54 protein-coding genes and 1 tRNA gene (1 of these 55 running past the window's edge) are annotated in these 57,671 nt (G+C 54.4%); 28 read left to right on the forward strand and 27 right to left on the reverse strand.

All coding sequences use genetic code 11. The annotated features are described in order from the left end of the window. The 4 genes from DD606_RS07615 to DD606_RS07630 all read right to left on the reverse strand — a co-directional run. Positions 1-805 (reverse strand): TolC family protein (locus DD606_RS07615; protein WP_139158312.1); only part of this gene is annotated, 805 nt, incomplete at its 3' end. Next, entirely contained in the window at positions 805-3,915 is a 3,111-nt protein-coding gene (locus DD606_RS07620) for an efflux RND transporter permease subunit (protein ID WP_129258483.1), read from the reverse strand. The genes DD606_RS07615 and DD606_RS07620, both read right to left, overlap by 1 nt. Beyond that, positions 3,915-5,036, reverse strand: a complete 1,122-nt coding sequence (locus DD606_RS07625; RefSeq protein ID WP_022650108.1) for an efflux RND transporter periplasmic adaptor subunit — start codon at positions 5,034-5,036, stop codon at positions 3,915-3,917. Before DD606_RS07625 ends, DD606_RS07620 begins: the two co-directional genes overlap by 1 nt. 147 nt (positions 5,037-5,183) lie before the next feature. After that, positions 5,184-5,753, reverse strand: a complete 570-nt coding sequence (locus tag DD606_RS07630; RefSeq protein ID WP_022646570.1) for a TetR/AcrR family transcriptional regulator — start codon at positions 5,751-5,753, stop codon at positions 5,184-5,186. Positions 5,754-5,938: 185 nt separating this feature from the next. On the opposite strand from DD606_RS07630, the gene DD606_RS07635 reads away from it, so the two are divergent. Continuing rightward, entirely contained in the window at positions 5,939-6,358 is a 420-nt protein-coding gene (locus DD606_RS07635; protein WP_063855635.1) for a GNAT family N-acetyltransferase, read from the forward strand. Here DD606_RS07635 and DD606_RS07640 read toward each other — a convergent pair. Next, positions 6,355-7,002, reverse strand: coding sequence for a TetR/AcrR family transcriptional regulator (locus tag DD606_RS07640; protein WP_003861018.1), 648 nt, complete (start codon positions 7,000-7,002; stop codon positions 6,355-6,357). The genes DD606_RS07635 and DD606_RS07640 overlap by 4 nt on opposite strands. A gap of 93 nt (positions 7,003-7,095) precedes the next feature. On the opposite strand from DD606_RS07640, the gene DD606_RS07645 reads away from it, so the two are divergent. After that, complete coding sequence (locus DD606_RS07645; protein WP_255573090.1) at positions 7,096-8,580, forward strand: MDR family MFS transporter; 1,485 nt, start codon at positions 7,096-7,098, stop codon at positions 8,578-8,580. Between the two features lie 229 nt (positions 8,581-8,809). Next, complete coding sequence (nlpA, locus tag DD606_RS07650) at positions 8,810-9,610, forward strand: lipoprotein NlpA (RefSeq protein WP_255573091.1); 801 nt, start codon at positions 8,810-8,812, stop codon at positions 9,608-9,610. Positions 9,611-9,643: 33 nt separating this feature from the next. Here nlpA and DD606_RS07655 read toward each other — a convergent pair whose 3' ends face one another. After that, on the reverse strand, positions 9,644-10,324 hold the full coding sequence (locus tag DD606_RS07655; RefSeq protein WP_023315105.1) for an EAL domain-containing protein: 681 nt from the start codon (positions 10,322-10,324) through the stop codon (positions 9,644-9,646). Positions 10,325-10,400: 76 nt separating this feature from the next. Further along, entirely contained in the window at positions 10,401-11,021 is a 621-nt protein-coding gene (locus tag DD606_RS07660; RefSeq protein ID WP_015570093.1) for a LuxR C-terminal-related transcriptional regulator, read from the reverse strand. 570 nt (positions 11,022-11,591) lie between these two features. Here DD606_RS07660 and DD606_RS07665 point away from each other — a divergent pair. Then, positions 11,592-12,227 carry a LuxR C-terminal-related transcriptional regulator gene (locus DD606_RS07665; RefSeq protein WP_129258495.1) on the forward strand — a complete coding sequence of 212 codons (636 nt, stop codon included), beginning with the start codon at positions 11,592-11,594 and terminating at the stop codon, positions 12,225-12,227. Positions 12,228-12,233: 6 nt separating this feature from the next. On the opposite strand, the gene DD606_RS07670 is transcribed toward DD606_RS07665, so the two are convergent. The 4 genes from DD606_RS07670 to DD606_RS07685 are packed head-to-tail and all read right to left on the reverse strand — an operon-like array spanning position 12,234 to position 17,151. Next, positions 12,234-13,298 carry a fimbrial protein gene (locus tag DD606_RS07670; protein WP_045336002.1) on the reverse strand — a complete coding sequence of 355 codons (1,065 nt, stop codon included), beginning with the start codon at positions 13,296-13,298 and terminating at the stop codon, positions 12,234-12,236. A 15-nt stretch (positions 13,299-13,313) separates the two neighbouring features. Further along, positions 13,314-15,806, reverse strand: a complete 2,493-nt coding sequence (locus DD606_RS07675; protein ID WP_039268671.1) for a fimbria/pilus outer membrane usher protein — start codon at positions 15,804-15,806, stop codon at positions 13,314-13,316. A gap of 15 nt (positions 15,807-15,821) precedes the next feature. Beyond that, a complete protein-coding gene (locus DD606_RS07680; RefSeq protein WP_001223973.1) occupies positions 15,822-16,514 on the reverse strand; it encodes a molecular chaperone in 693 nt (230 codons plus the stop codon). A gap of 52 nt (positions 16,515-16,566) precedes the next feature. After that, positions 16,567-17,151, reverse strand: coding sequence for a fimbrial protein (locus DD606_RS07685; protein ID WP_022646579.1), 585 nt, complete (start codon positions 17,149-17,151; stop codon positions 16,567-16,569). Positions 17,152-17,525: 374 nt separating this feature from the next. On the opposite strand from DD606_RS07685, the gene DD606_RS07690 reads away from it, so the two are divergent. The 15 genes from DD606_RS07690 (at position 17,526) to DD606_RS07760 (ending at position 32,216) form a co-directional block, all read left to right on the forward strand. Further along, positions 17,526-18,338 (forward strand): winged helix-turn-helix domain-containing protein, encoded by an 813-nt coding sequence (locus tag DD606_RS07690; protein WP_022650116.1) that lies wholly within the window; start codon positions 17,526-17,528, stop codon positions 18,336-18,338. 18 nt (positions 18,339-18,356) lie between these two features. Beyond that, a complete protein-coding gene (locus DD606_RS07695; RefSeq protein WP_003860998.1) occupies positions 18,357-18,827 on the forward strand; it encodes a hypothetical protein in 471 nt (156 codons plus the stop codon). A gap of 227 nt (positions 18,828-19,054) precedes the next feature. Next, positions 19,055-19,678 (forward strand): common pilus major fimbrillin subunit EcpA, encoded by a 624-nt coding sequence (locus DD606_RS07700; protein ID WP_003860995.1) that lies wholly within the window; start codon positions 19,055-19,057, stop codon positions 19,676-19,678. A gap of 45 nt (positions 19,679-19,723) precedes the next feature. Continuing rightward, entirely contained in the window at positions 19,724-20,401 is a 678-nt protein-coding gene (locus DD606_RS07705) for a pilus assembly protein (RefSeq protein ID WP_110108039.1), read from the forward strand. A 6-nt stretch (positions 20,402-20,407) separates the two neighbouring features. After that, on the forward strand, positions 20,408-23,002 hold the full coding sequence (locus tag DD606_RS07710) for a CS1-pili formation C-terminal domain-containing protein (RefSeq protein ID WP_032627988.1): 2,595 nt from the start codon (positions 20,408-20,410) through the stop codon (positions 23,000-23,002). Then, the gene (locus DD606_RS07715; protein ID WP_129258487.1) at positions 22,980-24,578 is read left to right on the forward strand and encodes a receptor; all 1,599 of its coding nucleotides are present in this window, start codon (positions 22,980-22,982) and stop codon (positions 24,576-24,578) included. The genes DD606_RS07710 and DD606_RS07715 overlap by 23 nt, the downstream gene beginning before the upstream one ends. A gap of 6 nt (positions 24,579-24,584) precedes the next feature. Further along, positions 24,585-25,238: a hypothetical protein gene (locus DD606_RS07720; RefSeq protein WP_006812468.1), complete on the forward strand. Its 654-nt coding sequence runs from the start codon at positions 24,585-24,587 to the stop codon at positions 25,236-25,238. A gap of 73 nt (positions 25,239-25,311) precedes the next feature. Continuing rightward, on the forward strand, positions 25,312-25,506 hold the full coding sequence (locus DD606_RS07725) for a hypothetical protein (RefSeq protein WP_022646586.1): 195 nt from the start codon (positions 25,312-25,314) through the stop codon (positions 25,504-25,506). A gap of 23 nt (positions 25,507-25,529) precedes the next feature. Then, positions 25,530-25,715, forward strand: a complete 186-nt coding sequence (locus DD606_RS07730; protein ID WP_001196016.1) for a hypothetical protein — start codon at positions 25,530-25,532, stop codon at positions 25,713-25,715. Between the two features lie 67 nt (positions 25,716-25,782). Then, positions 25,783-27,879 carry a peptidase domain-containing ABC transporter gene (locus DD606_RS07735; RefSeq protein ID WP_017383654.1) on the forward strand — a complete coding sequence of 699 codons (2,097 nt, stop codon included), beginning with the start codon at positions 25,783-25,785 and terminating at the stop codon, positions 27,877-27,879. Beyond that, positions 27,876-28,625: a hypothetical protein gene (locus tag DD606_RS07740; RefSeq protein WP_045332981.1), complete on the forward strand. Its 750-nt coding sequence runs from the start codon at positions 27,876-27,878 to the stop codon at positions 28,623-28,625. Before DD606_RS07735 ends, DD606_RS07740 begins: the two co-directional genes overlap by 4 nt. A gap of 6 nt (positions 28,626-28,631) precedes the next feature. Next, positions 28,632-29,882 (forward strand): HlyD family secretion protein, encoded by a 1,251-nt coding sequence (locus DD606_RS07745; RefSeq protein ID WP_022650120.1) that lies wholly within the window; start codon positions 28,632-28,634, stop codon positions 29,880-29,882. A gap of 89 nt (positions 29,883-29,971) precedes the next feature. Beyond that, complete coding sequence (locus DD606_RS07750) at positions 29,972-30,751, forward strand: MBL fold metallo-hydrolase (protein WP_022650121.1); 780 nt, start codon at positions 29,972-29,974, stop codon at positions 30,749-30,751. Between the two features lie 25 nt (positions 30,752-30,776). Then, positions 30,777-31,763: a GlxA family transcriptional regulator gene (locus tag DD606_RS07755; protein WP_059294070.1), complete on the forward strand. Its 987-nt coding sequence runs from the start codon at positions 30,777-30,779 to the stop codon at positions 31,761-31,763. A gap of 123 nt (positions 31,764-31,886) precedes the next feature. Beyond that, complete coding sequence (locus tag DD606_RS07760; RefSeq protein WP_023315117.1) at positions 31,887-32,216, forward strand: hypothetical protein; 330 nt, start codon at positions 31,887-31,889, stop codon at positions 32,214-32,216. Here the strand turns inward: DD606_RS07760 and DD606_RS07765 are convergent. From DD606_RS07765 to DD606_RS07785, 5 genes are all read right to left on the reverse strand, one after another. Continuing rightward, positions 32,194-32,997, reverse strand: a complete 804-nt coding sequence (locus DD606_RS07765) for a DUF4225 domain-containing protein (protein WP_045346044.1) — start codon at positions 32,995-32,997, stop codon at positions 32,194-32,196. The two genes, DD606_RS07760 and DD606_RS07765, sit on opposite strands and share 23 nt — an antisense overlap. 175 nt (positions 32,998-33,172) lie before the next feature. Beyond that, a complete protein-coding gene (locus DD606_RS07770) occupies positions 33,173-34,261 on the reverse strand; it encodes an AAA family ATPase (protein WP_006812462.1) in 1,089 nt (362 codons plus the stop codon). Positions 34,262-34,407: 146 nt separating this feature from the next. After that, entirely contained in the window at positions 34,408-35,367 is a 960-nt protein-coding gene (locus DD606_RS07775; RefSeq protein WP_129258489.1) for a DUF523 and DUF1722 domain-containing protein, read from the reverse strand. Positions 35,368-35,469: 102 nt separating this feature from the next. Beyond that, positions 35,470-35,880: a hydroxyisourate hydrolase gene (uraH, locus tag DD606_RS07780; RefSeq protein WP_022650126.1), complete on the reverse strand. Its 411-nt coding sequence runs from the start codon at positions 35,878-35,880 to the stop codon at positions 35,470-35,472. A 99-nt stretch (positions 35,881-35,979) separates the two neighbouring features. Continuing rightward, positions 35,980-36,705 (reverse strand): MerR family transcriptional regulator, encoded by a 726-nt coding sequence (locus tag DD606_RS07785; protein ID WP_022650127.1) that lies wholly within the window; start codon positions 36,703-36,705, stop codon positions 35,980-35,982. Between the two features lie 117 nt (positions 36,706-36,822). Between DD606_RS07785 and DD606_RS07790 the strand changes: the two genes are divergently transcribed. Continuing rightward, the gene (locus tag DD606_RS07790; protein WP_003860954.1) at positions 36,823-37,347 is read left to right on the forward strand and encodes a lipocalin family protein; all 525 of its coding nucleotides are present in this window, start codon (positions 36,823-36,825) and stop codon (positions 37,345-37,347) included. Position 37,348: 1 nt separating this feature from the next. Here DD606_RS07790 and DD606_RS07795 read toward each other — a convergent pair whose 3' ends face one another. The 6 genes from DD606_RS07795 to DD606_RS07820 are packed head-to-tail and all read right to left on the reverse strand — an operon-like array spanning position 37,349 to position 43,384. Further along, a complete protein-coding gene (locus DD606_RS07795) occupies positions 37,349-38,356 on the reverse strand; it encodes a fimbrial protein (protein ID WP_022650128.1) in 1,008 nt (335 codons plus the stop codon). Further along, positions 38,356-38,874, reverse strand: a complete 519-nt coding sequence (locus DD606_RS07800) for a fimbrial protein (protein ID WP_022650129.1) — start codon at positions 38,872-38,874, stop codon at positions 38,356-38,358. Before DD606_RS07800 ends, DD606_RS07795 begins: the two co-directional genes overlap by 1 nt. Beyond that, positions 38,865-41,390, reverse strand: a complete 2,526-nt coding sequence (locus DD606_RS07805) for a fimbria/pilus outer membrane usher protein (RefSeq protein WP_045332979.1) — start codon at positions 41,388-41,390, stop codon at positions 38,865-38,867. Before DD606_RS07805 ends, DD606_RS07800 begins: the two co-directional genes overlap by 10 nt. Positions 41,391-41,413: 23 nt before the next feature. Then, positions 41,414-42,091 carry a molecular chaperone gene (locus tag DD606_RS07810; protein ID WP_023323945.1) on the reverse strand — a complete coding sequence of 226 codons (678 nt, stop codon included), beginning with the start codon at positions 42,089-42,091 and terminating at the stop codon, positions 41,414-41,416. A 53-nt stretch (positions 42,092-42,144) separates the two neighbouring features. Next, complete coding sequence (locus DD606_RS07815; RefSeq protein ID WP_023315123.1) at positions 42,145-42,729, reverse strand: fimbrial protein; 585 nt, start codon at positions 42,727-42,729, stop codon at positions 42,145-42,147. A gap of 52 nt (positions 42,730-42,781) precedes the next feature. Then, positions 42,782-43,384: a helix-turn-helix transcriptional regulator gene (locus DD606_RS07820; RefSeq protein WP_032660953.1), complete on the reverse strand. Its 603-nt coding sequence runs from the start codon at positions 43,382-43,384 to the stop codon at positions 42,782-42,784. An 834-nt stretch (positions 43,385-44,218) separates the two neighbouring features. On the opposite strand from DD606_RS07820, the gene DD606_RS07825 reads away from it, so the two are divergent. From DD606_RS07825 to DD606_RS07840, 4 genes are all read left to right on the forward strand, one after another. Further along, positions 44,219-45,007: a winged helix-turn-helix domain-containing protein gene (locus DD606_RS07825; RefSeq protein ID WP_032608177.1), complete on the forward strand. Its 789-nt coding sequence runs from the start codon at positions 44,219-44,221 to the stop codon at positions 45,005-45,007. Position 45,008: 1 nt separating this feature from the next. After that, a complete protein-coding gene (locus DD606_RS07830) occupies positions 45,009-45,488 on the forward strand; it encodes a hypothetical protein (RefSeq protein ID WP_017693981.1) in 480 nt (159 codons plus the stop codon). 353 nt (positions 45,489-45,841) lie between these two features. Continuing rightward, positions 45,842-46,612, forward strand: coding sequence for a GlxA family transcriptional regulator (locus DD606_RS07835; protein ID WP_263740538.1), 771 nt, complete (start codon positions 45,842-45,844; stop codon positions 46,610-46,612). Positions 46,613-46,660: 48 nt separating this feature from the next. Then, complete coding sequence (locus tag DD606_RS07840; RefSeq protein ID WP_058652569.1) at positions 46,661-47,116, forward strand: GNAT family N-acetyltransferase; 456 nt, start codon at positions 46,661-46,663, stop codon at positions 47,114-47,116. Here DD606_RS07840 and DD606_RS07845 read toward each other — a convergent pair. Together DD606_RS07845 and DD606_RS07850 are read right to left on the reverse strand one after the other, a co-directional pair. Continuing rightward, positions 47,106-48,143, reverse strand: coding sequence for a virulence RhuM family protein (locus DD606_RS07845; RefSeq protein WP_045906947.1), 1,038 nt, complete (start codon positions 48,141-48,143; stop codon positions 47,106-47,108). The genes DD606_RS07840 and DD606_RS07845 overlap by 11 nt on opposite strands. A gap of 50 nt (positions 48,144-48,193) precedes the next feature. Continuing rightward, positions 48,194-48,535 carry a SymE family type I addiction module toxin gene (locus DD606_RS07850; RefSeq protein ID WP_006812446.1) on the reverse strand — a complete coding sequence of 114 codons (342 nt, stop codon included), beginning with the start codon at positions 48,533-48,535 and terminating at the stop codon, positions 48,194-48,196. Between the two features lie 136 nt (positions 48,536-48,671). On the opposite strand from DD606_RS07850, the gene DD606_RS07855 reads away from it, so the two are divergent. Further along, complete coding sequence (locus tag DD606_RS07855; protein ID WP_075550043.1) at positions 48,672-48,860, forward strand: toxin-antitoxin system HicB family antitoxin; 189 nt, start codon at positions 48,672-48,674, stop codon at positions 48,858-48,860. A gap of 14 nt (positions 48,861-48,874) precedes the next feature. Beyond that, positions 48,875-50,710, forward strand: coding sequence for a P-loop NTPase fold protein (locus tag DD606_RS07860; protein WP_129258491.1), 1,836 nt, complete (start codon positions 48,875-48,877; stop codon positions 50,708-50,710). Between the two features lie 4 nt (positions 50,711-50,714). Here DD606_RS07860 and DD606_RS07865 read toward each other — a convergent pair. Continuing rightward, positions 50,715-50,809: transfer RNA gene (locus DD606_RS07865), tRNA-Sec, on the reverse strand. 288 nt (positions 50,810-51,097) lie between these two features. On the opposite strand from DD606_RS07865, the gene DD606_RS07870 reads away from it, so the two are divergent. Continuing rightward, a complete protein-coding gene (locus tag DD606_RS07870; RefSeq protein ID WP_015570055.1) occupies positions 51,098-52,489 on the forward strand; it encodes a glycoside-pentoside-hexuronide family transporter in 1,392 nt (463 codons plus the stop codon). Between the two features lie 12 nt (positions 52,490-52,501). Next, positions 52,502-54,820: an alpha-xylosidase gene (gene yicI / locus DD606_RS07875; protein WP_129258493.1), complete on the forward strand. Its 2,319-nt coding sequence runs from the start codon at positions 52,502-52,504 to the stop codon at positions 54,818-54,820. Between the two features lie 84 nt (positions 54,821-54,904). Here the strand turns inward: yicI and DD606_RS07880 are convergent, their stop codons facing one another. Next, a complete protein-coding gene (locus DD606_RS07880; protein ID WP_032608188.1) occupies positions 54,905-56,599 on the reverse strand; it encodes an AsmA family protein in 1,695 nt (564 codons plus the stop codon). A gap of 118 nt (positions 56,600-56,717) precedes the next feature. After that, a protein-coding gene (xanP, locus tag DD606_RS07885; protein ID WP_109948577.1) for a xanthine/proton symporter XanP crosses the window boundary here: on the reverse strand, positions 56,718-57,671 show its 3' portion. It continues 438 nt past the right edge of the window; only the last 954 of its 1,392 coding nucleotides appear in the window; its start codon lies beyond the right edge, outside the window; its stop codon occupies positions 56,718-56,720.

The following is a 57,671-nucleotide window of genomic DNA, read 5'->3' on the forward strand; positions in this document are numbered from 1 at the left end:
AGCTGACGCCCGCCGGGATCAGCGTGATGGCGTTGTCGCTCAGGCTCTCCAGCGTGCCGGGTAGCAGGTTCTCGGGCACCGTATCGCCCGCCAGCAGGTTGAGAGCGTTTTTGTCCTGCATCACCAGCGTCTGGTAGCTCGCCACGCTGGCGCGCGCCTGCTGGTAAACCGCCATCGCTTCACTGACGTCCGTTGCCGCTGCCACGCCTACTTCCTGCTGGCGCTTCACAATCTTGAGTGAGTTTGCGGCGCTCTCCAGGGTGGACTTCGCCAGCGCCAGATTGCTGTTATCCGCCGCCAGCGTCACCCAGGCCGTGGTCAGCTCGCTGACCATCGTCAGGCGCGTGTTCTGCGCGGTGAATTCGCTGGCAAGCCAGGTTTCACGCGCGGCACGCGACAGGCTCTGGTTGCGGCCAAACAGATCCAGTTCGAAGCTGGAGACCGCGCCGTTGGCTTCGTCACTTGTCGCGACACCGCTCGCCAGCGTGCGGCTGCGGGTGTGGCTCAGTTCCGCGTCCACCGTCGGGAACAGGGACGAGCGCGTTTCGCCATACTGGGCACGGGCGGCGTCGATATCCGCAATCGCTTTTTGCACGTCGCGGTTGCTGTTGAGCGCCATCGTCACCACGCTTTTCAACCGCGCATCATTCATCACCTGCTGCCACTGGCTCACCACGGCGTTGGCTTCGCCATGGGCGCCCGGCAACGTCGTCGGGACGGGGGCGTCCGGGCGCTGATACGTGGGATCTAATGACACACAGCCCGCGCTCAGCAGCGCTAACGTTAATACGGTTACACGAAACATTATGACCTCCGGTTTGCGTGCTTACCGGAGAACAGACGTTTCACCAGTACAAAGAATAAAGGAACAAAGAAGATGGCCAGCAGCGTCGCGGCCAGCGTCCCGCCGATAATACCGGTACCGATCGCCACGCGGCTGTTGGCCCCGGCGCCGGTGGCAATCGCCAGCGGCGTCACGCCTGCGATAAACGCCAGCGAGGTCATGATGATCGGACGCAGACGCGTCTGGGCGGCCCGCAGGGCGGCGCGCGTCAGGGAGTAACCTTCTGCGACTTTGGCTTCGGCAAACTCGACAATCAGGATGGCGTTCTTCGACGACAGGCCGATGGTGGTGAGTAGCGCCACCTGGAAGTAGACGTCATTACTCAAGCCGCGCAGGGAGGCCGCAAGCGCCGCACCCAGCACCCCAAGCGGGATCACCAGGATGACCGAAATCGGCACCGACCAGCTCTCATACAGCGCCGCCAGGCACAGGAACACCACGAGAATGGAAAGGGCATAGAGGCTCATCGCCTGACCGCTTGCCAGTTTTTCCTGCAAAGACAAACCGCTCCACGCCCAGGTGCTGCCGGACGGCAGGCTGTTTGCCAGCTGCTCCATTTTGCTCATCGCCGTGCCGGAGCTCGCGCCGCTGGCGTTTTCGCCCTGTATCTCATACGCCGCCGAGCCGTTGTAGCGCACCAGGCTTTCCGGGCCATACTCCCAGCGGGTGGTGGCGAAGGCGGAGAACGGGGTCATGGTGCTGTCGCTGCCGCGCACATACCACTTGTTGAGATCCGACGGCACGGCGCGATAGTCGCTGTCGCCCTGGATGTAGACCTTTTTCACGCGGCCGCGATCGATAAAGTCGTTCACGTAGGTCCCGCCCCAGGCGCTGGAGAGGGTGTCGGTGACGTCGCTCAGGGACAGCCCCAGCGACACGGCTTTGTTGTTATCGATATCCACCTGAAGCTGCGGCATCTGCGGCAGATCGTTGGCGCGCACGGCGTGCAGCGAGTTGTCCTGGTTGGCTTCGCCAATCAGCTGGTTACGCAGTTTCAGCAGCGCGTCGCGGTCGGTGCCGCCGCTGGCCATCAGCTCAAAGGTAAAGCCGTTGCTCTGGCCTAAACCATCCACCGCCGGGGGCGTCATGGCGAAAATTGTGGCATCCCGAATGGTGCTCAGCTCCTGCGTGGCGCGCAGGGCAATGGCCTGGGCGGTATTCTCATCGCCTTTGCGCTCTGACCAGTTTTTCAGGGAGACGAACGCCATCCCGGCGTTCTGGCCGCTGCCGCTGAAGCTGAAGCCTTCAATGGTGAAGATCACGTCGGTATTGGCTTTCTCTTTGGTGAGGAACCACTCGCGTACCTGGCGGCTTACCTCGGCGGTACGCACCGCGGTTGCGCCGGCAGGCAGGGTGTACTGCACCATGATTTCACCCTGGTCTTCGGTTGGCAGGAAGCTGCCCGGCAGTTTTAGCATGGCGAACCCCATCGCGCCGCAGAGCAGGGCGTAGATCACCAGCATGCCACCGGAACGGCGCAGGGCGCGCAGCACCTTGTTCTGATAGCCGTGCTCGGTCTTACTGTAGAAGCGGTTAAACGCGCCGAAGAAGCCCTTTTTGTGCGGAGCGGTGTGATTCAGGATCGAGCCGCACAGCGCGGGCGTCAGGGTCAGCGCCACCACCACGGAGAGGAACATCGCCGAAATAATGGTGACCGAGAACTGGCGGTAAATGACCCCGGTAGAGCCGCCGAAGAAGGCCATCGGCAGGAATACCGCAGAGAGCACCAGCGCAATGGCGATCAGCGCGCCGGAAATTTCGCCCATCGATTTTTCGGTCGCTTCCCGGGCGGGCAGCCCTTCGTCGCGCATAATACGCTCGACGTTTTCCACCACCACGATGGCGTCATCCACCAAAAGCCCTATCGCCAGCACCATCGCAAATAGCGTCAGGGTGTTGATGGAGTAACCGAACAGCGCCAGCACGCCGAAGGTGCCCAGCAGCACCACCGGCACCGCCAGCGCCGGGATCAGCGTCGCACGGATGTTTTGCAGGAACAGGTACATCACCACCACCACGAGGATAATGGCTTCGAACAGGGTCTGGATCACGTCCTCAACGGAGATCTTGATGAACTCGGTGCTGTCTTTCGGGTAGGCCACGTCGTAGCCTTCCGGCATCGACTTTTTGAACTCGGCGATCTTATCTTTTACCGCCGTGGCGGTGTTAAGCGCGTTGGCGCCCGGTGAGAGCATCACCGCCATACCCGCCGCCGGGTGGCCGTTCAGCTTCGCGGTGGCGGTGTAATCTTCGCTGCCCATCTCCACGCGCGCGACGTCGCTGATGCGCACCACCGCACCGTTGGACTGGCTCTTGACGATGATCTTTTTGAACTCATCGACCGTTTGCAGACGCGACTGAGCGCGGACGGTGGCGGTCAGCTGTTGGGCGTTCGACGAGGGCAGCGCGCCGATTTTACCGGCGGAAACCTGCACGTTCTGCGCTTCAATCGCGCTCTGCACGTCGGAGGGCATCAGCGAGTACGACGCCAGCTTCGCCGGGTCGAGCCAGATGCGCATCGCGTATTCTGCACCGAACACCTGTAGGCTACCGACGCCATCCACGCGCGCCAGCGGATCCTGCATATTACTCACCAGCCAGTCGGCGATATCCGAGCTGCTGGCGGTGTCGGTTTTGTCATATACGCCCATGATCAGCAGGAAGTTGCTCTGGGATTTTTCGACGGTGATCCCGGACTGCTGCACCTCGGTCGGCAGGCGCGATTCCGCCTGCTGGACTTTGTTCTGCACCTGTACCTGAGCGGTGTCCGGATCGGTTCCCTGTTCAAACGTGACGTTAATACTCACCGACCCGTCCGAGCTGCTGGTGGAGGTGAAGTAGAGCAGGTTATCCAGCCCGGTGAGCTGCTGCTCGATCACCTGCGTCACGCTGTTTTCCAGCGTCTGTGCGGAGGCACCGGTATAGGTGGCGGAGATTTTGATCGACGGCGGAGCCACGTCCGGGTACTGCGCAACGGGCAGCGTGCGGATCGCCAGCATTCCGGCGAGCATGATGAGAATGGCGATAACCCAGGCAAAGACCGGGCGACGCACGAAGAAACGGGAAAACATCAGGCGTTTCCTCCGTTGGTTTTCATCTCTTCAGCTTTCACTTCCTGCCCGGCGGTGACTTTATCGGTGCCTTCCACAATCAGCTTATCGCCAGCCTTCAAACCGCTCAGCACCAGCCATTTGTCGCCGTAGGTGTCACCCGTCTCCAGCTGACGCTGTTCGACCTTGTTGCTGGCGTTCACCACCAGCGCGGTGGCGGTGCCTTTGGCGTCGCGAGTGATGCCCTGCTGCGGGGCGAGGATCGCGTCATTCATGATGCCTTCATCCACTCTGGCGCGGACGAACATGCCCGGCAGAAGCTGATGCTGCGGGTTCGGGAAGACGGCGCGCAGGGTAACTGAGCCGGTAGACTCATCCACCGCCACTTCGGTCAGCGCCAGGCGGCCTTTTTCGCTGTAGCTGCTGCCGTCTTCGAGAATCAACGACACGTTCAGCGTATCGCTGTTGCTGGCGAGGGTTTGCTTGCGTAAACGCAGCAGATCGGCGCTGGAACGGGTTAAATCGACGTACATACTGTCCAGCCCGCGAATGGTGGCCAGCGCGGTATCCTGCTGGGCGGTCACCAGCGCGCCGGGAGTCACAGAGGAGATGCCGATACGTCCGGCAATCGGCGCGGTGACGGTGGTCCAGTTGAGGTTAATGCGGGCGCTTTCCAGCGCGGCTTTCTTTGACTCGACGCTGGCCTTGTCCTGCGCACAGGTGGACTTCGCGTCTTCCGCATCCTGACGTGATACGCCGTCGTCCTTCACCAGCTGCGCATAGCGTCGGGCTTTCTGGCAGTCGGCCTGCACCAGCGCCTGCGCCTGTTTCAGTGCGGCGGCAGCTTCATTATAAGCGGCGCGGTAGCTGGAAGGATCGATCTGATACAGCGCCTGCCCGGCCTTGACCGTATCGCCTTCGGTGAAGAGCCGTTTCTGAATAATGCCGCCCACCTGAGGGCGCACTTCGGCGCTCATCGCGGCGGCGGTGCGGCCGGTCAGCTCGCTAACGACGGACACCGGCTGGCTCATGAGTGTGACAATCCCCACTTCCGGAAGAGGACGTTGAGGAGCAGATGTTTGCGCATTATCGCACCCTGTCAGGAGGAGTAATGCTGCGATGGAGGTTGTTATGGTTTTCATAATCTTTTTCCAGGGTGAACGAAGCCTGCCCTGTTAATCGCTTAACAGGGAGGAGGGCTAATTAAAAGCACAGCGATCCCGCATCTCTGGCAGAGCCAGAAATGAAAAAAGGGAAATTAATTATTTCCGCTAATTATTCACATGCGATTACTTCGCAGAGAAAAGCATATTTAAAATATTCTGGTATATGGGCTCTAATTGTTCTGACGGTACTTTTAAAGGCGTGAGTCGACGGTAAATCGTGCCTTCGATCATCACAGCGGTAATCTCCACGCAGCAGCGAATATGCTCATCGCTCAGGTGGGGGAACTGCTTTTTAAGGTGCTCACAGGCGTTGGCGAACATGCGGGCTTCGGCTTCGATCAGCATGTTTGCCACCAGCGGATTGCGCGTGGCCTCTGCGGACATTTCGAGCATTAGCGCGTCATCATCTTCGTTAAGCGTCTGGCGCCAGGCAAGCGCCTGCGGCATCCCTTCAACCAGGGTTTTGCCCTGCATCTCCTCAATACGTGAGTCGATAATGCGCCGGATCATTTCTTCAATGATCGCGTCTTTGTTACTGAAATAGCGATAGATTTGTCCGACGCTGAGCCTGGCTTCGCTGGCGATCTGCGACATGCTGGCAGCGTGAAATCCACTGGCGCGAAAGCAGCGGCGCGCGGCGGTGATGATTTCGTCCTGCCGTAGTTTTTGTCGTTCTTCCAGCTTTGTGCTCATCGTCGGCTACCGTAAAAAGTGAGAATGATCGTTCTCATTATACGTTTTCGGAGCCTATTGGAAAGGTTTTTTTTATTTACATATTGAATGAATATTTCCTTGTTTAAACAATGGAGGAAATAAGGAGTTTTTATGAAGGTTAAGCTGTGAGATATTCAGATTGCGCTGAAAATAAGGAGAGATTTATGCACCTGAGCATTACAGATAAAGTCACGGCTGAAGAAAAAGAAGAATTATTAACGGGGCTAAGAGCCTATAACGCTCAGTATTTAGATCTGGCGACGTTTAGTGGCGATATTGGCGTATATATGCGAGACGACAATGGCGTCATGCTGGGCGGGTTAATCGGCGTACGGAAAGGCGACTGGCTGAACATCGACTATCTGTGGGTCAGTGACAGCGTGCGGGGTACGGGTGTGGGAAGCCAGCTTATCAAAACGGCTGAAAAGGAGGCCCGTCGCAAAGGCTGTCGTCACGCGCTGGTGGATACGGTCAGCTTCCAGGCGCGTCCGTTCTATGAAAAACAGGGTTATCAGGTGCAGATGTCCTTGCAGGATTACCCTTATCAGGGAATGCAGAGACACTATCTGTCCAAAAATCTTTAACCGCCGATCCCGGTGCCTATCACGGCTAACACGTGGCGCACCACGATCTCCGGCGAGAGGGCGCTAAGCCTCTCGTCATTGCGCATGCGGGAGAACGGCACCAGCACCAGGCTCAGCAGCGTAGTGAACAGCAGTTCGGGGGCCAGCGCCGGATTCAGCTTTCCTTCCTGCTGCCAGCCTTTGATGGTTGCCAGCGTGGTGTGATATTTCTCATCGCCAAAGCGTGCCTGCAAATGGGTGCGCAGTACCGGCATCTCGCCAATCACCTCCTGCATCCACAGCGGGGCAAACCAGCGATACTTTTCCGCCAGTTCGGCCAGCACCCTGACCATTTCCGTCAGGGCATCCACCGGCGAATCCCGGTTGTCGGCGAAAATCGCCCCGATCCGCTCGCGTAACGGCAGGAAGCGCTCCTCAATCATCGCATCCAGCAACTGTTCTCTGGAGTTGAAGTAGTAGTGCAGCATGGCGGGCGTCACGCCTGCTTCGCGGGCAATAGCGTTCAACGACGTATTGGCGATCCCCTGGCGGGAAAAGAGATTCAGGGCGATATCCAGCAGCTGTTCACGGCTGGCGGTAACGCGCTTGCCGCCGCGTGGCCGACCGGGGCGGCGGGGTTCAGAATTGTCCTTTTGTGCTGACATGGTCACCGTATCTCTTGATCTTATTCATCACTTCCACAAATATTAATTATACGATTAATTAATTTCAAGTGATGTCTTATGGAGTCCGACGTAATGACTCAACCTGCGAAAAAGGCGCCGTCGATTAAGCTGCTGTTCAGCGCACTCCTGCTGGTGATGCTGCTCTCGGCGCTGGATCAGACCATTGTTTCCACCGCGCTGCCGACCATCGTGGGTGAGCTGGGCGGGCTGGATAAACTCTCGTGGGTGGTAACGGCCTATATCCTCAGTTCGACCATCGTGGTGCCGCTTTACGGCAAATTCGGCGATCTGTTTGGCCGAAAATTCGTTCTGCAAATCGCGATTGTGCTGTTCCTTGTGGGGTCCGCGCTGTGCGGTCTGGCGCAGAACATGACCCAGCTGGTGCTGATGCGCGCCCTGCAAGGGCTGGGGGGCGGGGGTCTGATGGTGATCAGCATGGCTGCCGTGGCGGACGTGATCCCGCCTGCCGATCGGGGTCGCTATCAGGGGCTGTTTGGCGGCGTGTTTGGCCTGGCGACGGTGATAGGGCCGCTGATCGGCGGGTTTATCGTTCAGCACGCATCCTGGCGCTGGATTTTCTACATCAACCTGCCGCTGGGGCTGTTTGCGCTGCTGGTGATTGGCGCGGTTTTCCACGGCAGCGAGCGGCGCAGCAAGCATGAGATTGATTACCTGGGGGCGATTTACCTCAGCATGGCGTTGCTGTGCATCATTCTGTTTACCACCGAGGGGGGGACGATCCGCCAATGGAGCGACCCGCAGCTGTGGTGCATTCTGGCCTTCGGCCTGACGGGGATCGCCGGGTTTATCTACGAAGAGCGGCTGGCGTGGGAGCCGATTATCCCGCTGTCGCTCTTCCGCGACCGCAGCTTCCTGCTCTGTAGCCTGATCGGTTTTATTATCGGCATGTCGCTGTTTGGCTCCGTCACTTTCCTGCCGCTCTATTTACAGGTGGTAAAAGACGCCACGCCGACGCAGGCCGGTTTGCAGCTCATCCCCCTGATGGGGGGGCTGTTGCTCACCTCCATCATCAGCGGGCGCATCATCAGCCGTACCGGGAAATATCGTCTGTTCCCGATCCTCGGCACGCTGCTCGGCGTGGTGGGGATGATGTTACTGACGCGCATTTCAATCACCTCCCCAACCTGGCAGCTTTACCTGTTTACCGGCGTGCTGGGCATGGGGCTGGGGCTGGTGATGCAGGTGCTGGTGCTGGCGGTGCAAAACAGCGTGTCAGCCGATCAATACGGCGTCGCGACGTCTGGGGTGACGCTGTTCCGCTCCATTGGCGGGGCGATTGGCGTTGCGCTGTTTGGCGCGGTGTTCACCCATATTCTGCAATCAGGTCTGATCGACAGGCTGCCTGAAGGGGCGGAACTGCCGCGTGAACTTAATCCCGTTGCCATACACCATCTGCCTGATGCCCTGCGTCTGGACTATCTGGATGCGTTCGGCTCGGCGATCCATGCGGTGTTCATGCTGGCGGCGGGGATTATGGTGCTGGCGTTTGTGTTGTCGTGGTTTTTGCGCGAAGCGCCGCTGCGTCGGCAGGCGTGAGGTTAGCGGTTCTGCTTGCGCCTGGACTACCGTAGCCTGATGCCCATCGCCCGGTGGCGCTACGCTTACCGGGCCTACACTTCCCCCGTCACGTAGGCCGGGTAAGCGCAGCGCCACCCGGCAACAGGCCGCATATAACTTAACCGTCTTACTGATTCCTTTTCGTTTTTTAGCCTGCCGTCTCGTTGTCGATATAGTCTTCAAAACGTCTTTCAAAAGGAACTGTCTCGTGAAACTTCGAATGGGTGTGCTTCTCCTGACTGGCCTGCTGCTCGCGGGCTGTGACCAGGGCGGCAATGATGCCAGACACATTAAAGTCGGCGTAATCAATGGCGCTGAGCAGGACGTGGCGGAAGTCGCCAAAAAGGTGGCAAAGGAGAAATACGGTCTGGATGTTGAGCTGGTGGGCTTTAGCGGCTCGCTGCTACCCAACGATGCCACCAACCAGGGCGAACTGGACGCCAACGTCTTCCAGCATCGCCCTTTCCTTGCAGAAGATAACAAGGCGCACAATTACAAGCTGGTCGCCGTGGCCAATACCTTCGTCTTCCCGATGGCGGGTTACTCCCGAAAGATTAAATCGGTGTCTGAGCTGAAGGACGGCGCAACCATTGCGATTCCAAACGATCCCACCAACCTTGGTCGCGCGCTGTTGCTGCTGCAAAAAGAGAAGCTGATTACCCTTAAACCGGATGTTGGCCTGCTGCCAACGGCGCTGGATATTACCGCGAACCCGAAAAACTTACAGATTATGGAGCTGGAAGGGGCGCAGCTGCCGCGCGTGCTGGACGATCCGAAAGTGGATGTGGCCATCATCAGTACCACCTATCTCCAGCAAACGGGGCTGTCTCCGGTACACGACAGCGTCTTTATTGAAGACAAAAACTCACCCTATGTGAATATTGTGGTCACGCGTGAAGAGAACAAAGACGCTGAAAACGTGAAGGAATTTATCCAGTCCTATCAGTCGCCGGAAGTGGCGAAAGCGGCAGAGACCCTTTTTAACGGTGGCGCGGTGCCGGGCTGGTAAGCCCCGGTAAAAAGGCCAGCGCTCCGCTGGCCGTCAAAGCGTTACGCGGGCATCGGTTCGGCTTTCGGGCCACAGAAAACCCTGGCCAGACTGTGCGCCGGACGTGCGGGCGCGCGCCAGATCCCGCGAGTTTTCGATGCCTTCGATAAGAATTGATTGCGCGATACCTGTCCTGACCTCCTGCACAAACGGGGCAAGCGGCGCGCGCTCGCGCAGTGCTGAACGGTCAATTTTTACCCCATCCAGCGGTAGCGCAAGCCGCGCGAACGCCTCAGCCAACTCCCGGGTTAAATCGTCCAGCCAGATTTGCCATCCCGCCTCTTTTAACCGAACAAGCGTGGCATGAAGATGACGTTGCTCAGCCTCGCTCAGCCGTGTGATGGTCAGGGGATCCTGAATTTCAATCGTTAACCGCTGCTGATGGCGTAACGCCAGCAACAACCGGATAGCGCGTTCGTCGAGAAGGTGCTCTGCCGGAAGGTTTAGCCAGTAACCGTCCCGGGCGGGTATCTGTAAGAGAGTGTTGGCCTGCCAGAAGAAGATTTGCAGCGCGCTGCGCGAGGGCAGCGAGGCAAACAGCACCTCAAGATTGACGTTACGGATCTCCACAAGCACTTCATGCGCGAACACCTGGCCCGAATGAAGATCGACAAGCGGCTGGAAGCGCAGCCCTGAGATACGTTGCAACAGGGGAGAGGGAAGAACGGTATACATGGAACAGCCTTCAGAAAATGAAAAAAAGGTTCCCGCGGACACGGGAACAAAAGGCAAACGACACACGGTCAAATTCTTAATTCAGGATCCAGCGAATGCTCTGGTAAAACGAGGGGCCACGCACGGCTTTAAGCTTGTTCATGGCGTTGTTCTTATAAAAGTAAACCAGCCTGACGTTACACCCCAGCTGACGGGCGATTTGCTTGGTTTTGAGATTACAGGAATAGCCGCGCAATACGCTGGCCTCCTCGCTGGACAGCCTCGCCGGGGTGCGTAAGCGGGTCGTCATGCCTACATTGTAACGGCCAGACTCTTGCGGCGTCTGGCTCATCAGTATTTGCCACAGCGCTTTGATATCCCCCAGGGAGACTCTTTTACTGATTACCCCATCAACATGTTTAAATTTCAAATAGCCGGCGGATAACGAATAGATATAGATCTTCGCCGTCACTTGTTTCTGTTTAATGCAGAGAATGTCGTCATTTGTCGTCACCCGGAAATGACGCGTATTCAACGGATCATAAATGATGATATCAAAGAGTTGTTCACTCATAGCAAGTTCTTCGATATGGGTAAACCCATGGAAAATAACGTCGTGTTTTTCATCAGGCTCACGCTTTCCAAGCGATTGCAGGCCAATCATCGTGAATTCGCAGCTGTCAACAACGGCAACGTGAATTGTTTTTTTATTTTGCATTGGCATTCTCCTTTCGCTGAGTAAACAGTCCATATAAGAGAAAATGGCGGTTCGCACTCTCTTATTAAAAGAATAGCGAGCACTTTTTTAAATAACGCGATGCGATGGCATCAATGTAAGCCAATACAAACCGTCGAGTAAAGCTGATGCCAATTATTAGAGGAAGATAAAATTGAAAAAGGGTTTTAATGGTATATGCAATTGTTTTAATCTTCTAATAATATTCATGCCAGATTTTTATTCTGTAAATGAGCGGATAATAAGCATTCGACGGTTAATTAATGGGGTTAATCCACCGATTTTTCAGTGGCTTAATGCTATTGCTGTAAGAAAAATTGTGATCGTGGCAGGGTTATCGACAAGGCTTTATCTGCAAGGGGAAACGGCGCGCAGAATAAAATAGAATTTTTTCTATGAATTTAATGTCCTTGTTCAGATTTTTAAGCCTGAGAAGGATAAAATCCTGGCGCGAAGAGGTTGTGAGTGGTGAGTACATAAACTATTATCATTTTCCTCCGGTCACGAGAATTTAGAAAAGACATGAATAATACTGAACGTATCGTAAGGGTAATGGTGTTTTACAAAATAAATATATTTAAAGAGATAATATTCCGGGCGCTCCAGGATCTTTTACCCGATTACGTACTGAACATTACTCAGGTCGATTCCACAGAACAGGCGCTGGCGGCGGTGGCGGATAATAAAGTGGATGTTTTCTTCACTGAATTTAATTATCTGCTTAATCATAAAGAGTGGAGTGCGGAGGTCAGCAGCCGTTTTACATCTTTATGTAAAACCCATCACGTCAGGCGTGTTCTGTTGGTGCCCGAGCTGCCTTACGGGCTGTTAAAAAAAGTTCTGGAGATGAAATTTGAATTAACCATCAGTCAGCAGGATGAATTGACTGAACTGAAAAAGGAATTACCCGCGTTGCTCATGGCGGACGGGCAAAAACCGTCGATCTCTTCGTGGCTCAGGCGGGTAATGCGGTCCGGCTCCCGGGCGCGCTCCATCCTCTCGGCCAGAGAGTGGGAGGTGCTTCATCTTATTGTGGAAGGATTTTCAACGACGGAGATTGCCCGTCATCGAAACCGTTCGGTCAGTACTATTGCGACGCAGAAGCATAATGCGATGAAAAAGCTGAATCTTTCCAACCACAGCGAACTGATTAAGTATGTGCAGACGGTTGGAAAGATGGAGGAATAGTCCACATCAGGGGTAGATAATATTCAGCGTAGCCGATGTATTGATCTTACCCTGGCTCACCTGGGCGGGTGCCCACACGTAATAGTACGCCGCCATCGGAAGGGTGAAATGTTCGTCCAGCGCCGCGCCAGCCGCCACGCTGAAGATCATTGTGGCGTTGCCACGGCTGGTGGTCGAGTTAGAGAAGGTCACCGGCGTTTGCGGGGCGTCACGTTTTATCAGGCGGAGCCCCACGCCCTGCGCCGCGCTACTGCTGCTGTCGATCAGCACCGAGCTGTCGGTCGAAAGCAGCTGCGTGCTGGACAGAAACATCTCAATTGCCCGATCGGAATTGCCATTAACCCCGACGTTCTGACAGCTCATGTTCAGTGAAAAAGGCGTCAGCCCCGGCTGTGAGGATGCACTGAGCTGGGGAATGCCGAGCGTCGGCAGCGCCACGGTCAGCCCCGCATTATCAAAGGAACAGGTAGTCAGTTTCGGCGCGTATTTGATGATCATCGGCTGACCAAACATATCGCGGTTGTCGTAAGGCCACTTGAACCCGCTGAATAACCACTGCGCTATCTTGATGACCTGATTGATTGGCCAGGTGATGATTTCCCAGATAGATAACCCGCTCATGTCGCTGACGAACAGAACGTCGCTCATGTTCGCCGTATCCCCCGTCAGGGTGGTGCCGCTCTGGTTAACGAGGGTGAAGCGAACCGTAAACGGTGTATTCAGCTCAGACGCCGTATGGCTACCGCTGGCAGACAGGGTTTTATTGGCCGGGGGATTGGTGATCTCCGCCCGCACCATATACTTGTTGTTGCTGAATCCGAGGATGGTCGCGTATTTGCTGTCGGTCGAGAGGATCGGCGTGTAAGAAAATTCGCTATTACCCGTCGTACAGTTGAACGAGCCGCTGTACTGGGTGGTAAAGCTGCCGGTCCATGTGGGCGTGGCCGGGCTCAGCTTATCCGATAAATCAATGGTAATCGGTGTGCCATAAACGATGCTGCTGCCGGAGCAGGTGGCATAGCTCATCCCGCTAACGCTGGTGAGGAGCAGGAACATGAATGATCGTAACATTTTGATAATCCGTAATTAATGGCAAACCGATGAGGGGCTGTTCAGCCCCCAGGCCGGGGAGGAGATTTCGCACTTTCCGCCGCGGAGATGCACGTTGAGCGCGCGTGGCGGCCGTTCAGCACGGATATACAGTACGCTGGCCTGTCCGACATACCCGACAGATTCACCATGTTCATCCAGCACTTCGGTGCCAAAGGGCAGCGGTTTGCCGTCGGCGCGCGTCGCATGAAGTACCCATGACTGGCGCTTGTCGGTTTCAAAGCGGATATAGCTCACCGCCCCGTCGTAAGGAGCCACGTTAGCCATATTGCCGATCACTTCCGCGCCAGCGCTGTTTTCCGTTTCAGTTAACGTAATGGCGTTTTTGCGATACGGGGTGGCGTAAGGCACCAGCGCCACGCCATCGCGGTTCGTCATAATGCTTTCATCGCCGTTCACCATCAGCCCCTCCGCCTTTGGCGCATCGACGATAGTCATGGTTGTGCCGGTTTCGTTTGAGGCGAGAACGTGCCACGGGTAGGCCACCAGGCTGCCGCGTCCGCTGAGCCCGGTCTGGCGGTAGTCGGAGGATTCGCTGTAAGAGCCACCGAGTGTCGCGAAGTTCGAACGGTACGCGGCGTTAACGCTTGCCGCATTTTTCCCCCCCCGCGCATTACTGCCGGAGAGGGTGTAGCTCAGTCGGTTCGACGCCAGCGCGTTCCCGCTCATGCTGATATTGCTCTGCTCGTAATGCGAATCGCTGGCCGTCAGGCTGGAGGTGATCCACGCATTATTATCAAACAGCGAGAACGGCAGGCTGAGGGAGAGGTAAAGGCGCGTCTCTTCTTCACTGTCCCTGTTCCGTACCCGGCTGGCCGACAGGGTATAGCTGGCGCGGCCGATGGCGTTGGAATAGCCCATCTGGTATTCGCGCGTGGTTTGCTGTGAGTTCCAGTAATCGCGCTGTGTGCCGGAGACAAACACTGTGCCCCAGTTATTGAGCAGGCGCTGATTAAGGTTAAGCGTAAAGGTATTCTTGGGCTGCGCCGCGCGCATGGCGTCCCAGGTGCTTAGCGACATGTCGGGCGCAACGCCAAACCGATCTTCATAGTCGTCGTACTGCGCTCTCAGGCGCTGATACCCTTCGCGCGAATAGAGCGCGTCGCTGAAGCTGTAATAGCCTTTAGTGGAATAGCGATAGGCCGCCAGGGTGAAGTTGGTGGCGGTGGTATCGATAAATTTGCTGTACGACACGCGATAACTCTGACCGCTGCTGGTGCGATCCTGTAGGGTGGTTTTGGCGTGGGTGACATCAAACGAGACCGCGCCAAAGGGAAGGTTCCACCCGGTACCGACAAGCCCGGCCTGGTAGTTATCGCTAATAATCGTCCCGGTATACCCGGTGATGAGGTTATTAAACCCGTAGCGCAGCGTGGCCTGCATGAATGCGGGTTCGGCATCGAGCGTGTTCTGATGCACTTTACCCGCCACCACGCTGTACTGACTCACCCCTTCTTTTAGCATCCCGGGTACGGCGGAAAACGGCACCGTGAAGGACTGCTGTGAACCGTCCGCTTCACGCACCACCACCAGCAAATCGCCCGCGGAGCCGGTAGGCTGAATGCTGTCGAGGGTAAACTGGCCCGGCGGCACATTCTCCTGATAGATCACGTTGCCATTCTGGATAACTTTCACCAGGGCGTTCGTCCGTGCCACGCCGTGAACCACCGGTGAAAAACCCTGCTGTGAATTTGGGCGCATCTTCATGTCCGACGCCAGCGACACGCCGCGCACGCGCAGGGAATCAAACAGATCGCCAGGAATATAAAAGTCACCCAGCGTCAGGTTGGATTTCAGCGAGGCCAGGGGACGGCGCAGGTAGCGGGTATTATTCTGCCAGCTACTCTCTCCGCTGGCCGTTTTCCGCCAGGCGCTGCTGTCGCGAAACTGCCAGCCGAACAGGTTGGCGCCGGAATCCAGCCCGGCATAAAAATCATCATTTGTGTCTTTCGCAGCGCCTTTCGCGCGGGTGTTGTACCAGGTCGTGTTCCACGAGAGCATCAGCGCCGGTATCCCCTCGTCCCAGAACTGGGGGGCAATGTAACCTTCTTCAGTACGCAGCACGGCCGCCTGCGGAACGGTAAGCGCCAGACTCAGGGTGCTGGTATCGGTTTTGACTTCACCGCCCTGAACCAGATCGCGCAGCTGAACCTGCCCGTGCGCAATGGCGGGCGCAGGCACGGACGTGGTGTTGATGCCAAGCGACCGGGCATCTTTCCAGGCAATGCGGATGTCGTCACGCTGCTCGCCGTAGATGACGGTATAACGTCCCTTCCAGCTGCCGTTTACGTAGATATCCATCTCCTGGCTGCCGGCAGGCATGGCGTTGTTTTCGGAAAAGCGAGACAGATCGGACTCACCGGATGCGCCAGCAAGCAGGGAGGGATCAAACGAGACGGCCCCTGATTTATGCGAAAGCAGAAGCGTGCAGACTGCCAGCAGACAGAGTCTGTTTTGTTTCATTTTCATGGTGAGTCTTTCCGATCACTGACTGGTGAAAGTCCGGGTTTTATACGCGCCAAGATCGTCCACATACATCAGCTGGAAGGTCTGTCCGCGCTTAACCGTATTTTTTGCGGCGACCGTCAGCTGCCCAAACGGGGAAACCATAGGGGACTCCTGGAGCAATTTCGTTTTACCCAGCGAAATATTGGCGACCGTAATATGGAACGGACTGTTATTTGTAATGCGAAAGCGATCGCCTTCGGCGGCGAGCGTCAGTTTCGCCACCGCGTCATCCAGCGTGCCTTTCAGCGCAGCGGGCCGGTAAAAAAGTTTGATACGGGATTTAATCGCCAGCTGAACGGTATTCTGATTTTGCAGATTTTCAGGTCTGGGCGGAATGTCGAGAACATTCAGGAAAAAGACGGATTCGCGATCCGCAGGCAAGCTGGACGGCAGCTTTTTAATACGAAGCTGTTGGCCATTATGTTCGTTAACCTTTATCACTGGCGGCGACAGCAAAAACGGCACATTGGCTGTTTCCGGCGTGGAATTAATATCACCGTCATCTATCCAGGATTGCACCAGAGCGGGCGCATCGCCCGTATTCATTAACTGGACGATCACCTCTTTGTTATTTTCAGGATAAAGGACACGGGTGCCATTAATGACAATATTGGCCCACGAGTGACCGGTGCTTAGCAGTAAACCTGCCAGCAAAATTGCCTTGCGCATGATTGCAACCTTAAATACAGGCTCTGCGAAAACAGAGCCTGAATAATCATTATTACAGGTAGGAAATGGTATACGTTACGTTGGAGCTTAACTCGCCCACGGTGGCGGCAGCGGCGTTCGTTTTATAATAATAAACATCCAGCGTCAGCGTCTCGGAATCTGGCGCGGTCGCTGTACCCATAATATCCGTGGTGTAAGGCTGGTTCAGGGTAATTGGCGTGGACGAACCTGGCTCCACTAGCGCAAAACCGACATTACGTGCCACGCTGGCATCGCTTTCGTTCACGCTGTTATTCAGCAGGTATTTACCGTCAGTGGAAATATTATCCGCGCTGGAGAAATACACTTTCAGCGGGGTGCCGGTCGTTCCGGCTGCTGGTGAACAACCTGAGAAAGTCAGCGCAATAGATTTTTTATTCTTAGTGATCAGGCCAACCGTGGTGCCTGCATCTTTTACCGAAATAGGGGAAAGCGCAACGGTAAAGTCTGCGCTTTTACCGCCGTTAATGGTACAGGTTGTATCGGTAATAGCGCCGGTAAAGTTAATAATACCACCCGCCGAATTGTCTGCGGCCACTGCGCTGGTAGAGGCAATAGCGGCGGCCAGCAGTGATACGGTCATGATCGATTTGAACATGATAAACTCCATGAAGATTTGTGTTATTTAAAATGAATGTTAATCGGCTACACATGTCCCTGATGTACCGGCTAGACGCATGGCGACTCGGGAGAATGCTTTGACGATATTATGTTGCACTAAAAAAGTACATAACAAAACATTATTCCAACAATTTCTAAAGTTTAAGATTATAATCTTGTGTGTTAGTTTTTTTTAATGTTTTAACCTAAATGCGTTGGTTCAAATATTTTTATTAATGATTTAATAATTGTTAATTAATGAAGCTTTATGAATTCATCTCTCAATTAATATCACGCGACTTGACCACACAAACTTTAGACTTATTATTGCCTGGCAAATGCACATAATTTTAACAATGGCGTAATAATAATATGAAGTATCTCATTGATCTTACAATGCTTTATGAAGTCGACACCGGTATGATCATGATTAATGGAGAGGAAGAGTCATCCATTAAGTTATCTAACCAGGCGGGTCGTCTGCTTTATGAACTTATCATCAATAATGGTAAAACTCTCGACAGAGACGACCTGATAAAGAAGGTCTGGGAGGATCATGGTTTCTCTGGTTCTTCGGTGAGTCTGAATGTTGCCATAAGTGAAATCAGAAAAGCATTTCGTACATTAGGATGCGACCCTTTACTGATAAAAACGATACGTGGCAAGGGATTTAGCCTTGCCGCGCATATTGAACACCACACGGTCAGGCCGCCGGTTGTTTCAACGCTTAGTGAACAATCTGCCTCTGAATCATTCGATACGCTAGCGCATAAGAAAGATGCCGATCCGCCTAAACAATTAATATCGCTGCACAGACTCTTTATTTCTCTCTGCACCTTATTACTGATTACCGTTATCGGCACCGCTGTTTTACTGTTGCACCAAAGGGATTCCTATGCCGAGAGCCTGAAAGATTCTGATATGCATCTGCTCGGTAAAGTGGACCGGTGTACGGTATACCTGATCGATAAGAATATGTATCAGCCGCGACAGCACTACTTTAATCACGTAAAAGAGGTCATCGCCAGTCAACATATCGACTGTCAACATCAGGTTGCAGATGCTTACTATTCCAGGTTTAAAAAGTCGCAGATAGAAAATTATTTCCTGGCCATCTGTTATCAGCAGGACAGTATCGACGATTATAAGAACTGCATTTCTTACAGAAGCCTGACCGGGAGTTAAAATATGTCAAGGACTAAAATGAGTGTACTGTTCAGTATCGTACTGGCGCTGTCTGTCATCGCGTTGTTATGGATCTATTTTACCAGAACGCAGGATGAGGGGTTTGGCTGCCAGTCAGATACCATTTCCTGGAAAACATATTCCACGGGTGAGTCAACCGATATGTCGCTAACCACGCTTTTCCTGTTTAACAACAAAGATGTTGTGACGGTTATTCATAAAGGCGTGCTCAAGAAAGAGGGCAAAAGCTACCTGATTGACCGAAATTACACGCTCAGCGTGGAAAAAGTCGATGGAAGCAATATCTTTTATATTAAGGATAAAAAGCTGAATAAATCTGAAGATGATGCGGCGCCGGATGGCGTTGTAAACGAAATGTTACTTGATAATATCAACTTCTTCTATATTACCAGCGTAAAAAAACATGCGTGGTTAATTAAGGGGCTGGTGTTGCCTGTAATGATGTGTGTGGCTGTCCCGACGTCTTGATATTTCTCTTTATTAAAAAATCGATATTTATCTATTACTCGGGAAAGTGAGTAATTTACTCAATACGTAACAATAAGATACGAGAAATTTATTTATATTTTTATTGTTGCTCTCCGTCGAGTGAATTTTTCTGTATTGCCTCGTTATTTTGCGGCTGTCTATACTCCGCCTCGAAAAAGGGGCTCCCCTTTTTATACACGTGGATTCTTTTTTGAAGGACTAAATAAATGAACAAACTGAACGCTATCGTTCTGGGCTCCCTGCTGTCTGTTTCTGCCCTGAGCGCAGTTAATGCAGCAGAAACGACGGCTTCTGCCACATGGCAGGCAACCGCGACCAAAGACAGCGAATCCGATCTGGTTGTTACGCCAACGCGTGCTCTGAACTTTGTTTACAGCGCCAACACCAAATCTTTCAACACCGACACCGGTCTGTTTGATGTGGCTATCCGTGGCGATCACTCTACGGCGACCAGCTTCAAACTCGAAGCTATCCTCGACGATTCAAACAACACGCTGTTCAGCGTGGGTGGTGAAGCGACCAAGCTGAAAGTGGGTGCGCGTTGGGGCGGTAACGACCTGGGCTCTATCGGTGGCACCGTGGGGGCGAAATCAACCGCATGGACCACGCTGGTTGATTCCTCTTCTAACACCGGCGTCTCTTCTGGCCTGTGGAACTTGACCACCAGCGCAGGCGCGGCGGCAGATACCGAAATTACCGGCCAGGACAAATTCGTCTTCTACGTTGACTCCGCTCAGGACAATGCCGGTACGGCGAAAGAGTTCAAAGACCTGACCAACAGCCTGTGGGAAGGGACCGTGTCTGTTGCGTTCCGCGCAACCTGGGGCTAAGGCCTGATCGATCCAGGGGCGCAAGCCCCTGTTTAGGGAAATAGCATGTTTAACCTCAAATCCGCCTTCTTATTTTTATTATTTATCTCTTCCTCCGCGCTGGCCATTAATGTGGGAAAAGTCACCACCATTATTTCTGCGGATGCTGACTCCACCGCCAAGGAAATAAAAAACGAAGCAGACAGCGTGCGTATTGTTTCTGTTCGCGCACAGCGGATCAGCAGCCCAATGGATGAAGGGATCGTCATTAATCCGGAGAAAGTGGACGAACTGTTGCTGACGCCCACGCGCATGGTGATGCCCGCCGGTACCAGCAATATCGTCAAATTTTACTATCACGGGAACGCCGATAACAAAGAGCGTTACTACCGCATTACCTTCACGGATGAAGGGGTAAGCGAAGAGGTGGACAGCAGTTCGCCAAAAAACGGCACCGGGATGACGCGCGCGGTGGTGAGCACCATTCTGGTGGTTCAGCCCCGGGATAAGAAGATTGATTTCGTCTATGTGGCGGGAAAAATAACCAATAAAGGGAACACCTCGTTTCGCGTCAATGCGACCGGGACCTGCCTGAAGCCGAATCCGGAATCCCCCGGCACGCCGTGTAGCAAAAACTTCTACCTGATGCCAGAGACCTCGCGCGCTATCGAGGATATCAACGTTACGGATAACCATTTTCATCTCGGAATATGGGACCTGAAACAGTTCATTCCTGTTAAGTAAGGATGCATGGTGAAAAATAAATTAGTGTTGCCGGTGATGATGGCTTGCGCATCCGGCACGCTGCCCGCGCTTGCGCATGCAGCCTCAAGCTCCGTGGTTATCGCTAATTACCGTTTTCCCGACTCGCTTTATGCACTGCTGGAGCAGGGGATCAAAATTCCCGTCTATCTGGTGAATACGCGTCCACACTCAGCACAACAAGGGAACCACGAAGGCACGGCGAGCGAATATGTTCGTATCGGTGACGTGACGCTCTTTGCAAAGGATCTGAAGCTGGGGCTGAGGGACGTTCAGGTCCAGGAGTCTGATAACGGCATTCGTCTGTCAAAAGAGATGAGAACGTTATTGCAGAGCATTAACGATAAGCAGTTTGATGACCAGATGCGCATTCCGGTAAGCACGGGGTCCGCGTTCGAGCTGGATCAGAAAAAAATGCGCCTGTTGCTGAATCTGTCGCAGAGCGACTACGGGGTGAATATTCGCCCGCGTGAGGTGGACATTGATGCGCCGGAGTCTGACGACCTGAGCGGCACGTTCTCCTACAACCTCGGGGCGTATCACACCGAGAGCGGCTACGGTGACAGCTGGTCGTCGGGCTATCTGAACGCGAGAAACTGGATCTCAATGGGCGTCGATCATGTGCTGATCGACGGCTCTGGCTACGTCAACGAGAGCAGCAGCGATACCCAGATGAATGCGGTTATGTGGGAGCGCGACTATCAGGGGATGCGCTACGCCGCAGGCATGCTGAACGGCTGGGCGATGCAGTCTCTGGCGAGCGTCAGCGGGATTTCCGGCGGTGAAGTCTACGGCGTTTCCATGGGCAACCAGGCCAACTCCCGCAAACGCGATAACACGCTCTCTCTGACGCCGGTGGTGGTCTATTTCCCCACGGCGGGCGAGGCCCGTATTCGTCGTGACGGGCAGCTTATCGGCATTCAGCGCTTTGACGTCGGCAACCATGAAATTGACACCAGCAGCCTGCCCTACGGGATCTACAGCATCGAAGTTGAGGTGGTGAGCGGAAGCCGCACCGTGTCGCGTAACATGTACACCGTAAATAAGCCGTTCTCCAGCAACGTGTCGGAAACGCTGCGCTGGCAGATGTGGGGCGGGATGTATAGCCGCGATAAATCCGTCGTCAATTATAAAAAATACGCGAAACGCAAAAACGAGCAGGACAACACCTACTACTACGATTACGACACCAAACATAAAGACACCATGTCGCTGGTGGGAGCCTCGTTCAGCAAGCGCAGCGGGATGGTCGACTGGAACGCCTCCACCTACATGATGCGGGAACACATCGTCAGCGAGCTGTGGGCCTCCCTGAACCTGACGGGCTATTTCTCGGTGAATACCCAGACCATGGCCGCCTCCGACGGAACCTATCGCGCCAACTATGGGGCGAATCTCAGCCTGCCGTGGCAGATCGGCTCGGTGTGGTACTCCCATGAACAGCTCTCCAGTGGCAAGTTCCTCGATATCTATGAGAGCAAGGGCAATACCTGGGGCGCCTCCTTTAGCCTGCCGTCGTTCGGTCTGCCCTCGGCGGGCAACCTGAGCCTGATGCGCCAGGAGGACGACCTCTATCGCTATAAACGCTATCAGCTGGACTACTCCCAGGGGTTATACGCCGGTCGCTACGGTACGGCGCGCCTGCGGGTGGGAATGTCGCGCAACAAATACGACGGGTATTACGAAGAGAAAGATCGTTACGTGATGCTCGATTTCGCTATACCGCTCGGCAATACCGTGTCGGTTGGCGTTTCCCACAATCGCGATACCGGCACGGCGCTGAACGTCAGCGCCAGCCGCCAGTTTGAAGGCGATTACCTGAAATCGGCTACCGCCAACGTCTCGAAAGCCTTTAACAGCCGCCAGGATCGCAGCGTAAGCGGCGGCGGCAGCGTGAACTTCGACACGCCGTGGAACAGCAACATCCTCAGCGTCCAGAGCGGCATGAGTAAAGGCTGGAACTCCACGCTGACCAGTGACGGCAGCGTGGGCTGGTCCAAAGAGGCCATCGCCGCCGGGAAAGGCACCGAAAGCGCAGGGGTGATTGTCAGTACCGGTCTCAAATCTGATGAAGCGCTGACCCTGAAGCTTAACGGCCGGGCAGAACGCATCAAAGGGGATAAGACCTGGCTGTCGCTGCCGGCATACCAGGCTTATGACCTGGAAGTGATGAACAGTGAAACCGGTACGGAAAGCTATGAGATTGGCGCGAATGCGCGTCGCCATATCACGGTTTATCCGGGCAATACCGTGGTGATGAAGCCGCAGGTGAAGAAAATCGTCACTCTGTTTGGTCGTCTTGTGGATGCAAACGGGGCCCCGATTGGCGCCATGCAGATCAAAAACCACGTCGGGCTGACCCGGACGGAAAACGACGGACGCTTCGTGATCGACGTTGATAAGAACAACCCTGTCCTGAGTATCGCCACGCCGGACGACAGCGTCTGCGAAGTGCGCCTGGACATCGAGTCTAACCGCGGTGCGCTGTGGCTTGGGGACATCTCCTGCGACAAAGGCGATTTCGTCTGGCAGGAAGCAAAAGGAACGCAGGAACGTGACGATGAAAAAGATATTCGCTCTTAATTTACTGCTGATGAGCGCGGCGGCCCAGGCGCAGGAGCTGCCCTATTTCGCCATTAATAACCCGGACAATAACGGTACGGGAAACAGCGCGGGGCTGTTTAGTCTGAACAGCACGTCGACCGCGTTTTTACACGGTTCGCGCGAGTGGCCGACCCTGAGTGCGAAAACGAATAACGGTATCGCCACTTACATCCCGGACAACAGCTTCAACGGCCCGGCAGGCAGCGCGTTAACTATCGACTTTTCGGTGACCGGTTCCAGCGCTTCTCCGTTCTTTAAAGGGACGGCGTGTTCCTCGTCCTGCGGCAACACGGGGTACACCCCGACGACCAGCTATACCGACACGTCGATGGTGGTTAAGCCGCCGGTGATGGAGCCCGGCACGTCATACGGGCGCTGGGTACTGGGCGATCCGTTCTTTAACTATTTGCTCAACGCCGCGCCAGGGGATGAAGTGACCATCACCTCCACGCCGCAAATCAGCTCCATCAACAAAGTGACCACCACCAATACGCTTCACAAGGTGGGCACGCTGACCATGACCAACTCCAGAGCGCTTAACCTGGGTATTGACCCGATCAGCGGCGAGGTGACGATTGTCGATGGATCAACGGGGGCCACCTGCACCAAGTACACCCGTAACACGGTCTCTGGCGTCCTGTGCGACCTGATCGAATACACATTTGTTGGGGAAGATATCTCCGGTTACAACGGAGGGCTGGCGCTCACCTCTTCCCGCGTCAACAGCGTGCTGCAATCGCACATGAGCGGCGGCACCGGGCTTGCCGCCGAGCTGACCTTCGATGAAAACACCTGGTACAGTATCTCCGGCGGTATCCTGAGCGATACGCGTGTCCTGGCGAACACCTTCCTTGCAGCGCCGCAGAAAAACGGCGGCAAAGCGTACCTTAAAATCTTTTTGCCGAAAGCGTTAATTCTGAGCGTGGCGCAGGCGGGGGACGGCAGCAACATTGGCAATATCGTCAGCCTGTGTCTGACGCCCGGCAACAGCTCGCTGGCGGCGGATTTCTGCTTCCAGCCGGGGGGCGGCCTGGTGATTAACCCGATCGAACCCGGGCTGGAAATTGTGCCAGACAACCCGGATTACACCCTCGATCCTGACGGTCTGGGCGGCTCAGGGAAAGGCATTATCGGCGAAGCGCCCATTGAGATCCCCTACACCATCACCTACAGCGGGGCGCAAAAAGATGCGGCGATTGCGGTCACGGTAAAAGTCACCGGGCCTACCCAAAGCCTGAATGGGGTGGACTACTGCGCCTTTAGCGGCAACGGCTTCACGGTTCCCATTCCGGGCAACGTGCTGGTGGGGAAAAGCCAGACGCTGATGGCGCACAACTGTAAAGGCGAAGTACTGTCGATCCCGGCGCCGGCCACCCATGCGGAAGAGTGGGACAAAATGAGTTCCGGCGTGACCGATATGTGGCTCTGGAAAACACCGCTGATCCTCCAGTTCGTTATGGATAATCCGGTATCGAAAACCACCTATGACGGAAATAGCTGGTTTGGTGAAGTGACCGCGCAGGGAAGAATAGATGTTAGCGCATCCTGGAATTAATCAACCATGACTGGAAAATTCCTGGCTATTTTTGCAATAAATTGCTTCATTTCCACAGGGGCAAATGCTTTAATTATCGAAAGTCTGAATATTGATTTTCTTCCCGAAAGAGAAGTTGTTTTTCAGCCGATAAAAAACGATACCAGCGAGCGTCAGAATTATACCGTGTCGCTTATTCAGGTAGACGTTCCTAAAGAGAAGGGAAAAGAAACCGAAATAAAAGACGGCGAAGTCATGTATTCGCCTAAGCAATTAACGCTGGGGAGCGGTGAACGCGCGGGTTTTAAATTTTATTATACCGGCCCGCATGACAACAAAGAGCGATACTATCGCGTAAAATTCACCGAGACGCCGCTCCAGGCAAAGGTGATCACGCGCAAAGGCCAGCGCATCCAGTCGGATGTGGTGGTCTCGCTTGAGGCTATTTTGATTGTCCGCCCATGGACACGACATTTTGATTATGCGTTTAGCAACGGGGTGGTGAGTAATACCGGGAATACCTATTTTAAATATGTTTCCTCGGTCGGGTGCAGTACGCAATACAACAATTCAAAATATATTCCACCGGGGCAACGGCTGGAAATAGATAATGCCGGGCAGGCTGCAAGGCGGATGATTATTTATGGCAATAAAATCATTCCGCTGACCACCTGCCCGTAGCAACCGCTTTCCTTCATAAAAGGAAATTAGCCTTTAGCATCATGCTAAAGATCCATCACTACAGGAGATAAAAATGAAAGCGATTTCATTCGTAGAAGCGAAAGACATTATTGGCGGCGCGTTAAACCCGTTCGCTGGTCTGGTTAAAGGTGCACAGCTGGGTTACGACACTGGCGCCAGCATCATGGGCATGGTTGGCGGTGTGGTTGGCGGAGTTCTGGGTGGCGCAATGGGCTTCCTGGGCGCGCTGGTTGGTAGCTACAACTAATTCACGTTAACAGGAAAAGTATCATGCAAGTTATCGATTTCAAAAAAGCACAGGCCATCATCGGTGGTTGGGATCCGTTTGCTGCCGCTATTCAGGGCGCAAGCGCGGGCTATAACGCGGGCAGCCAGATGTTAGGCGCGCTGGGCGGCACCATCGGCGGCGTATTCGGCCTGGTGGGCGGCTTCATCGGCGGTTTCTTCAGCGCCTAAGCGAGAAGCACGTTGTACGCATGGCCCGCATTGCCGGGCCATTTTTTTATTTCAGCCACGGATCATTATGTTTTCGCTCTTTCAGTATAAAAAACAGGGTAAGACCCCTGTTATTCGCCAGCATGAATTTACCGAATGTGGACTGGCCTGCCTGGCGATGGTGTTGGGGCACTACGACCACCATGTCTCCGTCAGCCAGCTGCGCCGGGAGATTTCCGTTTCCGCCGATGCGGGAACCTCAATGGCGGAATTGATGACCCTTGCCAGCGATAAAAATATGTCTGGCCGGGTGCTTAAAGGCGAAATCACTGAAATAGAAACGTCTGAGCTGCCGCTCATCGCCTTCTGGCGCGGCAACCATTTCGTGGTCATCGTGAAGATCGACAGCCGCAGCGTGACCGTTCACGACCCGGCCAGCGGCGTGCGTCGTTACCGTCTGAAAGAGGCGGAAAAACTCTTTTCCGGCTATGTGCTTGAGCTTAAGCCCACGCCGTGCTTCGAAAAGAAATCCCCGGATGAAAAGCTCACGCTTGGCCGTTTAGCCAATAAATCTCCGAGCCTGTTCCAGCGCCAGCTGCTGCTGTTTGTGCTCTGTATTTTTACTCTCATCACCATGCTGGCAAGCCCCACCTACGTGCAGCTGATTATGGATGAGGCCATTTCCCGCAGCGACAGCGATCTGGTGATCCTGCTCACCGCGATCTTCGCTATCGTCTTTATCTTTGAAGTCATCGGTAAATTCCTCAAGCAGCTGCTTGAGATCCTGATGCGTAACATTGCCTATGACGATTTAAGCCAGTCCGTGCGCCACTACATGCTGCGCACCCAGACCAGCTGGTTCCGCTCGCGCCCGCCGGGCATCGTGCTGGCTATTGAGAAATCGCTCCACGCCTGCGCGGAGTTCATCAGCAATGGTTACGTGCAAATTCTCTTTTCCAGCCTGATCGCCGTCACCAGCCTGCTGTTTATGCTGCTGTATAACGTCAAAATTGCGCTGCTGACAATGCTGCTGATGGGCGTGTTTTTCCTGATCCGCTTTTCGCTGATCGGCCCCTATCAACGCGCGGTGGATGACTCCATCGAGCGCACCGCCCAGTATGAGTCTCTGCTGGTGGAGACGCAGAAAGGGATCATAACGCTCAAAGCGAACAACATGGAGCAGGCCCGGGATGCGGTGATGGACAAATCCCAGCGCGAACACATCGCCGGGCTGATGCGTAAAGAGCGGCTACTGGCCCGCTTTGACGTGGCTTCGCTGCTGGTGATCAATGCCGAGCAGCTGCTGGTGGTCTGCTTTGGCGCGTGGCTGATCCTGGAAGGGCAGATGAGCATCGGGATGCTTTACGCCTATATCAGCTATAAGCGCTATTTTTCCGATGCCATGGTGCAGGTGGCGCAGAAGCTGCTGGACAAAAATGCCCTCAAGGGGCCGCTGGATCGCGTGGGCGACCTGCTGTTTGCTCCCTCTGAAACCAGCCAGTTTGGGAAGCGGATTGTCACCTCGCCGGTCTGTCTGCAATTTGAGGATGTCTCATTTGCCTATCCTGGCCGGGAGGCCACGCTACAGCATATCAACATGACCCTGAAGCAGGGCGAAGAGGCGGTGATTGTGGGCCAGAGCGGGTCGGGAAAAACCACGCTGCTGCGTCTGATCTCCGGCATGCTGCTGGCATCGTCTGGCACGCTGCGGATCAATAAGATCCCCATTGAGGAGTGCGATCTTTCCTCGCTGCGTCAGCACATCCGCATCGTCCATGCGGACGATATTCTCTTCACCGGCTCGATTCTGGACAACATCGCCTGCTTTGACAGCGCACCGGATAAAGAGCAGGTCATTGCCGCGTGTCGGCTGGCGGAGGTGGATCACGTCGTCGCCCGGCTGCCGCACGGCTACGAAACGGAGATGCTGCCGGGGAACACCTTTTTCTCTGCCGGGGAGATGCAGCGTCTGGTTCTGGCGCGCGCCCTGTACAGCCAGCCTAAGCTTCTGCTCTGTGACGAAGTGACGGCGAATCTGGATAAAACGACCGCGCAGAAAGTGCTGGCGAACCTGCGTAGCCTGGGGATTGGCCTGGTGTTTGTCACCCACTCGCCGGACGTGGTGGGCTGTCAGGGGCGTCTCTATACCATGGAAAACGGCACCCTGCGGGAGAGTGAGCAATGATGCTTTTGCCGCGTCTCTATGCGCGACTCTGCGCGCGCCAGGCCGGGCGCACGCTGCTGGCAAACCGGATCACGCAAAACTACAGCCAGTTTATGCGTTGCCCGGAGGCCGATGTTCCGGCTGATTTTCTGCATCAGAATGCGCATGAGCTGAGCGGGTTTAACTTCGTGGAGCAGATCTTCCCGCCCGCGCTTTGGGCGCGCAACGTTCGTTTTGATCTGCACGGGTACGTGGCGCAGTGGACGCGGGAGCAGGCATTTTACAGTTCATCTCGCACCCTGCTACTGGGCATGCGCTGGGCGGGCTTTGGTCTGATCGTGGATGCGCTGCTCGCCACCGCGCCAGCTGATGTGCGCTTTCAGTTTATTACCCGTCACCCTGCGCTGCATAAGCTGATGGCCGCGCACGAAGGCCGACGCGCCAGCTCGTTTTTCGCCCCTCACCGCCTGGTGACGGTGCTGCTGATGGACGAACGCCTGCCGGATGCGCCGCTGTTCTCCACCCAGGCAGGGGATCAAAAGGCGTGGTTAACGGACGTCTCAACGCGGTTTTTATCGCGCTATGGCTACAGCGTCCGAACGCTGCTGCCGATCTGTTCGCTGCACGCGGCGGAGTTTGGGCTGGAGAGTCAGGCGTATGCGCCGGAGGATTACCGTCAGGCCGCCGCCGACACGCTGAACGCGCTGCGCAAAACCCCCACGCTCTGGAGTGCATGGGATGATCTTTCAGTGATTTATCATGGATGACATATCGTGAAATTAAAAAACCGAAGCGGACAGCGGCGGGCGCTGATCCCGCATCACTTCTCAAAAAGCTATCACATCAACGCGCCACGGCTGAAAGCCGTGCTGACCTTGTTCATCGCCTTTTTTCTCTGCCTGCTGGTCTTTGCGATTGTCTTTAATTTTTCGGAAACCACGCTGGCACGCGGGGTGCTGATCCCGGCGCAGGGCGATGTGGAGGTGCGCGCCAGAGAGTCCGGAACCCTTGTTGATTTTGCCGTCCGGCCCGGCCAGTACGTGAAGGAAAACGATCCGCTGTTCACCGTGTCGCAGGACTATGGCGGCAAGCAGGGCTCGGTGGTGCAGTTTGACCGCCAGCAGATGGAAGCGGAGAAGAAGCGCAGCGAGCAGCGCATTCAGGCCATTGAGGACTCGATTGCGTCGTATCGCAAAAATCTGGCGCAGCAGCTGGCTCTCACCGACAAGCAGATCGCCGTTTCCCGCGATAAGGTGAAGAAGCTGCGCGCGCTGTTAAAAAACAGCACCGACACCTACGAGGCGTGGAAATCCGTCTCCGGGAAGGGCTATGTCTCCAGAGTGGATCTCGATAAAAGCCACAATGATGTGCTCAATGCGCAGCTCAACCTGACGCTGGAGGAGAGCACTATTCTTGAGCTTGAGGCACGCAAAACCAGCCTGACCGACAGCACCCAGTCGCAAATTGACTCTCTGAGCGAAGAGCAGCTGTATGTGAAAAACCGCATCAGCGAAATCGATCGCAACCTGTCCAGCCGGGGAAGTTCCACCATGGCGATGCTGGCCCCTTCCGACGGTTACGTGGTGGCGATTAACTTCCCGCCTGGCCGGGCCATTACGCAAAATAGCGAGGTGGTGGTGGTGATCCGTAAAAATACCGCGGCGACGATGGAGGGGTACCTGTATGTTCCGGCAACGGGGGTGGGGCGCGTGGCGAAAGGCGATAAGGTTAAGCTGCGCTTCGACTCCTGGCCCGTGGACAAATACGGTTCGGTGGAGGCGACGCTGTCCGATTTCTATGAGGTAAACATTGATGCCCATTCGGCGCTGATCCCGCTCCAGGAAGGGCAGAACTACTACCTGGCTAAAGTGCGCGTCCCCTCCTGGTTTACCGACCCGGACAAGAAAAAGCGCATGCTGATGGGCGGGATGACGGTGAACGCCGATATCGTTATCGATCGTAAGCCGCTTATCAATCTGCTGATTGCCCCGCTGGAAAGGGTGCGCAAGCGGTTTATCGATTGACCCGATTTCATCGATCATCGCCCTTTGGCCCACATTCTTAACGGCACCCTGGGGCTATTCTCCTTCTCATACCAACCGGAGGATAGCCCATGAACATTACGCAAATTCGCAATGCCACCCAACTGATCACTTACGCGGGAAAACGCTTTTTAATCGACCCAATGCTGGCGCCAAAAGGCACTTATCCGGGTTTTCCCGGCACGGCGCGGGCTGATATTCGCAACCCGATGGTCGAGCTTCCCGTTGACGTTCAAACGCTTCTGGATGCTGACGCGGTGATCGTCACCCATACCCATGCCGATCACTGGGATCAGTACGCCGTTGAGCTGATCGCCAAAGGCAAGCCGATCTACGTGCAAAATGATAGCGATGCCGCGCTGCTGCGCAGCCAGGGATTTACCAACCTGACGATCATGACCGGGGAAACAACGTACGGCGATATCCGGATAGTGAAAACCCACGGCGGCCAGCACGGTACTGACCGCGCTTACGCCGTGCCGGAGCTGGCAGAGTTTCTGGGGGAAGCCTGCGGCGTGGTGTTCCGTCATCCCGATGAGAAGACGCTTTATATCGCAGGGGATACCATCTGGCGCGATGCGGTGGCGGCCGATCTGCAAAAGCACCAGCCGGATATCGTCGTGCTCAACGCCGGTTACGCTCATGTCATTGGGTTTGGGCCGATTATCATGGGGGAAGAAGATCTGCTTAACGTGCATTTCCTGCTGCCGCAGGCGAAAATCGTGGCGACCCATATGGAAGCTATCAACCACTGCCTGCTGACCCGCCGCGCGCTGCGCGAGTATGTTGACGCCAACGAGATAAGTGACGCGGTGAGCATTCCTCAGGACGGCGAAACCGTTATATTCTGAGTGTTAAAGGGGAAAGGAGAGACAGATGCCGCTTGTTAACGTTGCTATTGTCGCGGTGGACGGGTTTAGCCCGTTCCACTACTCCGTCCCCTGCATTCTGTTTGGCGATACGGTATCCGGGGAAAAGCGCTTTAACGTTACGATCTGCGCTGAAAAACCGGGATTCCTGACCTCGAAAGACGGTTTTGCCCTGCATGCGACGCAGGATTTTTCTGCAATCGCATCGGCTGAAATTGTGGTTGTACCCTACTGGCAGCACGTGCTGGAGCGCCCGCCTCAGACGCTGCTCGACAGCCTGGTTCAGGCCAGAGACAACGGGGCGGAAATTGTTGGGCTGTGTCTGGGATCGTTTGTACTGGGCTATGCGGGCATACTCAGCGGCAAACGGGCCGCCACCCACTGGGAGTTTGAACACCAGTTTCAGACGCTGTTTCCGGACGTTCGACTGGACATCAACGCCCTCTACGTGGATGACAGTAATATGATTACCTCGGCGGGTACCGCCGCCGCGCTCGACTGCTGTTTGTACATCATCCGCCAGCGCTTTGGCAGCGTCGTCGCCAATCAGATTGCCCGCCGGATGATCGTCCCGCCGCACCGCGAGGGCGGGCAGGCGCAGTTTATTGCGCAACCTGTGCCGAAAGATACCCGCGACGGGCGGATTAACTGTCTCATTGACTACCTTCAGCAGCACATTTCCGAACCGCATAACCTGGATTCGCTGGCGGACGTGGTGTCGATGAGCCGACGCACGCTGACCCGCCATTTTATCAAGGCGACGGGCATGAGCGTTGCCGACTGGCTTACCGCCGAGCGCCTGCGGCGCAGCCAGATCCTGCTGGAGTCCGGCAGTCTGCCAATCGAAAGCGTCGCTGAGCAGGTGGGGTTTTTATCAGCGGTGACGTATCGGCAGCAGTTTAAGGCGCGCTTTGGTGTCAGTCCGGCGGAGTGGCGTAAGACGTTTCGCGTTAAGCCGTATGCAGCGAAAAATAATGCTGGCGCGATGGAATAAAAAGACGTGGGCGGCTTCTTTGCCTTTAAAGCTGGCGGCAATGGATATGCATCAGACGGGTTACAAGCACTTCTCTTCCGGTTAAGATAATCCACGTTACTTTCCAGAAGAAAAGGTAGTGGCATGAACAATATTGAAACGCAGTTACTTGAATCAGGTTTCACCGTAAAAGAATTAGCGTATCTGAACCGAAACATTAGCCGTTATGGTTCATCCCTGCTCGAGGTAGTGCTTGAGTTAGGTAAGCGATTTATCATGGTTCTGTGTATTACTGCGACTGTGGCCCTGATTTTCCTGGCGCTTCTTTTTTTCGCTGAACATTATAATATTGTTTCCGGTGGCATTTCTCTTTTCATCGTATTGATTATTGCCTGGTTTTTTCAACCCCCGATCATTACCTACAAAGCCTGGCGCTTCAGAAAGAAATACATTAGTTCTGTCCAGACGCATTAGAAATTAAATCAAACGAGACTTTTGCAGAGACACCCCAGCCGATAATTTTCATAGTGAGCGCTGCGCGATTCATTCCGTCGACTTTGCGGTAGAAATCCAGCGGGAGATAACGAAACAGACGCCATGATTCGGGTTTCCGGATGGCGCCAAATACCGTATAGACGCTTGCTGCCAGGCTTACGCTATTGAATACCCCAAGTGCTGATTCACGTTTAAATCCCATAAACTGAGCGATATCCATGACGCCATCTGCCAGCATACCTTCGGAGTTTGGTTGATGTTGAAGCGTTCTGTTAATTTCTTTTGAAATGGCATTTGCACCATCCATAACCAGAATCGCTCCTGCAAGCGCACCCACTGGATTCATTGTCATCATTGCACCAACACCTGCAACAATCTGTAACCCTGAAAGCACAACCTTAATCGATGAGATAACGTAACCGACGACTTTGTTATTTTCTTTAACCAGTTCAATCTGAGCAAAAAGCTGAGCTGTACGGGAGCGAAGCATTCTGCTTTGCTCAAGAAGACTTTCGTTCTCAGCCCGGATGTTTTTCAGGCATTCCATGCACTCCTCATCACTTCTGGCTGCCCGGGTAGCACTAAATTGTTGCATCACAAACTGCCGAATATCATCCATAAATTTAATCCGTGCGAGTCCGTCGCTGAGATGTTGCCCTCCGACAATATTCGCAGTATTGATGAGCTTGCGGGCTTCAAGATTTATCATTGTTTCAGCCCATGCGCGGGCGTTCTGACCAGGGAAAATTACAATATCCATTTTAATTTTCTCATCTGATAACCAACGTTTACAGATTATCCTGACATCAGAAACTGGCAACAATAAATTGGATAATCTGTCGCGAGCGCAGAATTCGCCGAAGGTATATACCGACGGAAATCATCTTCGTCGTTGATGGCGACCTTGAAAGTGGTGACAGCATAAAAGAAGTGCATTACCCCAGCCGCTCCATCCGTGTCTCCCCCTCCGCCATCGACAGCTGATACAGCGAAAACGATCGGTGCTTCTCAATCAAATGCGCCAGCTCCGGCGAGTGGCTGGTGAGCCAGATCTGCGAATAGCGGCTGGCCTCGGCAATGAGGCTTGCCAGGGCGGGCAGCATCTGCGGATGCAGGCTGTTTTCCGGTTCGTTGAGGGCGATAAATGCGGGAGGGCGCGGGCTTAACAGCGCCACCGCCAGGCATAAAAAACGCAGCGTGCCGTCGGAGAACTCTGCCGGTTCCAGCGGTCTGCTCAGCCCCTCGCGCTGCATCATCATGCGGAAGCGCCCGCCGGTGTTGTCGCTGTAAAACACGCAGCCGGGGAAGGCCTGGTCGAGAATGCGCATCAGCAGCAGCTCGTCGCCAATTTCGACAATGGTCTGAAACGCGGCGGCCAGGTTCGCGCCGTCGCTGGCCAGCACCGGGGAGCGGAAACCCACCTGCGGCGCGCGGATCGCCGAGCCGGATGAGACGGAAAACTCATGATAAAATCGCCAGTTACGCAGGGACTCGCGCATCTGCGACACTTCGGGGTAGAGGTGCGGTTCGCCGAGCTGCCCGAACACCGACTCGTTCTCATACAGCGTACCGCTGTGGGTCACTTTTTCGTGATGTACGTTGTTCAGGAATACGGCCTGGTTCTTACGCTTCATCAGCTGTGACGACGGACGACGGTGCTGGCCGCTCAGCCAGATAGATTCCTCTTTGATCACCGGATCGAGCTGAAACTGTGAGGGGTAGGGCAGCTTTTCCACGAACCCGACCTGAAGCTCATATTCATAGGTTTCCGTTTCCACCGCCAGGTTCATGCGCCGCAGCTGGTCGCTGCGGGTTTTGCCCGCCCAGAACACTTTCAAAATGCCGCCCTCGTTTGCCAGCGCCTGGGAGAATTGCCCCTGCGCCGCGCTGTGCATCAGGTAAATCGCTTTATAAATATTGGATTTTCCGGTGCCGTTGGGGCCGAACACGATATTGAGTTGTTCCAGCTCAAGCGACATATCGCGAATTGAGCGGTAGTTTTGAATATGCAGATTTTTGATCATCGGGGTACTCCGCTGTGCACGCTTAACCTGTACAGAATTACAGTATTTTACGCTGGGTGCAAAAAAAAGACGACAGTGAGGGTGTCGTCTAAACGGGGTACAGCTTTGGGCCTCTGTGGGTCAATGGGGCCTTCGCTTCTTTCTTATCAGGTAACGGCCAGACGCAGACCCAAATCATCAGGATAGGGATCAAAGTAGTTTTGCGTCATCAGATACCGGTCAGGGTATTCAGCCAGATAATGCTTAAGCAGCGTCAGCGGCGCGAGGATCGGCAGCAGTCCGTCCCGGTAATGCAGGATCACATCACGCAGTTCTCCGCGCTGGCGGCTGTTCAGCTGGTTACGGAAATAGCCCTGAATGTGCATCAGCACGTTAGTGTGATTCTTCCGCGAAGCGGGTTTTTTCAGGATGGTCATCAGTTTGTCGCGATAGGCCACGAAAAACGCGTCCAGATCGTCCCACTCGTGCAGTGATGCCACGAACGGGCCAATTTCACGGTAGCCTGCCTGATGGTGCGCCAGAAGCTGAAGCTTATAGCGGCTGTGAAAGTCCAGCAGAGCACGGCGCGTCAGGCCATTTTTACGCATTACGTTCAGTTCGTGGAGGGCAAAAACGCGCTCAACAAAGTTTTCCCGCAGTACCGGATCGTGCAGGCGACCGTCTTCTTCGACGGGCAGCCAGGGGAAAGTTTCAAGGAGGGAGGCGGTGAACAGCCCGACACCCTCCTTGCGGCCCCGGTTGCCGTTTTCGTCGTACAGCCGCACGCGCTCCATGCCGCAGCTGGGGGATTTTGCACAGACGATAAACCCCGACAGATCGCCGATTTTCAGCAGATAATCTGCCGTAAATGCAGCCATCTTCTGCGTGACGTCATCGTGGGGCGCTTTGCTGAACCGCATTTCTGTCTCGCCGCCGGTGGTCATCACCAGGCGCAGCGCCGGACGAGGCGTGGGCAGGCCGATAGCCATTTCAGGGCATACCGGGCGGAAAGCGACCCACTGCGCCAGCTCATCCATCACAAAGCCCATACGCTTATGCCCGCCGTCAAAGCGAACGGCGGAACCGGTCAAACATCCGCTAATACCCAGCACAGGTTTTGTTGTCATGGTGTGCACCTCCCGATCTCATATCTAAAAGTTACACAACAATGCTAGTTTGTCCAAGTATTGGCGGGATTATTTTTTAATCGTCTTTAAAATCAAGAGCAATCAGCTGCCCTTGTAGGTTGAGTAACCGTACTGGCTGAGCAGAAGCGGGATGTGCAGTTTTTCATTGGTGCGGGTGACGGTGAACAGCACCGGCACTTCCGGGAAGAAGGAGTCCAGCTTTTTGCCGTGGAAGTAATCGGCGGTTTTGAAGGTCACTTTATACACGCCAGGTGCCATATCCTGATCCTGCGGATAAAGCGATTTAATGCGCCCGTCGTGGTCGGTTTTACCGCTGGCAATCGGGGTCCACTTGTCCTGCTCCTGCTTCTCCAGCGTAACGGTCACATCTGCCGGCGGCATACCGGTTTGCTGGTCCAGAACGTGGACGCTCAGGGTGCCTGCCGGGGCGCTGAATGCGGCAGGCGCGAAAGCCATTGCAGCCAGCATCATCAGAGGGAGTGTCTTTTTCATCGTGTTTTCCTGTTGAGTTGTCGGTGACAGGAAAACGTTAGCACTCGCTGCGCGAAAAAATATTCAACTTTTCGTGAAGATTGCCACAGCAGAAAATAATCAGAGGATAATTACCTCAAGGGAAACCTGCTGCTGCCACTGCGCAACCTGCTTTTTCCGCGCGGCGGTGAGTTTGCCGCTGGTGACCAGCAGCCATTTGCGATCCGGGAAAATTTCCGGGGCCAGCGCGGCAGGGGGAACCGGCAGGATGTCGATGCGGTGGCCCTGGCCGGTGCGCGTTAACGCTTCGAGCCAGATTTCACACGGGTCGTTGAGGTACCAGCCGCTGATGAGAACGTTATCGCCCGGCGCTTTTTTATCGCCCTCAAGGCAAAACGAGGTATAGGCGATGAGGATGCCGTCGAGGATCTCACGCAGCGTCATGGCGGCGGCGACGTTGGCCGATATCTGGCTGCGCAACGGACGCAGCACGTTAGTGACCAGCTCTGGCCTTGGGTATTCGCGTCCGGCGTCGTAAATCATCTGACGCAGGGATTCAATTTTCCCCTCCTGCAACTTTTGCATCATGGCCTGTTGCAGGGTTTGCCAGTTATTGGCGCGGCGCGGCGCAGGGCGTTCCAGCAGTGATTTAACCTGACCGATGGGTACGCCTTTTTTTACCCAGTCGAGGATTTTCAGCGCCTGCTGAACGTCCTCATCGCTGTACAGGCGGTGACCGCCGTCCGTACGCTCGGGTTTGAGCAAGCCATAGCGTCGCTGCCACGCCCGCAGCGTGGTGGCGGTGATGCCGCTGAGTCTGGCGAATTCGCCGATGGAGTAAGCCATGTCTGCATCCGAAGAGAAGGAGTTGTCTCAATATACTACGAATATTCCCCGACGGGATGAAGCGCCGCACGGGTGCGCTACACTTAACGTCCAACCGCGTAAATGAAAGGAGTTCTCATGAGGCTATGGCCTGTAGTTACCGGTGTCGCCATTGCGCTGACGCTGGTTGCCTGTAAATCTCCCACGCCGCCGAAAGGCGTGCAGCCCATTACCGGCTTTGATGCCAGCCGCTATCTCGGCAAATGGTATGAAGTCGCCCGACTGGAAAACCGCTTTGAGCGCGGTCTGGAACAGGTCACCGCGACGTACGGCAAGCGCAGCGATGGCGGTATCAGCGTACTGAACCGCGGCTATGATCCGGTGAAGAACAAATGGAATGAGAGCGAAGGAAAGGCGTACTTTACCGGCGAACCGACTACGGCTGCGCTGAAGGTATCGTTCTTCGGCCCGTTCTACGGCGGCTATAACGTGATCAAGCTGGACGATAAGTACCAGTACGCGCTGGTCAGCGGCCCGAACCGTGACTACCTGTGGATTTTATCGCGCACCCCGACCATTCCGGATGCGGTAAAACAGGACTACCTGAACACCGCACGCGGTCTGGGCTTCCGGGTCGATCAGCTGGTGTGGGTGAAGCACTAACCTACTGATACGAAAAGGTGATGCTTGCCAGGGCATTGGCCGAGCCGGGGACCAGGTCTCCGGTTCGGATGTACTGCGCCTGGAACGGCAGCGACAGCGTTTGTGCTGCGCTGGTGGTCTGGATGAAAAACTGTCCCGTCGTGCCTGCGGCCGAGCTGTCTGGCCCCATCATCAGCGGCCCGGTACCGTTATAGAAAAACTGCACGCCAATGCCGGAGGCCGTGGAGTCCCCGGTCAGCGTCACGACCGACGAGATATTTGACGGTGTGGTCTGATCGGTCATCACTGCGTTAACCGCCACGTTCTCATCGCAGGTCAGGCTGACGTTAAACTCCCCCGACGGCGAGGTGCTGCCTACGCTGGGCAGCGTGTGAACATCAATGGTGCCCAGGTCGACGTTGGCGCTTTTTGTGCCTACCGTGCAGCCGCTTGCCGTCACCGTGATGGTGGTGGGGTTGATGATCACCTGCGCGGTTTTCACTTCGTTGTTATAGGCCGTCAGGATCGCCGCGTTAATGGTCGGGGTCTGGTATACGCCGGATTTCAGCGGAACGCCGGTCTTGATAAACGTCACTTTTGCTGACCAGCCCAGTGCGGTGGCGTAACCGTTAGTCCCATCGGCCGGATAGCTCTGCGTAATGCCCGTCTGCATCGGCACATAGGTGGTGCCGTTATAATCTTTGAGCCCAAGAATGAAGCCGATGCCGGGCACGCCCGTTTCAAATACCATGTAATTTGCGCCATCAAGAATAACCGTGATGCCGGTGGCGGTTATACTGCTGCTCGGCTCCAGCGTCCCTTTGGAGCAGGTAAATACCAGGCCGCACCAGAACACTTCCGAGACGCTCGCAGAGGCGCTCCATTCAGAGCCGATCGTCTTTCCAGGCACGATGGAGTCTGCCGGGCCGGACCACGACATGGGCGTTGGCGAAAGGGTGATATCCGATGTCCAGGAGAGGGCAAGCGCCTGAGAGGACATGAAAAACAGGGCTAAAAACAGTAAACGCATTATTGATACTCCGTCGTCCAGGTCGCCACTGCCGAAACGTCTCCGGCATTGACCGGCGCACCCGTGGCGGCCAGTCGCGCATAGAAGGTCATTTTTACGCTGTCATCCCCCGCCGCGCCGTAAGCAGCGGTTTGGGTGTCCAGCGGGATAAGTACGCTGTCTTTATCCAGTATCTGCACTGCCACGCCGGTCGCGCCGCCGTCAGCGACTTTCAGAAGCTGCGGGTTTTCGTCATCCGGCGTACCGCTGAAGCGGATTTTCACGCCAGCAAAGGTGGGGCCGCACGCTTCAAGGGTGAGCGTGAAGGGCGTTTTGATATTGCTGACCGCCCCCGCCTCGCTAAATTGCTTCACGCCGAGGGTGCCCAGCGGCACGTTTTGCTCCTTCGAATCTTCCGAGACAATGCAGGTATTGCCGATCACGTTGCCGGTCACGGAAACCAGCACGTCATAGCCGCGCGCGGGGACGGTGATGACCATCAGCAGGATCAGGGGGAGGAAACGGACGGTTACTGACATATGGCCTCCTGGGAATAAAGCCCGGTGCGGGCGTGATAATTCTGCGGGTTCAACGCATAGCGGATCGTGCAGCGCTGGGCGCTGTCGCGTCCCCATACGGCATGCAAGGTTCCCTGCGCTGACAGGCCGGTCAGATACACGCTGCCGCCGTCGCCGACGATACCGCTGGCTTTGTCATCCTCTGACGAGACCAGCGTGCCGAAGGGGAGCACGTCTTTAGCGTGACGTACGATAAACATCGCTTTTGCTCCCTGACGCGTGGTGAGGGTGGCGCGAACCAGTGCCCCGTCGGTGGGAATTTTATTGGCGATGGCGTTCTCAAGTTCCACGTCATTGCCCACGGTGGTGACATCCAGCGCAACCTGATTAACGCGATACGGCGTGGCGTACGGGATCACCGCATAGCCCCGGCTGTCGGTTTTGATGCCCTTGTGGTTGAGCACGGCGACATGGCTGGCGCCCGGGGCTTTCACCAGAATATTGGTGTTCCCGAGCGGCTGGCTCAGCGTCAGACCATCCTCATGCAGCACCGCTCCGCCGCTCATCCCGTAGCTGAGGTTGCGGGAGTCACCGGCGTAGCTGTAGCCCAGGTTATAGTCTCCCCACGCGCCCTCGTATTGCAGCGCGGCATCGCCGCCGTAGTGCTGCTGCGCGCTGTAGCGCTGGTTGACGCTATAGAAAAGATTCTCCTGCCCCGGCAGATAACCACTGACACCGGTACTGGCGGTGGTGCCAGCGGGATCCGCATGGGTAGCGGTAAAACGGAGACGGGTCGACAGCGCCGGGTTACCCAGCGGCACCGACAGGGACAACGCGAGGATATTGTCTTTCTTGTTGTCGTACAGGCCAGAGCTACGCTGGGCGCTGATGCCAAGCGACAGGTTACGAAACGTCGCGTTCCACGCGAACTGCAAACTTTGCGTGGTTTTTGACGTATTCCAGTAGGTTTGTTGATCCCAGGACAGCGACAGCGCGCCGTATTCGCCCATCGGCTGCGACAACAGCAGCTGATTTTTTGCCTTACGCGACATATGCAGGTTGTAAACCGTGTCGTAGTGAGTGGTGACGGTGCCATCGTCTTCCACGGTCTGTTCTGGCGCTCCGCCCGCCATGCCTTTGTAAGTGGTATCGCTGAGAGTATAAAACCCTGCCGTTGAGTAACGCAGCGAGAAGAAATTGACTCGCGTACCGATATCGTTCAGCAGCTTGCTGTACCGCAGGCGCACCGAATCACCGGTGTAGTGCTGGTTATCAGCCAGCTGGCTGCGGGCATGGGTGAGGTCGAGAGAGTAGGCGCCAAAGCGGCCGAGATTCTGCCCGATCCCGAAGGCCAGGCCGGTGTAGCGATCGGAAAACTGCGCCCCGCCATAAAACGTGAGGCCGTATCGCCAGCCCAGGAACAGCTCGCCCTGCGCGAAGGAGGGCGAGATCTGATTGCCCGCAGGGCGGTATTTCCCCGCACCCAGAGCATATTTGACCTGACCGTTACGCACCAGATTCGGCACGCTGGCAAAGGGCAGGGTGTATTGCGTCTGGCTACCGTCGCTCTCCTGAATGGTGACCGCGAGATCGCCGCCGGAAGAGGTCGGATAGAGATCTTTCAGCACAAACGCCCCCGGCGGAACGGAGGTTTGATAGATGACGTTACCGTTCTGGCGAACCGTCACCGTGGCATTGCTGCGCGCGATGCCGCGCACTTCAGGCGCGTAACCGCTCAGGCTGGCGGGCAACATATTGTCATCGGTCTTCAGGGCAATCCCACGCAGGCCAACGGCGTCAAACACCTGCGAGGAGGTGAACGTTTCACCGGCATAAACCTGGGCACGCAGGGCGCGGATATCCCGCTGTAGCCAGGTCTGGACGTGGGTGAGCTCGTTACTCTCTTTGGTCCACGTGGTGAAATCACGCAGCCGCCATGCGCCCAGGTTGGCGCCGCTGTTCAGGCTCACAAACAGCTGTTGTTCCCGCGTGCGCGTCTCGCCCCGGTAGTCATTATTCGCGCCATTGACCACATAGTTCAGCCACGCGGCAGGGATGCCGGACTCCCAGCTCTCCGGGCTGACGTATCCGCGCGGCAGAGCGCGCATCGCGCTTTGCGGTACGGTGAAGTTGAGGGTAAGCGTCCTCTGGTCAAAATCAAACCGGGTATCGGCGAATGACTGGGTTAAAAAAATGCAGCGCTGCGCAGGCGGCAGCTCACCCCCTTTAGCCTGACGGCTGTCGATGCCAAGTGCGGCGAATTGTGCAGGCGTAAGGCACGGCAGGGCTTCACCGGCGGTGCTTTCAGCGACGCGAAACGTGACGTTACCTGTGAACGCGAACTGGGTATTGATATACACGTTAAGATTGTACTCGCCCGGCGGCAACGCGCTCCCGGCGTTGACCCAGGCGAGATCGGCGCTGTTGGCGCGCTCGCCGTTGAGAAACGCAGGATTAAATTGCAGCTCGCTTTCGGCAGCCACGGCTTGCCGAATCACCAGGGCGATCGCCGTGGCGCACAGGATTTTAATTTTCATGTGGTCACGCCTTACTGTTTTTATTATTGGGACAATGACGTGCGGGTGACGGGCGTCCAGGCCCCATAATCGTTAATCGTCTGGTAGCTCATGCTGCTCGCATGGCTGAAGGTGTCTGCCAGCGTCACGCTGGCTTTCGGCGGTACCATGACGGGCGATACCGGCCTGCCATCAATTTTCACGTTAATGGTGGTGAGGTAATACGGCGTTGGGTTGGTCAGCGTGACCTTGCCCGCGCGGTAGGCGCCGGCAAGGTTTTTCCATGCCTCCCCTGCACCTTCCCTGAGCCGCTCCGGGCGATAAAAGACCTTGATGCGGTTGGCAGAGGCGAATTGCAGCGAATTGCCGGAACCGTTTTTAACCTGCTGTGGGATAGCTTTGACCGTCATCCAGTACAGCGTCTCGCGATCGGCTGGCAGGGCGTCACCGCTGAACATGATTTTCACCGCGCTTTCGCTGGCGGGCTTCATGACGTACAGCGGCGGCGTGATGACGAAGTCGTTGGTACGGCTCCCTTTCTCGTCTTCCATCCATGACTGGATCAGGAACGTGGCATCAGGGTGGGTATTTCTTACCTGCATCATCGTCTGCGTAGCCGCGCCTGCGTAGACCAGCCGCGTTGCGCCTAACCCCACGCCGCCTGCGTACACGGCGGATGAACATAACGTGCCAGCCAGACAAATCCATGTGTTTACGCGCATTGTGCGTCTCCTGAAAGCTGAGTCAGACCCGGCCAGCAGACCGGGCCTGAAGATTACGAATAGGTCACGGTGTAGGTGGCGACCGCGCTGGCATCACCCGCCGTGGCGTTGCCCAGTGGGGAGTAATATTTCGCGCTGAAGTTCAGGGTGTTCGCCCCCGCACGCAGGGGGATCGCTGCTGCCGGCTCACCCAGCCTGACGACGTTGCCCTGTTCGTCATAAAGACGGATAGCGACATGCTGCGCCGAGCCCGCGCCGCCGTTTACTCCCGCGGCCAGGCTATTGACATCGGTACTGTCCGGCGTACCGGTGAAGGTGATAGCCACGGTCGTTGCGGCGATGGGGTTATTTTCCGTGGACGCGGAGGTATCGGCGATTTCGCAATCCTCCAGCGTGATGGAGAAGGCTTTTGCGGTACTGGCTTCACTGCCTGCGGCAGCCAGCGTGGCGGTACGCACTTCCCCCATGTCGACGTCGATATTGGCGCTACCGGCGCTGATGGCACAGGCGGAGGTCACCACTTTACCGCTGAAGTTTACCGTGCCGCCGCTGGTGGTGGCGGCCAGTGCTGAGCCCGCTGGCAGCAGGGCGGCAATGCTTAATGCCAGCAGAGAATGGCAAGTAAGGCGTGCTTTCATTTCATAATTCCTTGATTTTTTTATTACGAGATTTGCTCTGAAAGCGGCAGGTCTAACTGGTTAAAAAGACCAGCAAATCTGTCTTATTCCTGAGCCCGAGTTTCCTTATCGCTGAGCTTTTTAAGGCGCTCACGCGGCGATAAGAAAGTTTCTCCAGTTCTGCGATGTAACGTATATCCAGTCCGTTCCTGAGTTCCTTTAATACCCTCCTTTCTCCAGGCGTTAGCGATAACGCCGCTGGCTGCTTTTGGGGCCGATAATGGCTATCGACCATTTTTGCTAGCTTTATCCGCCACTGATAAACCGTGTTCTGTAGCGAGATATAGGCATCAATATCTTCCCGGACCCATAACAGGGAATGGGCAGAGGTTGAGTACAGGCAGATCATCACTTCAGGGTGCGTGGTTTTGATTTTTTTTAAATATTTCAGTGAGTCATACCCTGTATGGTATTTCTCTGCGCCGGATATAAATAAGATATCGACACGAATCGACGACAGCGCCTTATCCAGTTGCTGATAACCTCCTTCGATGATAATGATGTGAAGGTCGTCGCGGATGCTGCTTAATAATGTTTTAATGCCGTTTCTTGCATAATGATCGCCGCCCATCAGTGCAACAGTTATATGCTGTGTTATTTGGCTGTTGTTCGTCATGTTATTCCTCGATTTATAATAGTAATCAGGCGAATTATTTATAAGGTTATCGCCAGTATTCTCGAAGCAATGACGTATTGCATAGTGTAGGCCTACTATACGTCGGCCAATAAAGAGGTAATCTGAATTAATCTAAAATTGTATTAATTACTAAGATCGAGACCGGTTACGACGCTTCCCTCTGATTGGTCTTATTCCGCTTCGCTTTCTGTAAATTATGATAGCCGCTATTTTTAATGAAAATTTAGCTTTGATAAATGTTTTGTAAGGAGTTTGTCGTCTGGTGTCAGTGCGGGTGTGAAGTTGCTGACGGGGAATAACAATTTACGAATGTTATCATCGATAAAAACTGATAGAAAGGTGGCTGAAAAGCATACAAAAACCATATAGGTTATTGATATTGGTCAGGTTGAGAAAACTTAAGGCTTAAGGGTGCTGAATATTTCAGACACGCATGTCCGTGGCGTACAATGTTTTTTTATGTAGATATTTGTCAATGTCAAGAGGCGAGGAGTGCGCCAAAAGGTGAGGCTCTGATAAATGAGATGCTGCCGGTAGTCAGATACTTCTGTGGAGCGGAAATTCACTTCACAAAACATCATAATGAGGATGATCGCGGATGAAGTGGCTCTGCAAGCCGCATTCTACAAGGGTTGAGTTCTTATGCAGGTTCAGTGAAGCTTAAGGGATGAAATATAAATTAAGATTTTTCGCCAATGGCGAAGATATACAGCATGCCGTTAATCAGTCACATTAATCCCGACGTGAATGTCATCCCATACATGCGGTGACCCAGGTTCAACATCTGTTAACCGGAGAATTCATACTGCCCCTATGCATAAGCATTACATTATAAATAATATCGTCGAATTTCATCCTGCGGCCAGCACGTTACGTGATATCAACAATCCTGACCGTGTGGTTGTGTTAAATTCGCCAGCAGGCCGATGCCTGTTGTTATTAATCGACAGAGCGGGGTCGATTGTCACTCAGCAAGAGTTCCTTGATATTGTCTGGCAAAGCCGCGGCATGCTTGTCTCCTCCAATACCTATTACCAGAACATCTCCATCCTGCGCAAAGGGCTCAAAAAGATTGGTTTTGAAACTGACCCTATCGTTACCATTCCGCGGATTGGGTTGACGCTGGCAAGCGACACGCAAATAACCGTCAGAGAGTCTTCACCTGTCGCGCCTCAACCCGCAGAGGAACAATGTGTGGAGGCGCCAGCGATCGAGGAGGTCTCAGCATCCTCCGAGCCAGCAACGCCCGTTGCCAGGAAGCCCACGCGCTGGCTGGCTGTTGTCATGGGGCTATTGATCGTCCTGGCCGGGGCAGGCGTGACGGGATATATGAACGCCACAGAAAACCGTTTTGTTGAGGATTACCGTTTTGCAGCATCCGTCGGAGCCTGTCGCGTTTATCTTGCGAACGACATTCAGACTCACGCTGAACGCGCTTCCGCGCTGACCTATGTGGAACAATTCAAGGCTGAATGCGCGCAATATCCCTGGGTTTACATCAGCTGGTACGCTCTGCTTCCTCGTGCGTCGGTTATTCGCTGCGACCGGCCAATGAAAGAACCGAACCGCTGTATATCTGATTATTTCCTGAAGGATAGCTAGCATGACTCGTTTTCGGCAGATGCTGTATATCATCGTGACGGGCCTCGTCACGGCAGGCGTGCTGACGGGCTATTACCTGTGGCACCGAACTTACGTTCAGCCTTTTTCATGCCAGGCTAATCTGGTCCAGCACCATCCGGATGAGACGCTGACGGTCTGGCTGAATTACACCTTCGACGGGAAATTCGGCACCCTGAGCATGAATGGCCGGGCAAAGAGCGATCCGGGTAAAACCATCGACAGGAAAATTTCCTTTCGGGTGGAGAGACAAGATCATCTCTATTTGCTGACGTCAGAAAAAAATATGACGTTCCCGGACGATAATGTTGACGACAGCTGGCTGGAAAAATATGAACCGCAATTTTTTGTCTATCCGGGCAAGAGTATTTATATGCGGATCAATGAACAACATAATGGTAACTATATCTTTACCTTAGGAACATTACCGACATATGTGTGTCGTGGTTCAAAAAAAGAATGATATAAACGAGAAAAACATTATATTTTCCTCCCTTCTCATTTATGCTTGATTTAAAATATCAGGATTATCTTAGAAATATAAAGTGCGACAGATCATGTTGCGATAATGTAATTAATTTTAAATTTGGCAAGTAAATGAAAAGTGTATTTGACTCCTCCGATAGGGGGAAATCAGTACCGGAAAAGTGTCTGCATATTGGGTTGATATTATGGCCCCGTTATTCACTCCTGGCCGTCTCCGGATTGCTGGAGGCGCTGCGTTATGCAGCGAAAGCTCAGGATAAATTAGCATTTAAAATCAGCCTGATAAGTGAATTTCCTGATATCCCGATTATCAGCAATGCGGGGATTATCATGAGACCGGATTCCACCCATGCGCCGCCGGACAGTTTTAACTACCTTGCTGTTATCGGCGGTGAATTGCAGTATCTGGACTTAGGGTATCAGGGGGATAAAGCGTATCTGGCACATGCCCACCATGCCGGGGTTCCGCTCATTGGCATTGGCACCGGCAGTTTTGTCCTCGCACAGGAAGGATTGCTGAATGAACGACGAGCGTCCATCCATCCTTTCCACCTTGATGCATTTCGGCAGGCTTTCCCGCTGGTCTATGCTGAGCAAGGGTATGATTTCATCGACGATGGCGATGTGCTGACCTGCCCGGGCGGTATTTCCACCCTGACGCTGGCAACTGAGCTTATCCGCGCCCATGCCGGGGATGATATCGCCAGCACCACCTGTCAGCGTTTGTCGCTCGTTCCGCATGAAATTGCCACCCCACGTCCGGCGAATCTTGCGCTTATCCCTGACTCGCGGTTGCGCCGCGCCGTCATGCTGATTGAACAGTTCCTGACCCGGCCGCTCACCACCGCCGGGCTTGCGCGAGAAGTGGCATTGAGTGAACGCCAGCTCAACCGTCTGTTCCACGCAGAATTCGGCAAAACGGCCCGCGAATTTATCCGCAGCGCCAGGCTGCGCTATGCTTGCTGGCTGCTGAAGAACTCGCAGCAAAGCGTGACGGATATTGCGCAGCGGATGGGATTCAGCGACTGCGCGCACTTTATTCGTCATTTCCAGACGGAGTATGGTTGTACGCCTGGCGTGTGGCGCACGTCGCAGAGCTGAATATCATTACATTGCTGCCCTGAAACTTTACTCAACCGGAATATCACCATGAAAATAGAAGCCGCACACCCCTCGCAATTTGAACGCCTCGTCGCAGTCTGGGAGTCGTCAGTTCGCGCCACGCACCGCTTTTTGCAGGAAAGCGATATCGCGGCGCTGCGTCCGTTATTGCTCAACGCATATTTGCCTAATCTCAGGGTTGTGATTGCCCGGGATGACGTGGGTATTATTCACGGCTTTTTGGGCGTGGATAAAAATCGCATTGAAATGCTGTTTGTGGATGATGCGAGCCGGGGGAAGGGTATCGGGAAAATGCTGCTGCAATATGCCATTGCAGAATTCGGCGTAAATGAAGTGGATGTGAACGAGCAGAATCCGCAGGGGGTGGCGTTTTATCGTCATATGGGGTTTGAGCAGGTCGGGCGCTCGGCACTGGACGGGCAGGGGAATCCGTTTCCGCTGTTGCATATGAAGCTGAGCAGAAATACCGGGATTAGCGCTTAGCCCGCTTATCCCATTTTAATAAGCCGACAATATCTTTCTCACCTTCGGCCTCTTTCAGCAGGCGCTGCTTTTTTTCATATTCGATGTATTCTGAGCACGCCTTTTCATCAGCCGCTTTCTTGCTGATTTTTCCTGTGCCTTCTAAAACGTCCCGGTCGTTGAATTGCAGAAACTGATCGAGCTTGGTTTGCCAGTCTCGTAAAAATACCTGCTTGCGGCGTTTGGCCTGATCTTCGGCAAAATCGAGCCACATATTAACGACGCGATTAAGCTCGCTCACCTCATCCTGAGACAGATAATTTTTTGCGGTGGTGACATCGCTTTTACGGACTTCTTCGCCTTTATAGCTGGTCAGCCCCATATGCGGTTGAGTGGCGTCCGCACGTTGGTGAATCAACTCAGCAGCGGTGTGCCCAGTGCAGGCAAAATGCAGTTTATTCTGGATGGTCTGAAAGAATTGCGTGGTTTCTTTGAGCGACGGCTGATAGTCAGCGGCTAATGCGAAAATCTCCCTCACGCGAAGATAGACCCGGCGTTCGCTGGCCCGTATATCGCGAATGCGTTCCAGCATTTCATCGAAATAGTCAGGGACGGCGGAAGATCCCACAGGCGGATTTTTCAGGCGCTCGTCGTCCATAACGAAGCCTTTAACCAGGTATTCCTGGAGCGTTTGGGTGGCCCACTGGCGGAACTGTGTGCCTCGCGTGGACCGGACGCGATAGCCGATGGCGAGAATGACGGGCAGGCTATAGTGAAGTGTGTTGCGATTGACCTTGCGCTGACCTTCTTGCTGAACTTGTAAGTAAGCCTTACAAGTTGCTTTTTGTTCAAGCTCACCTTCTTCGTAAATGGCTTTAATATGCTGAGTAATAGCTTGAGGAGTGACCTGGTAAAGAGACGCAATGGCTGCTTGCGACAGCCAGAGTGTTTCATGTTCAAAGCGACATGTGATGCGAACCGTTCCATCATCACTGGCAAACATAACAAATTCGCCTGCCGGGGATTGGATTACGTCTTTATCTGCCATGTCGCCTCCACATCTAATGCACCAGGCAGGTAGTATGCCAGAAACAGCCGCTAAGCCAGGTGGTTTGTATTTGATTTTGCGAGGCGCTTTCCAGCATGTGGAATTTGGATCGCTGCAAGCGCGTCCTCTATCTCAATAAGCTTTGCTTTCGTCCGTTTATAATCGTCCTGCAAACGCTGCTCCTGCTCGTTATACGCCACCAGAACGATGCATCCTTTCATGACCTTTACCGTGACCTGCTGCCCGGTATCAAACCCCGCCGCGCGCAGCCACTTGCCGGAAAGGATGATTTTTGGCGTAGATTTGTCGTAAACATTCGGGCGGTATCCCACAATTAACGAACGCTCGGTTCCGGATTGGTCGGTGTCTGGGGTAGAATGCGAATCAGCCATAATCAACTCCTTGATAGTTGGTGAGGTCAGCTCTCGTCCGGTATTGCGAGTACCCGACGAGGGCGTTTCAATTTGAGGTTTTTGTATGCTAAGGTACGTACCTCAATGAGGTTATCTTGCTCTAGTAGGTACGTACATGTCAACAGCTAAACGCGACCCTAACAAATCTAAATCCGGAAAAGCACCAACTTTTCAAATTCGCATTACGCCGGAGTTGAAGGCACAGTTTGAAGAAGCTGCGAAAGCTGATGGAATGAGTTTGGGTAATTGGTTGAAAAGCCTAGGGCGTAAAGAAATAGCTAGGCTTGGGAAAACCCCATATTAAACGAGATACTATGTATGGCATTCAATGAAAATGAAGAATTAAATGACAATGTTATAAATTATTTAAATTATTATCTTTCTGAAAAAAATAATACAGACTATGCTGTACAACTTGTTGGGCCATGGGGTAGTGGAAAAACTCACTTCATTAAAAGTTGTGTTTTAGTTAATAATAAATATAAATCTAATCCACTTTACATTAGCTTGAATGGATTAATCACCAACGCAGAAATAACAGAGAGATTATTTTTTCAAGTACATCCAAAATTATCTTCCAAAGTATTTAAGGCAATAGGGTTTTTTATTTCTAGAGTAATAAATGCTATTGCAGGAACCGATGTTACAAAAGACACAGATGCAAAATATATAATAAAAGACTTCATTTTAAATGTAGAAAAAAGAATTTTAATATTTGATGATCTAGAAAGGTGTTTGATTCCCATTCAAAGTGTATTGGGCTATATAAATTCCTTTGTGGAACATAAAGCATGCAAAGTTATAATTATAGCAAGTGAAAATGATTTCACAAGTGAGCAAAAAGAACAATATGTAATAATTAAAGAAAAGGTTGTAGGAAAGACGTTATCATTAACTCCTTCTATTGAACAAGTGATAGAGGTTTTTAGTCAACAAATCAATAATGAATTAGCACGTAGTTATATTAAAAAGAACAAAGATTTAATAAGCGATATTATAAAAATGTCCGGCAGTGTAAATTTTAGAAGTGTAAGGGCTATATTTGATGATTATGAAAGGTTAATTTCACTTTTTTGTGATTATTTCCAAACTTCAACTATTGCTGCTGATAAATTGTTGTCCTCAATGTTAGCTCTAGGAATAGAAATTAGATCGGGACGTATAACATATGAGGAAGTCATTGACTTACCAACAAACTCTTTAATTCATGCGTTATCAAAAACAAAAACAAATGGGGTTATTAACACTATTGATAAATATAAATCATTGGATTGGTTTGATCCAGTTATCCCATACAAAACAATTGCTTTCTTGTATTCGAGTGGAGTAATTGATATTAACAACATAAAATGTTATTTATCGCAGCATCCATTATTTATTAACGATAATGCTCGCCAATTCTGGAGAGAGTTATGGAGTTGGAGTGATCTTACTAGGACAAGATTTTTATTCGCACAGAAAGGTCTTAAAAAACAACTTGAAAAATGTGAAATTATTGAGCCAGAAGTAATTATGCATGTTGTTGGCATAGTGTTAAGTTTGGAAGAAAATAATGACATTAGTTTAACCTCAGGTGAAGATATTAAGGATTTTTTCTATAACTATATTGATGAGATAAAAAAACGAAAATTGCTTCTGCCGAAGATTTCTTTTTTTAGCGATAGTTATAGTTCAGTTTATGGCTTAGGCTTTATTTCGTCGGAAAAAAATACTTTCAAAGAGATTAGATGCTATCTGAAGGGGGCTGTTCATTATCGTTTAAATGATTCACTAAAAAAGACATACCCAGATCTGTTACATTCTTTTTCTTTAAGCACTAATAAATATTCATCTTTATATGAATATGGTATAGATGATGGCAACTATGGTGGAGTAGCTTTCTTACACTTGATACCACCCGGATATTTTTCTTATATTATTATTGATGACTGGAAGTGTAATAATAAACTAATGTCTTCTTTGCTTGCTCGATATACTAGAGACAAATATAACAAGCATTTAGAAAGCGAGTATAGTTGGCTTGAGAAAGTTGAAAAGTTAACTTATCAGATTGCTAATAAAGCTCTGGAACCTCATAAAACTCAATTAGCACAAAACTTAAAATACTACTTTGAATTAATAAAAGGTGAGATTTCTTTCACAAGAAATAATTAGATTTTGGCGGAAGATCACAGGAGTCGAACCTGCCCGGGAACGCTGGCGCCCCCAACTGGATTTGAAGTCCAGCCACCTCACCGGAGATGACGATCTTCCGCGCCTGCATTGCTACATGGAGGCGGGGCGCATTATAGCTACTTTCAGGCATTTACCACATACCCCACACCACTTTTTTCACCTCTCTTTTGACCTGAATCCCCCTGTTTCAGCTAATTCTTAAGAAAATCCTCAGGTTAGCATTTCGTGCTCACCAACTTTTATCCCGATCACAAAAAACAAGAAACGTAATCTCTTAACCAGAAAACGCAATACCCGCTCCTGAAACAATGGTTTAAAACCAATGCAACCGGTCTCAGCGCCCCCTACAGCGTGAAGGATAAAAATATGAGCGAAGTACTTTCAGTAAAAGAGAAGATTGGCTACGGCATGGGAGACGCCGCCAGCCATATCATTTTTGATAACGTCATGCTTTATATGATGTTTTTCTACACCGATATTTTTGGTATTCCCGCCGGGTTTGTCGGCACCATGTTCCTGCTGGCCCGCGCGCTGGATGCGATCTCCGACCCGTGCATGGGGCTGATTGCCGACCGCACCCGCAGCCGCTGGGGCAAGTTCCGTCCATGGATTTTGTTTGGCGCTATCCCGTTCGGCATCGTCTGCGTGCTGGCGTATACCACGCCGGACCTGAGCCTCAACGGCAAAATGGTTTACGCCGCCATCACCTACACGCTGCTGACCCTGCTCTATACCGTGGTCAACATCCCGTACTGCGCGCTGGGCGGCGTGATCACCAACGACCCGACGCAGCGTATCTCCCTTCAGTCGTGGCGCTTTGTGCTGGCGACGGCGGGCGGCATGCTCTCCACGGTGCTGATGATGCCGCTGGTGAACCTGATTGGCGGCGACGATAAAGCGTTCGGCTTCCAGGGCGGGATCGCCGTGCTGTCGGTGGTCGCGTTCCTGATGCTGGCGTTCTGCTTCTTCACCACCAAAGAGCGCATCCAGGTGCCGCCGAGCACCACCTCCATGCGTGAAGATCTGCGTGATATCTGGCAAAACGACCAGTGGCGCATCGTCGGCGTGCTGACCATACTCAACATCCTCGCCGTCTGCGTGCGCGGCGGCGCGATGATGTACTACTGCACCTGGATCATGGGCTCGCCGGAAGTGTTCGTCGCGTTCCTGACGACCTACTGCGTCGGCAACCTGATTGGCTCCGCGCTGGCAAAACCGCTCACCGACTGGAAGTGCAAGGTCAGCATTTTCTGGTGGACCAACGCCGCGCTGGCGGTGGTCAGCGTGGCGATGTTCTTCGTGCCGATGCATGCCACCGTGCTGATGTTCGGCTTCATCTTCGTTATCGGCGTGCTGCACCAGCTGGTGACGCCGATTCAGTGGGTAATGATGTCCGATACCGTCGACTACGGCGAATGGACCAACGGCAAACGTCTGACCGGCATCAGCTTTGCGGGCACGCTGTTCGTGCTGAAGCTCGGCCTGGCGCTGGGCGGGGCGATGATCGGCTGGATGCTGGCAGGCGGCGGCTACGACGCGGCGGCCAAAACCCAGAACAGCGCGACCATCAGTATCATTATCGGCCTGTTTACGCTGGCACCAGCGATCTGCTACGTGCTGAGCGCCATCATCGCCAAACGCTACTACACGCTGAAAACCCCCTTCCTGACCAAAATCCTGCGCGAGCTGGCGCAGGGTGCGCGCCGCAATCAGCAGGAGTTTGAAAACCTGCCGGTCAGTAAAGAATTGCAGAACTAAGAGGACGAAAGCATGAAAATCAGTGATGGAAACTGGCTTATTCAACCGGGCCTGAACGTGACGTATCCGGTTCAGGTGTTCGACGTGGAGCAGCAGGGCAATGACCTGGTGGTGTACGTCGCGCCGTGTGACGTGCGCGAACGCACCTGGCAGCTCGACACGTTGATGTTCACGGTGCGCCTGTTTGCGCCGCAGGAAGGGATTGTCGGGGTGCGCATTGAGCACTTCCAGGGCGCGCTGAATAAAGGCCCGCACTATCCGCTGAACGTTCTGAAAGACGTGAAGGTAGAGATTGAAAACAACGCCGAGTTTGCCGAGCTGAAAAGCGGCAGCGTCAGCGTGCGCGTCACCAAAGGCGAGTTCTGGGCGCTGGATTTCCTGCGCAACGGCCAGCGCATTACCGGCAGCCAGCTGAAAAACAACGGCTACGTACAGGACAGCAATACCGATCGCAACTATGTGTTTGAACGTCTGGATCTGGGCGTGGGGGAAACGGTCTACGGCCTGGGCGAGCGCTTCACCGCCCTGGTGCGCAACGGTCAGACGGTCGAGACCTGGAACCGCGACGGGGGCACCAGCACCGAGCAGTCCTACAAAAACATCCCGTTCTACCTGACCAACCGCGGCTACGGCGTGCTGGTGAATCACCCGGAAAACGTCTCGTTTGAAGTCGGCTCCGAGAAAGTGTCCAAAGTGCAGTTCAGCGTGGAAGGGGAATATCTCGAGTACTTTGTGATCGACGGCCCGACGCCGAAAGAAGTGCTGAACCGCTATACCCGCTTCACTGGCCGTCCGGCGCTGCCGCCTGCGTGGTCGTTCGGCCTGTGGCTCACCACCTCGTTCACCACCAACTACGACGAAGCCACGGTGAACAGCTTTATCGACGGCATGGCCGAGCGCGACCTGCCGCTGCACGTCTTCCACTTCGACTGCTTCTGGATGAAGGCCTTCCAGTGGTGCGACTTCGAGTGGGACCCGGTGACCTTCCCCGATCCGGAAGGCATGATCCGCCGCCTGAAAGAGAAAGGGATGAAGGTCTGCGTGTGGATTAACCCGTACATCGGCCAGAAATCCCCGATTTTCCGCGAGCTGAAAGAGAAGGGCTACCTGCTGAAGCGCCCGGACGGCTCCCTGTGGCAGTGGGACAAATGGCAGCCGGGGCTGGCGATCTACGACTTCACCAACCCGGACGCGTGCAGGTGGTATGCGGACAAACTGAAAGGCCTGGTGGAGATCGGCGTCGACTGCTTCAAGACCGATTTCGGCGAGCGTATCCCGACGGACGTGCAGTGGTTCGACGGATCCGATCCGCAGAAGATGCACAACCATTACGCCTACATCTATAACGAGCTGGTGTGGAACGTGCTGAAAGAGACGGTGGGAGAAGAAGAGGCGGTGCTGTTTGCCCGCTCCGCGTCCGTGGGTGCGCAACAGTTCCCGGTACACTGGGGCGGCGACTGCTACGCCAACTATGAATCGATGGCCGAAAGCCTGCGCGGCGGGCTGTCGATTGGCCTGTCCGGCTTCGGGTTCTGGAGCCACGATATCGGCGGGTTCGAAAACACCGCTCCGGCGCACGTCTACAAACGCTGGTGCGCGTTCGGGCTGTTCTCCAGCCACAGCCGCCTGCACGGCAGCAAATCCTACCGCGTGCCGTGGGCGTACGATGACGAGTCCTGCGATGTGGTGCGCCACTTCACGCAGCTGAAATGCCAGCTGATGCCGTACCTGTATCGTCAGGCGGCTCTGGCGCGTGAGTTCGGCACGCCGATGCTGCGGGCGATGATGCTGGAGTTCCCGGACGATCCGGCGTGTGACTATCTTGACCGTCAGTACATGCTGGGGGATTCAATGATGGTGGCGCCGGTGTTCTCCGAGGCGGGCGATGTGCAGTTTTACCTGCCGGAAGGGCGCTGGACGCACCTGTGGCACAACGACGAAATCGAGGGTAGCCGCTGGCATAAGCAGCAGCACGATTTCATGAGCCTGCCGGTCTATGTGCGCGACAACACGCTGCTGGCGCTCGGCAATAATAACCAGAAGCCGGACTATGCGTGGCACGAGGGGACGGCCTTCCAGCTTTTCAACCTGAGCGATGGCGCAACGGCGGTGAGTGAAGTGCCTGCGGCGGACGGTTCCGTGTTGTTTACGCTGAAGGCGTCACGTCAGGGCGACGTCGTGACCTTTACCGGCACGGGAGATGCGCAAAACTGGTCGGTGTGCTTGCGCAACGTGCAGAAGGTCGGCGGCGTAAAAGGCGGTTCACATGCGGGCAGCGAGTGGGGTGTGGTGGTGAAAGCGGAGGGGGATGAGGTGGTGGTGCACCTCTGAGCCGTAAAAATGCCCGGTGGCGCTTCGCTTACCGGGCCTACATGAGATCGTAGGCCGGGTAAGGCGAAGCCGCCACCCGGCTATTTACTGTGCCGGAGCCACCGCCGACACCATCCCGCGGGTCATGGTCTGTTGCACCTGCTGTTTATCCATATTCACCGCGCTCAGCTTCCCGTTCACCGTCGGCTTCAGCGGCGCATTCGCCTGCACGCTTCCGCTGGCGGTGAGCTGAATATTGCCGTCGCCCGCAATCGGCAGCGCTGGCCAGCCCCACTGCTGCAAGACGTTGAGTGGTACACCGCGCCCGTTCAGGCTCACGGTGGTCTGCCGCTGCGGCAGCTGTGAAACCGTGGCGGTCGCCTCCAGGATCCCTTTCTCGGTAAAGGCGCTCAGGTCGGTAATATTTACCGTTGCGGCGTTGGCATTCAGCGCCAGCGACGGGCGACGCACGTCGACGCGGTTAAAGGTCGCTGCCGCCCCGTTGAGGGTTGCGTTACCGCCCCACACGCCCCACTTGTGATCCTGCGCCAGCCGCAAATTAGCGCCATAACCGTCGAGGGAGGTGATCTGCCACGGGAACGCCGGATCGATGTCGATCACCAGGTTGCGGCTCAGGCCGAATTTTTTCAGCGTCACGCTGTTCAGCCATGCCGGGAGCGGGTCCATCCACAGCGTTTTCCAGTTTTCCGGAAGCGTATATTCCAGCCCGGCAATCGCAACGTCGTCCAGCACCAGCGCCTGACCCTCGCGCAGCCAGTTGCCGGAGGTGCGCACCATGCCCCCTTCCCAGCGGGAGGTGAACTGACGCAGCGCAATGCCCTGCGGGGAGAATTCCGCGTTCAGGATAGGGTCAAACAGATGCAGCGAGCCGTAGATAAATTCGCTGGCGTTCATGGATAACCGTCCCTCCTGGCTTTGCCAGTCACCTTTACTCAGGGTGAGGTTACGCAGGCTGAGATCGAGGTCGGTTACTGCCCAGTCTGGCCCCTGTAGACGGGCATCGGTCACTTCCAGCCGCCCAATCTGTAACGAAGGCAGGGTGGAGAGAGGGGCGAAGAAATCCAGCAGCGATTTGTCGCTTTGCAGGCGGATCTCATTCAGACGCAGGGTGTTGATAACCCAGCCACCGTCGGCATTACGCAGAGCCGAGCCCGTAAGCGAGCCGCGCGCCATATCGGCACCGATGGTATTCAGCGCCACCTCTTTGCCGTTGAGTTGTCCCTGAATCAGCACGTTGTTGGCCGGTATGCCGTTGAGGGTGAGCGACCCGGCGCTCATCTGGATTTGCGCATTTTTCCCCAGTACGTTCCCCGCCTCGGGCTGCCACGGGCTGACGCCGCCGGTCACCTTTTGCGCACTGAGATCCCACTCCGTATTCGGGCTGTTAAAGGCCATGTTATTCAGTTGCAGACGGTCGGCCTGGAACGGCAGCGGCGCCGTCTGCGGCGATAAATTCAGCGTGCCATCGAACAGGGTGATGGCATCCATATGCAGCGGGTCGGTGATCTGGCGGCTGCTTAAGCCAATATCCACTTTTTTAGCGACCAGCGTGGCCGGTTTGCCATCTCGTCCGAAGGTAACGTTTTCCAGAAGGATGTGAGAAGGGGATGAAAAGCGGTGATCCATCAGGTCAAAGTTGAGCTCGTAATCGGTATTCACCGTGATCCAGCTGCTGACCTGCGATGCGCCCCAGCGGGTCTGGAGCAGAAAATAAAAGGCGAGCACTACAATGAGCAGGGCTACCAGAAGATAGATAAGCAGCTTTCCAATAAATTTCATGGTCTTCCTTCCCGCGAAACGCACATAAGGGTGTTATGCACGATTTATGCGCAATGCTCAAGGCGGGAATGGTGTAAAGAGATGTCACGGCAGGCATTGACAGCCTGCCGTGTGGGGATCAGTTCTTTTCAGGCGGGAAAATGAGATTCAGCACGATAGCGGTAATACCGCCCGCGGCGATGCCGGAAGAGAGCAGGTTTTTCACCCAGTCCGGGGCAAACTGCAAAATCATCGGCTGCTGGGAGACGCCAAGCCCTACGGCGAGAGACAGCGCAATAATCATGATTGCGCGGCGGTTCAGCGGCTCGCGGGAGACGATACGCACGCCGGAGGCCGCGATGGTACCGAACATGACCAGCGTCGCGCCGCCCAGCACCGGCTCGGGAATGTGCTGTACAAATCCGCTTACCGCCGGGAACAGGCCGAGGACCACGAGCATCAGCGCCACCACGAAGCCCACGTAGCGGCTGGCCACGCCGGTCAGCTGGATCACGCCGTTGTTCTGGCCGAAGCAGGAGTTCGGGAAGGTGTTGAACACCGCCGAGACAAACGAGTTCAGTCCGTTCGCCAGCACGCCACCTTTAAGACGTTTCATGTACAGCGGGCCGGAGACCGGCTGCTCGGACACGTCGGAGGTGGCGGTGATATCGCCAATGGTTTCCAGCGAGGTAATCATAAAGACCAGCATCAGCGGCAGGAGCAGACTCCAGTCAATGCCCAGGCCATAGTAGAGCGGCGTTGGCACGGTAATCAACGCGCTGTTGGTTGGGGTGGTGTTCTCCGGGAGCATACCCAGCGCCCACGCCAGCAGGTAACCGGCCGCCATGGCGATCACCAGCGATGCCACGCGCAGGTACGGGTTACGCTGACGGTTAAGCAGAATAATGATCGCCAGCACCACGCCTGCCAGCAGCAGGTTTTTCGGCGCGCCGAAGGTATGGTCGCTCATTGCCGCGTAGCCGCCCCCGATGGAGGTCAGACCCACCTGAATCAGCGACAGGCCGATAATCATCACCACCACGCCGGAGACCAGCGGGGTAATCACCCGGCGCGCCAGGTGCAGAACGCGGGA

The organism is Enterobacter cloacae complex sp. GF14B, assembly GCF_004136805.1.
Classification (GTDB): Bacteria; Pseudomonadota; Gammaproteobacteria; order Enterobacterales; family Enterobacteriaceae; genus Enterobacter; species Enterobacter hormaechei_C.

Bases quoted from the DNA above. Each gene is read 5' to 3' on its own strand.
- DD606_RS07620 (WP_129258483.1), bottom strand. From the start codon at position 3,915: ATGTTTTCCCGTTTCTTCGTGCGTCGCCCGGTCTTTGCCTGGGTTATC.
- DD606_RS07625 (WP_022650108.1), bottom strand. From the start codon at position 5,036: ATGAAAACCATAACAACCTCCATCGCAGCATTACTCCTCCTGACAGGG.
- DD606_RS07630 (WP_022646570.1), bottom strand. From the start codon at position 5,753: ATGAGCACAAAGCTGGAAGAACGACAAAAACTACGGCAGGACGAAATC.
- DD606_RS07635 (WP_063855635.1), top strand. From the start codon at position 5,939: ATGCACCTGAGCATTACAGATAAAGTCACGGCTGAAGAAAAAGAAGAA.
- DD606_RS07640 (WP_003861018.1), bottom strand. From the start codon at position 7,002: ATGTCAGCACAAAAGGACAATTCTGAACCCCGCCGCCCCGGTCGGCCA.
- DD606_RS07645 (WP_255573090.1), top strand. From the start codon at position 7,096: ATGACTCAACCTGCGAAAAAGGCGCCGTCGATTAAGCTGCTGTTCAGC.
- DD606_RS07655 (WP_023315105.1), bottom strand. From the start codon at position 10,324: ATGTATACCGTTCTTCCCTCTCCCCTGTTGCAACGTATCTCAGGGCTG.
- DD606_RS07660 (WP_015570093.1), bottom strand. From the start codon at position 11,021: ATGCAAAATAAAAAAACAATTCACGTTGCCGTTGTTGACAGCTGCGAA.
- DD606_RS07665 (WP_129258495.1), top strand. From the start codon at position 11,592: ATGGTGTTTTACAAAATAAATATATTTAAAGAGATAATATTCCGGGCG.
- DD606_RS07670 (WP_045336002.1), bottom strand. From the start codon at position 13,298: ATGTTACGATCATTCATGTTCCTGCTCCTCACCAGCGTTAGCGGGATG.
- DD606_RS07675 (WP_039268671.1), bottom strand. From the start codon at position 15,806: ATGAAAATGAAACAAAACAGACTCTGTCTGCTGGCAGTCTGCACGCTT.
- DD606_RS07680 (WP_001223973.1), bottom strand. From the start codon at position 16,514: ATGCGCAAGGCAATTTTGCTGGCAGGTTTACTGCTAAGCACCGGTCAC.
- DD606_RS07685 (WP_022646579.1), bottom strand. From the start codon at position 17,151: ATGTTCAAATCGATCATGACCGTATCACTGCTGGCCGCCGCTATTGCC.
- DD606_RS07690 (WP_022650116.1), top strand. From the start codon at position 17,526: ATGAAGTATCTCATTGATCTTACAATGCTTTATGAAGTCGACACCGGT.
- DD606_RS07695 (WP_003860998.1), top strand. From the start codon at position 18,357: ATGAGTGTACTGTTCAGTATCGTACTGGCGCTGTCTGTCATCGCGTTG.
- DD606_RS07700 (WP_003860995.1), top strand. From the start codon at position 19,055: ATGAACAAACTGAACGCTATCGTTCTGGGCTCCCTGCTGTCTGTTTCT.
- DD606_RS07705 (WP_110108039.1), top strand. From the start codon at position 19,724: ATGTTTAACCTCAAATCCGCCTTCTTATTTTTATTATTTATCTCTTCC.
- DD606_RS07710 (WP_032627988.1), top strand. From the start codon at position 20,408: ATGGTGAAAAATAAATTAGTGTTGCCGGTGATGATGGCTTGCGCATCC.
- DD606_RS07715 (WP_129258487.1), top strand. From the start codon at position 22,980: ATGAAAAAGATATTCGCTCTTAATTTACTGCTGATGAGCGCGGCGGCC.
- DD606_RS07720 (WP_006812468.1), top strand. From the start codon at position 24,585: ATGACTGGAAAATTCCTGGCTATTTTTGCAATAAATTGCTTCATTTCC.
- DD606_RS07725 (WP_022646586.1), top strand. From the start codon at position 25,312: ATGAAAGCGATTTCATTCGTAGAAGCGAAAGACATTATTGGCGGCGCG.
- DD606_RS07730 (WP_001196016.1), top strand. From the start codon at position 25,530: ATGCAAGTTATCGATTTCAAAAAAGCACAGGCCATCATCGGTGGTTGG.
- DD606_RS07735 (WP_017383654.1), top strand. From the start codon at position 25,783: ATGTTTTCGCTCTTTCAGTATAAAAAACAGGGTAAGACCCCTGTTATT.
- DD606_RS07740 (WP_045332981.1), top strand. From the start codon at position 27,876: ATGATGCTTTTGCCGCGTCTCTATGCGCGACTCTGCGCGCGCCAGGCC.
- DD606_RS07750 (WP_022650121.1), top strand. From the start codon at position 29,972: ATGAACATTACGCAAATTCGCAATGCCACCCAACTGATCACTTACGCG.
- DD606_RS07755 (WP_059294070.1), top strand. From the start codon at position 30,777: ATGCCGCTTGTTAACGTTGCTATTGTCGCGGTGGACGGGTTTAGCCCG.
- DD606_RS07760 (WP_023315117.1), top strand. From the start codon at position 31,887: ATGAACAATATTGAAACGCAGTTACTTGAATCAGGTTTCACCGTAAAA.
- DD606_RS07765 (WP_045346044.1), bottom strand. From the start codon at position 32,997: ATGGATATTGTAATTTTCCCTGGTCAGAACGCCCGCGCATGGGCTGAA.
- DD606_RS07770 (WP_006812462.1), bottom strand. From the start codon at position 34,261: ATGATCAAAAATCTGCATATTCAAAACTACCGCTCAATTCGCGATATG.
- DD606_RS07775 (WP_129258489.1), bottom strand. From the start codon at position 35,367: ATGACAACAAAACCTGTGCTGGGTATTAGCGGATGTTTGACCGGTTCC.
- uraH (WP_022650126.1), bottom strand. From the start codon at position 35,880: ATGAAAAAGACACTCCCTCTGATGATGCTGGCTGCAATGGCTTTCGCG.
- DD606_RS07785 (WP_022650127.1), bottom strand. From the start codon at position 36,705: ATGGCTTACTCCATCGGCGAATTCGCCAGACTCAGCGGCATCACCGCC.
- DD606_RS07790 (WP_003860954.1), top strand. From the start codon at position 36,823: ATGAGGCTATGGCCTGTAGTTACCGGTGTCGCCATTGCGCTGACGCTG.
- DD606_RS07795 (WP_022650128.1), bottom strand. From the start codon at position 38,356: ATGCGTTTACTGTTTTTAGCCCTGTTTTTCATGTCCTCTCAGGCGCTT.
- DD606_RS07800 (WP_022650129.1), bottom strand. From the start codon at position 38,874: ATGTCAGTAACCGTCCGTTTCCTCCCCCTGATCCTGCTGATGGTCATC.
- DD606_RS07805 (WP_045332979.1), bottom strand. From the start codon at position 41,390: ATGAAAATTAAAATCCTGTGCGCCACGGCGATCGCCCTGGTGATTCGG.
- DD606_RS07810 (WP_023323945.1), bottom strand. From the start codon at position 42,091: ATGCGCGTAAACACATGGATTTGTCTGGCTGGCACGTTATGTTCATCC.
- DD606_RS07815 (WP_023315123.1), bottom strand. From the start codon at position 42,729: ATGAAAGCACGCCTTACTTGCCATTCTCTGCTGGCATTAAGCATTGCC.
- DD606_RS07820 (WP_032660953.1), bottom strand. From the start codon at position 43,384: ATGACGAACAACAGCCAAATAACACAGCATATAACTGTTGCACTGATG.
- DD606_RS07825 (WP_032608177.1), top strand. From the start codon at position 44,219: ATGCATAAGCATTACATTATAAATAATATCGTCGAATTTCATCCTGCG.
- DD606_RS07830 (WP_017693981.1), top strand. From the start codon at position 45,009: ATGACTCGTTTTCGGCAGATGCTGTATATCATCGTGACGGGCCTCGTC.
- DD606_RS07835 (WP_263740538.1), top strand. From the start codon at position 45,842: ATGAGACCGGATTCCACCCATGCGCCGCCGGACAGTTTTAACTACCTT.
- DD606_RS07840 (WP_058652569.1), top strand. From the start codon at position 46,661: ATGAAAATAGAAGCCGCACACCCCTCGCAATTTGAACGCCTCGTCGCA.
- DD606_RS07845 (WP_045906947.1), bottom strand. From the start codon at position 48,143: ATGGCAGATAAAGACGTAATCCAATCCCCGGCAGGCGAATTTGTTATG.
- DD606_RS07850 (WP_006812446.1), bottom strand. From the start codon at position 48,535: ATGGCTGATTCGCATTCTACCCCAGACACCGACCAATCCGGAACCGAG.
- DD606_RS07855 (WP_075550043.1), top strand. From the start codon at position 48,672: ATGTCAACAGCTAAACGCGACCCTAACAAATCTAAATCCGGAAAAGCA.
- DD606_RS07860 (WP_129258491.1), top strand. From the start codon at position 48,875: ATGGCATTCAATGAAAATGAAGAATTAAATGACAATGTTATAAATTAT.
- DD606_RS07870 (WP_015570055.1), top strand. From the start codon at position 51,098: ATGAGCGAAGTACTTTCAGTAAAAGAGAAGATTGGCTACGGCATGGGA.
- yicI (WP_129258493.1), top strand. From the start codon at position 52,502: ATGAAAATCAGTGATGGAAACTGGCTTATTCAACCGGGCCTGAACGTG.
- DD606_RS07880 (WP_032608188.1), bottom strand. From the start codon at position 56,599: ATGAAATTTATTGGAAAGCTGCTTATCTATCTTCTGGTAGCCCTGCTC.